Genomic DNA, 57671 nt, shown 5'->3' with positions numbered 1-57671 from the left:
TCCTTGATCTTTAATTACGGAGCAGTAATACTTTCCTAATAGCCCAGCACTGACTAAAAATAACTCACCATTTTCTACATTATCAATAAGTTCACTGTTTATAATTTCTTCAAACCTATTCGGGTAATGAATGTTTTCAGGTGTTGAGCTAATATTTAAAGCCTGGGGAGGGATCAGAATGGTTTTACCTGGGTTTATCGCAAAAGCTTTTTCCATCGTAGATAGTAGGTTTGGATAACAAGTAATTACGGATATTCTATGAGCATATTTCAATAGCTCAGGTAGACAGGGTGCAAGTTGTTTATGTACATGCCATTGGCATAATATCTTTTGAGAGAGAGTATAGGCGGGCAATTGCATAAGAGACGCTCTCACACTAACCACACCAGTAGACCCCCTAAGTTTTAGCTCTTGTTTAGGAAGAGTTGTGATGTTCTGAAGTTGCTGGTTATGCTGAGCCTTAGTTGGTATGCCAATAAAGTCTGCATTGAGTATGGCTTTGATCAAATACTCTGAAAAGGTATCCCACTGCTTGGCCTCTGGTGCATTATTGCCGAACATCATATCCAATATATAATACATACAGTAACTTGCCAAATATGGATATTTGACAGAGTTGTAGTACCAAAATAATATATTACCCTCTCCATCCCCAAGCCTAATCAGAGAAAAAGGTCTATAGGTGGATATGTACTCTTGCAATTTAGCGATGAGTAAATCTTCACACTCCGGTTTTGACAAGTTGCTTTCAACCAAATCATCGATAATATTATTAAATCTATCAAATAGAGGGCCATCCTCTGAAAATATTTTTACTTCTTCAAAAGCTAGGTTGGAAAAACCTGGGCGTGTAATATTTTTTTTAGTTAATACTATTTCAGAAAGCTTGGTGCTTTTCGACATTTTACTCAACCTTTTCGTCAATAAACTTACTTAATAACAGCTTTTTTTCAGGAATAAGCTGAATAATAGTTTCTAAATCTTCCTCAAGAGTAGCAGTGTTTGGACACTTTGGTTTATCAGCGAAATCTCGCATTATTAAGGTAGTGCATCGGTTACTTAGGAATTGATTATTATCGTGATATAACTCACGTAATTTTGTAGCGACGCTATCAGCAATAAAAAAACCATTTGCAAAGAGGGGTTTGTTAGTCGTAGCAATTTTTGAGAGTCTTCGATATAGCGGTGCATCTGAACTGTATCCAAGCCGATTATACTGGAGTTTAAAATATAAAAGATTGCCACCTATAGACGGATTTGATTCGCTTTCTAGTTGCTTAAATCCACTCTCTGGTTTTTGCAAGTCTAGTCCTGAAATAGATAGAAAGTCATCTATAATATCTTGATTCTTCAGTGCGCTTCTATGAAAATAGTGTGCCGATATACTGTCTGCAATTTCTGCCCACCTATTATAGAAGGCTTGATAATTGAGCTGAGTCTGTTCCGCATAAAGCTCGAAGTCTCTAGACTCATTAGTGTTTTGTACTCTTTGAGCATAAGCGCTTTGCAAGTAGTCTAAAATTTCACGAAAGTACACAACAATATGCAAGTGGTAGTCACTAAAAAAATCGCGAAGTCCGTCTAAGTCCCTACAGTTTTGAAAGCCTTCACTGCTTATTATGATATTATCAAAGTTTCTAACCTCGCGTTTTAGTTGGGCTTTTAGTTGTTGATATTCTTTGCTATCGCGTTCCGGTCTTTCAAGGAAAGAAGCTAGACGATGATGTGCGACCTGTTTGCCTCGACCAGTATTAGGGTACAAAACCCCCATGTTTTTTAGAATATCGCTATTAGTATGCAAAAAGCCTTGTAGAGATGATGTGCCAGATTTATGACGCCCAATGTGCAGTATTACCTTTTTCATTACAGACCTTCTTCTTGATGGGATAAGGATATTCTATTTAATCCTTCTAAAAGCGCCAGCCAGCCAGCATCAAATGAGTAGTTGCTACGGTAGAAGTTTTGCATATTTGTAGATGCCTGCAACCATTGCTCATCACTCATCTGCATGATAGTAGCAATTTGCTCGGCAAATAGTTCAGGTTCGTCGTAAGCTGATAGTATGCTTGCCACATTTTTGATTCCTTCTAAGCCTATAGCTGTCGACACAATAGGGATGCCATTCTTAAATCCTTCGATAACCTTTCCTTTAACACCAGCGCCTGATAGTAAAGGTATAGCAATTACACGACTGCGGTGATAAATAGCATCTAACTCATCATCAGACACCGCGCCGTGAATAATAACGTTATGATGTTTTTCACTTAGTTTGTATATCTCATCACTTGGGTTTGGGCCGACAATATTGATAATGATACTATTGTCACTTATATGAGGCAATATCGACTCTATCAACCAAATAACAGCTTCTTGATTTGGTTTATGGTTCATGCCACCTACAAAAGTTACTTCATGACCAGTTGGTGCCTCATTATATGTGGGGATCTGATTCATATCTTTGCTAATATAAAGTGGTAAGACACCCACGTTATCAAGTTTATATTTATCTCTTAAATACTGCTTTTCATACTCGCTTGGCGTAAAGGCAAAATCCATACTGGCAATGAGCTTCACTTCATTTGGTTCATTTCGTTTTATTAGCTCTGCTAGCTTTGTATCTCCAGCATTGATCGCTTGTCGGTATTCACGCAAAGAGTGGATATCGTGGACAAAATAAAGCATTGGTATTTGATGCTCTTGGCACGTTACTACATGAGATGCTGCCACATGAGGTCTATTTAATATAACTGCGTCCACATAGCCTTTAGTACCAATCAGCCAGTTATTCCAATCATACTCTACACCGAGTGCTGGTGGGTAAAAGGTTTCTATACCCATCTGCTCAAGCTCACGTGCAAATTGTAACTGTCTTAAGTTCTCTACTTTGCAAGCAAGATACTTCACAACATATCCTTTATCTATTAAAAGCTCGATATAGTTAAAGGTATGTCTAGCACCTGCGTGACGATCGTATTCGGGCAATAGATAGTCAATAATGGCGATAACAGGCTTGTCTATACTGCGCTCTCGCGCATTAAGAATATGCGCACCAGTAGTATGCTCACGAGCTAAGGTTTCTTCCCATTTCTCGAAAAAATTCTGTTTATTAATAACTTGATAAGCTTTGATGCCTGAGCCTGTGTCTGTACCATGCGATTTGCCCTCAAAGTGAACTACTTGGGAGGCTGGCTGCAGAACTACCTGACCACCATTATCTCTCGCCTGCATGCATAGGTCAGTGTCTTCATAATAAGCGGGTTCAAATAACTTATCAAAACCACCAACCTTTGCCCAAAACTCATGGGTGACCATTAAGGCTGCGCCTGAAATATAGTCGCAAGGTTTGATATAACAATATTCAGGTTTACTAGGTGTGTCATCATTACGGCCATAGTTGGCGCCGCCTGCATTCTCCCAAACAATACCACCTGCCTCTTGTAGGCTACCGTCAGCATAAATTAACTTTGATCCTGTGATGAGTGTCTCTGGGTACTTCTCATAAACAGATGTTAAGCTCGAGAGCCAATGAGGCTGAACTTGGGTGTCATTATTTAAAAATAGAAGATATTTCCCACGAGCTTTACTTGCCCCTAGATTACAGTTACCAGAGAAGCCTAGGTTTTTGGGTGTGCGCGATATGATTAAGTTTTTAAAATGTTTGCTGGCGTTGACTGTCTCATCGGTTGAGCAGTCATCTGCTAATATAATCTCGTATGGCGTTTCATCTTGATTGGTAAAGGCAAGTATAGAGGCCAAACAATCTGCTGTATAAGACCACTCGTTATAAACAGGTACAATGATCGATACCATTGGTTCATCAACATGAGAGATTTGGTAACCTCGCTCATGTTGATGACTGAGTAAGAATGGCGTAGCACCTTCAAATGGACTGGCAGGGCGAATAACCTCAAAGTCATAACCACTATCTGCAGCAATGTAAAGAAACAGTCTTTCAATAACGTGTGCTAAGGTAGCGTTCATCTGGCTGTCTTCTGTCTCAAAGTCCTCTAAGCTTAATTTACCTGAGAATAAGGGAGCCATTGCTTTTGGTCTAAACCAGAACATAGAGCCTGCTGGAAACTGCAACTCAAAGTGACTGAGTATGTTGTCATCTATGCCAAGTTTGGTTAGGGTGCTCTTTCCATAATCTAACATGCTTTCCCAGTGCATGTGTTCCACAATCTCTGGGAAAGGCAAGGCAGTCAAGGCCCCAATATTTTTCTTCTTATCCGCCAGTTTATCCAACAGATGACTTATATAGACGGGGCTATGTAGTAAATTATCAAGACTATACTCAAGCCAACCTGATAAAGCGCTTCCATAGGGGCTCTTCTTGGAGTGCAGATGCAAGGCAAAATCGTATTCTAGCATCTCTTTGGCAAAGCCAATAATCATCGGAGCAATGTCTCTACCACGGTTGGGTAGTACCTTAATGTTTAGAGTATCTAAGTTGTCAATTTTATTAAGTGTCTTCTTTAAAATAATGGCTTTGTCTTCAGTATCGGTGGATACCAATAAATCAAAAGGGTAGGGTATGTTATTTAAGTATTTAACAAAGGTATCGCTAAGCTCTGGGTAATACATATGAGCCATAACAGCAATAGTACCTGGCGCATCTGGCTGAGCTGCGACATCAAAAAATCGCCCCGTTGCCAACGCTTGGGGGATGGTTTGACTCAAAGCATTGGTAGAGTAGCCTTGAGTTTGACCAACCTTTATATAATGGACTAGAGGGTTGAGTGTCTTAACCTCATCAGGAGTCATTTGAGCTTTATAATAGCGATTGTTAAAGGTAGTACTCGGATCACGGTTTTCAAAAGACCCAAACTGTAAATAATGAGTAAGCGGGTCCATTCCTGCATTTAAAACATCTGGATATTTATTCAAATAAAAATGAGGATCAAAGGTATTACTGCTTTTAATTAATAAGTAGTTCTCTCTCAACGATGCCGAGAGTTTAGATAGGTTTTGATGAAATATCGCAGGGGACGTTTGTCGACCTTCATGAACGCCATGAAGAAGAAAATGTATGAGCGGATTGACACCAGCTTGTCTGATATCAGGATACTTTGACAAATAAAACCCTGTATCGAAAAGCTTAGAAGGGTTTCGGCCTTCTTTCCAGCCGTTATTTAGGTAGTGTAGAGCGGGGTCTATTGCAGCATTTACGATATCAGGATAGGTGTCCAAATAATAATCTGCATCAAACAGGCTGCTTTTTTTAAGTCGTGTCACATCCTGATCGATACGTGCTAATTGGCTTTCAGTAACATACTCTTGATTGTCAGGGTGAGTTATATAGTGGTATAGACTATTATTATCAGTGATACCTGTATGTCTTTTATAAATATCGGTATTAAAGTGAGGACTAGGGTCACGACCTTCATTATCACCATGCAGCACATAATGAATAATAGGGTGAAAATTGTTTTCCACGACATCTGGATAATGGACTTTGTACCAAGTTTCATCAAATAATTCTGAGTTTTTTATTTGGCGGACTATCTCTAATTGCTTCTTAGTGAGTTTATTGTATTTATAAACGAACATTTTTATCACCGTTCCTATTAGTTTTCTGCATCAGCCGCTTATCTTTTCAACTAAGTTCTTTTTGAGTACTTGTTGTATCTGTTCTCAAATACTTTTTGAGCAGTTTCATATAAAATAATTTCTCCCTTCAACGCATCTAACATCTTAGAGTAAGTCTCTTTGGAAAGACTTTCTTGGACATATTTGGTCTTATCATCAATATTTTTAGAGGCCTGAGAGATATTCTGCTGAGCAGGTTTAATATTCTGAGCAAGCTCAGGAAAGTACGTTTCTAAACGGTGACAAATGAATTCAAAAGATTCATCGAAACGATCTACTAAACCAAAACATCTAGCCGTTTGCATGTTATTCAATGCGCTGTTAACAACGATGTCAGTCAACTCATCACGATTCCAGTTATTGATATAACGATTGTCCGTAATAGTCGCAAGTTGTATTCCAAAGCATGCATTAATTTTTGGATTATTTAAATTTCGGCGAACATACATCTCCATCGTAACGTCATCATTCATCAACTTTTGTACGTCTTTTTCGAAGTGATAGCATGATTGGATACGCTCTATAGGGTTACGTAAGAAAAAGACAGGATGGAATATTACACCTGAGTAGACAGGTACGGGTAGCCCTACTTGATGTGATGTAATGACCCGAGATTCTGGATGAGCTTGTTGTATTTGAGTTAGATGTTCGATGCTAATACGGGCACCCGGATTTTCAGTATCGTAAGAAGTCATTTGATCTTGAAAGAGTTTTGATAAAGCACGATCGAAGGTGGTACCTGCATTTTTAAAAATATGCAGATGTAGCAAAACGTGATGTAGGAAATGAGTGTCCATAAAACCCCATAATTTCTATTCAGATGTAGTTAATAAAAGTATATCATGAACTTTAAGTAAGAAATATTCGAATGCATTATCTGTTGAGCTTAGGGTTAAGTTAATAGATATTCACAATGAGTATGAATATCTGGAGAACCTAGCAAATGCCTAGTACCTAGGATAGGGTTTTATGTATAATGATACATTCAGTACTTACTAGTGTAACAAACTGACCGATGATGCTATTTAGGAAATAATTGAGAAATGCTCTAGTTTCTTACAGGTTGGCACTTTACAAATATGGATAACCGCAAAATTTAATAATTTAATTTTACTTGGATTCGTCTTTGAATCTAAGCTATATGAGATGGTAGAGGATATAACAGTATGACAGTCGCACCTGCAAATGAAGTAATGGGATATATTGATAGAATTGATTCTGGTTTTATCTTTGGTTGGGGTTTGGATAAAGATAGTGACAATGATGTATCTACTATTACGATAGAAACAAGCGACGGTCAAATAGTAGCTAAAGGTGTCACAGAAATTTTCCGTGGGGACTTAGTCAAAAAGGGTATAGCAGAAAAGGGCACAAATGGCTTTCAGCTACCAATCCATATAGATGCAAAACTCAAACCAGATTCTAAGCTCAATTTATATGTTAACGGTAATTTAGTAGAAAAAAGTGGCAAAGCAACCTTAGAATATCATAACGGTTATTTTTGGGGGGCCGTGCTTAAGCTGCCAACCAATGAATTGAACTGTACCATCGTCTCTGAGAGTTTTGAAGGTGAAAGTAATATCTCGTTATACCACAATGAGGGTATTATTTATAGACAACCGGTGATGCTGAATAAAGGTGAAAACTTTTTTAAGGTTAATATACCACATGCTCTATTTGATAATACCAGCAAGCTCATATCTCTAGGAGTGGATGGTTTTCCTTTCCTTTTATGGTCAGACTATATTCACTTCCAAGACAATCTAACTCCTTGGGAGTATTTGAAGAGCTCTTCTAATAGCCAAGGCATGATGGCATTATCCAAACAAGCGCAGTTCCGTTATGAGTCATTGGCGCTGAATTTGAACAATCAGATAAAGAGTAGTGTGGTTGGCGCCGCGCATAACGTTATCGCTGAAGGCTGGCAGGGAAGGAAAAAATTCCCTAAACTGATATTACCTAAGCATGACAATCCAGAAGTCTCAATCATCATTCCTGCTTATAATAAGTTTGAGCTCACTTATAACTGCATTGCATCGATTATCCTGGCATTCAATAAAACCAGCTACGAGGTATTGGTAGCAGATGACAATTCCACTGATGAGACGAGCGATTTAGAAGACTTTGTAGACAATATTGTTCATGTTAAAAGTAAAGAAAATCTAAGATTTTTACTCAACTGTAATAATGCGGCTGAGTATGCCAAAGGCGATTATATCGTCTTTTTAAACAATGACACTGAGGTCACCAGTTATTGGTTAGATGAGTTAATTGCCCCTTTTGAAGCAGATGAAAAAGTTGGTCTAACGGGTTCGAAGCTATTGAACACCAATGGTACTCTACAAGAGGCTGGGGGAATTATCTGGGGCAGTGGTCAGCCTTGGAACTATGGAAACGGAGCTAATGCTTCTGAACCTAAGTATAACTATAACCGTCAAGCAGATTACTTATCAGGCGCATCACTCTGTATACCAAAAACGGTTTGGCAGCAGGTAGGTGGCTTTAGTATCGAGCTTGTACCTTGTTATTATGAAGATACAGACATTGCCTTTAAGGTTCGTCAACACGGCTACATGACTATCTACTGCCCACTGTCTCGTGTGGTGCACTTTGAAGGGCAGAGCCATGGTACAGATATTACTAAAGGGCTCAAAGCTTATCAGGTGGTCAATGAATCTACCTTTAAGTCTAAGTGGTTCCAAGAATACAAACACAATGGCAAGCAAGGGGTCGCCCCAGACATCGAAAAAGATAGAGGTATCGATCACCGAGTATTGATGATTGATTATGCCACTCCCAATCCAACCACTGATGCTGGTAGTTATGCTGCGGTAGAAGAGATTAAGCTAATACAAGCACTGGGTATTAAAGTTACTTTTGTCCCTGAAAACATGGCACATTTGGGCAGTCTAACCCATGATTTACAACGTATGGGGGTTGAGGTGTTGTATGCGCCTTTCTATAACTCAGTGTTTGATGCCATTGAGAAACGTATCACTGAGTTCGATGCTATTTATATCACTAGGTTTTCAGTCGCTGAGAAGTATCTTGACGCTATACGCGCTCGTACTCAAGCGAAAATTATCTTCAATAATGCAGACCTACACTTCTTAAGAGAATTGAGAACCGTTGGCAAAACTAATGAGTATACGCTAGAGCAAGCGCTAGCGACTCGTGCCAAAGAGCTCGATGTATTAGGTAAGGTAGACGCTGTGCTCAGCTATAATGAGACAGAGCACGCAGTTATCCTATCGCATATATTGAAGCAAGATAATATCTTTAAGTGCCCTTGGGTGCTTTCACCAAAAACAGCTGGTAAGTCATTTGCAGAGCGTGAGGGTATCGCTTTCTTAGGTGGATATCGCCACCATCCTAACGTAAAAGCTGTTGAGTTCTTTGCGATGAAAGTAATGCCTTTGATTGCTAAGGCCAATCCAAACATTATATTTTATGTCTATGGCAGCCATGTACCTGAACAAATTAAAATGCTCGAGTCAGACAACATTAAAATAGTGGGTTTTGCTGAAAATCTAGATGATGTATTTCACAATCATAGACTTATCGTGGCGCCTTTATTGTCAGGTGCAGGTATTAAGGGTAAAGTACTAGAGGCTATGGCTTATGGCGTGCCTCAAGTATTGACAAGCGTCGGCGCGGAGGCTACTGGTCTAAATCACAAAATCAGTGCTTGGATTAAAGATGATGAACAAGGATTGGCTGAGGGTGTGTTGCAGCTCTACAATGATGAACAACTATGGAATAAGTGTTCAGAAAACTCTCAAATCATCGCACAAGAATCCTTTAGTTACAAACATGGTGTAGAGATGATGCAAAAAATATTCAATTATATTGGTATTTATACGGGGTAACTTATGAGAACGGTTATATTGCATTATCACTTGTTTAAAAATGCTGGCACATCAATGGATGCGACTTTAAACAGAAACTTCCCTGGTGACTTATGGGTTACTCGAGAGTTTCCAAGTGATCCTAAAAGTAATGCAGAACAACTTAAGCAGTGGATTATCGACGAACCGCAAGCCATTTGTTTTTCATCGCATACTGCTTTTTTGCCACCACCAGAAATCGAGGATGTCACTATTATACCCGTGATATTTATGCGTCATCCTATCGACCGGATTATATCTGCTTATTCGTTTGAGCGTGATCAAGGCGCAGATACCTTCGGCTCGACTCTGGCTCGAAATACGGCACTCAGTGGCTATATTGAGACCCGCTTATCAATACCTAATGATCATCAGTGTCGCAATTTTCATGCCGAAAAGTTTAGCCGAATGTTTGGTAAAGGAAACAATCCTACACAACGACTTGTGAATGCAAAAAAAGCCATCGAAGCTTTGCCTTTCGTTGGTGATGTGGGGGATTTTGATAACTCTATCAAACGGTTAGAAGCATTGTTGAAAGATAATGGTTTAGAGGTGGATCTGACAGCAGAGAGAAAGAATGTGTCAAGACAGCCAAAAACCATCGATGAAAAGTTGCAAAGCCTGCAAGAGAGTATGGGTGATGAGCTTTATGACAAGCTAATGGCTGCTAATAAAGAAGATTTAGAGTTATACGATTTTTTAGTAGAAACTAAGCAATATAGTTAATTTACGAAAGCATTAATAATGCTATGATTAATAGTAATAAAAGGAAAGAGTCTTGAAAAATGAAAACAAGCAGCTGATACCAAAGAATATTGTGCAATATTGGTCAGATAAGAATCTATCTGACAACTTAAAAGTATTGAGCAATTCGTGGTCAGAAGTTTACCCTGATTATAATTATCAATTATATAACAGAGATTCTGCAATAGATTTCTTAATAGAAAACTATGACGAGCATATCGTAGAAAGCTTTAAAAGTTTAAAGATTGCAGCTATGCAGTCGGATTTTTTCAGAGTAGCCTATATATTAGCTAAAGGTGGTATGTATATAGATCTGTCTCATAAAGCACACAAAAGAGTAGATGGAATTATTGATTTGAATGCTGATACTTTATATATTTTTACAAGGCCAACTGGGGCTATTTGGAATGGATATATAGTTGCACCTCCAAACAACCAAGCACTTAAATCTATATTTGAGAGAATTTTGGGTAATATATCACGCAAAGAGAGTTGTAGTGCTTATCAAGTTACAGGGCCTGGAAATTTTAACCGTCTCCTTAGTAACGAGAATAGTACAATTATAGAAAAGCAATTGCTATGGAAGTTTTTGCGTGGTGATAAATTGTACCAACGTAATAACAAACATTGGTCTAAAGTTACTAATATTGAAGATGCTTACTCTTGAAATAGAGAATTTATTTGGAAGTCATTAAATGATAGAAAGTATTACTTATAATAATCTTTTAATAGTACCTCAAACTTTAAAGAGCCATTTTGGTACTGATTTTGATTCTAGAGAGTTTGGTGTAATCGATATAAATTCAGGCGATACATTCAAATTTCCAGCTTTACATATTCGAGGCCCAAGATCCGTAGAAAATACAGAAAACCTTCAAAGTGCCTTAAGGATTTCAGAAGAGTATGAGCGTTTAGAAGGCAATTGGTTCTATGGAGGAATTTGTAGTCCGCATTTCGGACATTTTTTCTCTGAGAGTATTCATAGATTAAAAGGGTATATTGAGAACCAGCATAAGTATGATGGTCTACTTTTTCTACCTAGCCCATTTAGAGGTAGTTTTGATTGGATTGAAAACTTACCCTCTTACATTAAATTTACCTTCGAGAGCCATTTTGGTGTGGATATTAATAATATTAAATGGATTTTAGAAAAAACTGTAGTCAATAAGTTAACAGTACAAAGACAAGAATTCTCACTCGGTAATGTGGCTGACAAAGATTATGTAGATTTTTTAAGACGAATAAGTCAAAAGTATGTAAATACTAACTTCACAATAAGTAATTATGTTTTTTCTCGTGCTAATTACATAACAATGGGTAGGTGCTTAGGTCTGGATTATATTTTTAGAAGCTTAAATGGTTTTCATGTTATAAACCCCGAAAATTATAGTATTGAGCAACAAATTGAAAATATTGTTAATGCTGACATAATCATTATTGAGGAAGGTAGCGCGATCCATCTCTTGGATTTAATTGGTTATACGAAAGCAAAAATACTATTTATCAGCAGGCGTGGGAGAAACGGTAGGTATTGGAAGAAAATGTACCAAAACAAATGTAAAGATTTTTGTTTCTTTGACGATGTTAAGCAAATCAATCATTCAATGTTAGGCGGCCCCGGTGTCTTACCGTCCTTATTGTCTCTGTCTAAGATAGAGGTTTTCCTCAAAGATTCAGTTGATAACTACGAGGCTAAACTAGATGCAAAAATGTATTATGAAGAGTGCAGCAAGGATTTGGAAAAAATTGTTAATAAAAAGAAGCTGTCTGAGATAAGTGGTTTATATATAGAGTTTGAAGAAGTGTTTAATGAATTAAACTCGCCTGTTGGTAACTTCTAAAATTAGAACTAATAAGTATATTGATTGGAAATTATATGAGTGTTTTTAAGAAAGGTGATTCTTACGTTTTTTTTGTTCATATTCCTAAAGCAGGAGGGTCAACTATTGAAAAAACTTTTTCGTCGAGTGGTTGGCAGCTAAGTTACTATGATGCTGGAGGACCAAAGTCCCTAAACACTATTAGAAAAACATCCCCTCAACATATGGATAAACATCAGTATAATGCTATCTTCGATTTAAGTAAGTTTGAAGTGGTATTCACTTGTGTGCGAGATCCGATGACACGCTTTAAATCAGAAATGGCCATGAGGTTTGGTAATAATTTTAGTAGAGATATCAATGAAAATAATCAGTTCGCTCTTAAGTTAATTAAGCGTTATTTATCAAATGAGTTGGCCTTTGATGGTCATCTAAGGCCACAGGCTGACTATATTGTACCTGGAGTTAGAGTGTATAAACTTGAAAGTGGCATGTCTCAAATTATAGAGTCATTGGATCAAGATTATGGTTTAAGCCTCAACTACGATGGATCTCAAGTATTATCTAGAGAGAAGAAATCAGGATATAAAAGTTCAGATATATTGCTGAGTCCATATATCGAAGACTATATTAAAGATATCTATTCTGAGGATTATAATTTACTTGATTATAAGAAATAACTTATTTAATTTTTTATTTTAAATCCTATATGTTAATTAGATTGCTTGGTATGGATATTCATTATAATTTAATATAACGTAGTAATCGCAAGTTTCTCGCAACAAAAGATATTGCTGATAGTTTTATTTTTGATGCTCATAATACGGTGGATATAGCTGATTTGAAAAATCAAGATTTTTGTTTTCTCAATGAATGTTAGGCTAATTATATACCTGATAATATATAATTAGGGCTTTATGCTTTAAATGAGTTAGGTTCCACCTCGTATTCTGATAACCATTTATATTATGTCATCATAAAGATAAAGTCTTGGCAGTATCGCTCAAAGACTCTGTTTTAAATAAGAAAGTTGAAGCGTAACTCTATCCTTTAGTTGCATGAGAGAGTTTTAATATTTGATTGCAGTAGCAGGCATAGGCTACGTAGGGCTATCGAACGCTCTGTTGCTCGCTCAGTATAATAAAGTCGTAGCAGTCGATATTGATAAAAAATAAAAAGACCTTAATTGATCAATCAAAAAAAATATTTTAATACTTAGTCAGTAGATCCTGTTATAAAAGAAATAACGATAATAAATCCTGATGTAGTCATGGTGATGAAGTTAAGGATATTAGCTATAAAGTCTATACAAGAGATTTATTTGGTAGTAATTAAACTTAATAGACAGTTATCTCCAATTAAATAAGGTTAACTAATGAAGTTATTCCATGCAGTAATGGCGGGTGGTGTTGGCAGTCGTCTATGGCCACTATCTCGTAAAGCCTATCCAAAGCAATTCTTTAATCTGGCCAGTGATCAATCAATGATAGTCGATACCCTGACTAGGCTATCGGGTATTGATATCGCGGGTAACTTATTACTGTGTAGCCAAGATCACAAGTTCCTTGCTGCTGATGCTATTACGGACAGCGGCGTTGAAGCAGACATCATTCTTGAACCCATGGGTAAAAACACCGCGCCAGCGGCATTACTAGCTGCATTGCACATCATAGCGCATCATGATGACGGTATCATATTGTTGTCACCTTCTGATCATGCCATTGCCAATATTGAGGATCTGCTCGATAGCATTAACCAGAGTTTTTCTTATGCAGAGTCTGGGCATATTATTACGTTTGGCATCACTCCTACCGTCCCTGAGACGGGGTACGGTTATATCCAGATGGGTGCGCATATAAATGCGCAGAACCAAAACAAATTGCGTGCGATTGCTCAGTTTGTAGAAAAACCAGACTTGGAAACCGCAAATAAATACTTAGAACAGGGCGACTATCTGTGGAACAGCGGTATTTTTATGTTCAAAGCGAGTACTTTAGTCGCGGAGATGGAAAAATATCAGCCTGCCATTTTAAAGGCTTGTCAGGCTGCCTACACAGCTGATGAGACTCATCCAGATTTTTATACTATAGATGAAGCAGCTTTTGCCAAGTGTCCTGATGATTCTTTAGATTATGCCATTATGGAGCATACTGACAAAGGTCTGGTTGCCAAGCTCGATGTCAACTGGAATGATCTTGGCTCATGGAATGCTATTTGGGACTATCGAGAAAAAGATAAAGATGGCAATGTTATCGATGCGGATACTATCACCATAAAAACGACCAATAGTATCATTCGTTCTGAAAACAAAAAGCTGATTGCCACCATTGGCCTTGATAACGTTGCGATCATAGAAACAGATGATGCTTTACTAGTTGCAAACCTAGACTGCTCACAAGAAGTCAAAGATTTGGTCAGCACGTTAAAACAAGAGAAGCGCCCTGAATACATTTATCACCGTGAGGTACACAGACCTTGGGGGCAGTTTGATAGTGTAGATAGTAGCAACCGCTACCAAGTAAAACGTATCACTGTGAAACCCGGACAAAAGCTGTCGGTGCAAATGCATTATCATCGAGCGGAACACTGGGTGGTCGTAGGTGGTACTGCTCTGGTAAAAAAAGGGTTTGATAAAGACAAGTTAACTGAACATCTACTACGTGAGAATGAGTCTATCTATATAGAAATAGGGGAGATACACTCTCTTGAAAACCCAGGTAAAGTGCCCCTTGAGATCATTGAGGTACAGTCTGGTGCATACCTCGGAGAGGATGACATTGTCAGATTCAGTGATATCTATGGTCGGGATGACCATTAACAGATAAACTATTGTTTATGATATTATACATAGTCTTGTTTTAGGTTGGGATAAAAGCCTATATGACCCTATCTATGTGGTTGCTAACTATTATTTTAGTTGGCCTAGTTGTTTTACTTGTCAAGTTTCAACAACATACTACAGCCATTTTTGGCAGTGTGCTTGTGTTGATATTTGCATTAGGGTGGGTAGATAGCCAAACCTTACTCGGTAATGCAGCAAACGAAGGACTGGCGACATTGGTGTTGCTGATCCTTATTGCATATGCGTTAGAGAAGACCAGTGTTCTTACGCAGCTTACTCGCTCGTTGTTTTCTAAATCTGAACGTTCCTCCATAATACGCACTATTAGCTTCTCAGGTATCTCTTCAGCGGTATTAAACAACACAGCCGTAGTCGCTGCGATGATAAGCAGCATACAAAAAAACCCACAGGTGAATACTGCCCGTGTACTGCTACCTATGTGCTTTGCTGCAACATTAGGCGGTACGATGACACTGATAGGTACCTCTACGAACTTAGTGGTTAATAGTATGTGGGTGAAGCAAGGTCATGAGGCTATCGGGTTTTTTGACCTAACCCCAATCGGACTCATTGTCTTTTTGCTGGGTGCTATTGTTCTTTATTTCACCAGTCTTATGTTACCCGAAAAAGAGATGGTTGAAGAGGATATTGAGGAATATTTTGTAGAAGCAAAATTAGAAAGCACTTCAAGCTTAGTCGGTAAAACAGTGGAAGAGGCAGGTCTGCGAAATTTAGTCGATTTGTTTTTAGTAGAAATCATACGCAGCGACCGGTTAGTTAGGCCTGTTTCACACTCTCAAATGCTGAGGGCTGGGGACAAGCTACTGTTCAGCGGTAATGTAAAAAAAATACAAGTGTTGGATCAGTTTGATGGACTGAAGCTTTTTGCTCATAAAACTGGATTGTTAACTCAAGAGCTGACAGAGGTTGCTATTAAGCAAGACTCTAACTTGGTCGGAAAAAGCTTAAAAGAGACTGGATTTAGAGCAAAGTTCGATGCTGCTGTCGTGGCAATACGTCGCGAGGGGGAGCAGGTCAGTGGTAAGTTGGGAGAAGTGCACTTACGAGCAGGTGATTTATTGCTATTAGCGACAGGGACTGACTTCGCCAGTCGTGACAATTTACGCAAAAACTTTTACATATTATCAGGAGTCACGCCAGATAATATGATTTCAGGCTGGCGCGAAAAACTTGTCATGGTAGGTTTTGTAGCGATGATTATTGGCTCAGTCGTCACGGGCAGATCGCTATTTGATTTATCACTGTTTTTATTTGCGGCTTTATTATTTACAGGTTGTATTAGTGTCGACGAAATAAAACGTCATTTTCCTGTGAGTATTTGGCTGATTGTAGTCAGTGCACTGAGTTTAGCAAACGCGATGCAAGCTGTAGGCATGGATGGACAGATAGCTAGCTTTGCTGCTAATAGCTTGTCAGGTTATGCACCTGTATGGACATTACTGGGCGTGATGGTTCTTACAATCATGATAACTGAGCTTTTGACTAATAATGCGGCTGCTGCTTTGATGTTTCCAATAGCCTATAGCTTAGCGATTGGTATGGACGTTAACGCTTTTCCATTGATATTGGCAGTGTGCTTTGGAGCCTCTTGCTCTTTTATTAGTCCTTTTGGTTATCAGACCAATCTGATGGTCTATAACACAGGACTTTATAAGATAAAAGACTTTGTAAAAGTGGGTGGATTGATCACCGTAGTGTACACTTTAGTCTGTGTTATTATGATTCCTATCGTTTATCCATTTTAAACACCCACTACATAGACTTAATTAATAATTGTATTAGAGATTTTATTGAAACTAAGGATGAAACATGAGTAAGGCTACCAATATTGTATGGCATGATGCAGGTGTGTGTCCTGAAGAGAGAAAAGAAAGGATTGGTTCTGAACCTTGTATACTATGGTATACAGGGCTTTCAGGTTCTGGAAAATCGACTATAGCAAACGCTGTAGATAGACTTTTGTTCGATAAAGGTTATACTACCTATTTACTAGATGGTGATAATGTGCGCCATGGTCTCAATAAAGACTTAGGATTTAGTGATGCAGATCGAGTAGAAAATATTCGCCGTATATCTGAAGTCAGTAACCTTTTTTTGGACGCTGGTCTCATCGTAAGCACCGCTTTCATTTCACCGTTTAGAGCCGATAGATTACAGGCAAAAGCATTGATCGGTGATAAACGTTTTATTGAGGTTTTTGTTGACGCACCACTCGAAACCTGTGAAAAGCGTGATCCCAAAGGCCTTTATCAGAAGGCACGTGATGGCATGATCAAGAACTTTACAGGAATTGATTCACCGTATGAATCACCAATTGCTCCAAGTATCCATCTATCGACCAATTGTGATGACATCGAACAATGTGCCAGTCAAGTAGTGGACTACTTGCTCAATAATCAGTTTATCAAATAGGCAGTTCACTAATGAGTAAGTATATAGATGTATTCAATGGTGATGCTGATGGAATCTTTTCTTTAATACAATTGAGGAAATCGCATCCTATCACTGCTTATGATAAGCAAATACTCATTACTGGTGTAAAACGTGATATTGCTTTAGTTAGTAAGATTGATGAAAACCTCGCAAATGATGCTCAGATCACCGTATTAGATGTATCATTTGATAAAAACGACAAAGATGTAAAGCGAGTCTTAGAGCATTGCCAGTCGTTATTCTATTGTGATCATCATAAGGCCGATAAGCTGTTTGAGCATAAGAATTTAAAGACAGTAATTAATACCGAGCCCACAGTATGTACAGGGTTGTTGATTAATAATATGTTGAATGATAAAAATGTATTATGGGCAGTGGCTGCGATTTATGGTGATGGCTTAGACAATGTTGCTAGTGAACATGTCAAACGTTTAGGGTTAACTCAAACACAATGTGAGCAGCTAAAAGAACTAGGCATTTTAGTTAACTACAATGGTTATGGTAACTCGGTTGCTGACTTGTACTTTGATCCCGCAGATTTGTACCAACGATTAGTGAATTACGATAACCCATTTGAGGTCGTCAATGATTCAGAATCTCCGTATCAGCTGCTTAAGCAGGGCTATGAAGCTGACATTGCAAAAGCTGATGCCAGTGAACAGTTGGTTGATGACGACCTTATTGTAGTAATACTAGAGGACGCTCCCTGGGCTCGTAGAATCAGTGGTACCTATGGTAACCAGTTAGCAGCGACCAATCTAGGCAAGCCTGTCGTAATCGTAACTGATAACTCTAAAGGCTCATATGCAATAAGCCTTAGAGCACCTAAAGATAATCCTTATGGTGCAAGCACTATATGTAGTCAGTTTAATACTGGAGGTGGTCGTGAAGGGGCTGCAGGAATCAACGCACTACCAAAGAATGATTTAAATAAATTTGTAGAAGTAGTGCGCAAGTACTATACGTAGATATAAATACTATTATCTCATTATGAAGTAAGTATGCTTACTCAAAAAAAGACAAAAAATTAGCGGGATGGATTTAATATGACTAATAAAGTTAGGAAAGTAAGACATGCAGTGATACCAGTAGCCGGTTTTGGTACACGCATGCTACCTTTGTCAAAGAGTATTCCCAAAGAGCTGTTGCCCTTAGGTAATCTTCCTGTTATCCACTACGTCATTGAAGAAGCTATTGCAGCAGGCATTAAGCATATCGTATTGGTCACACATCCACAAAAACAGGCTATTGAGAATTATTTTGATATCAATGTCGAATTAGATACAGCATTGCGTGAGGGAGGCAAGATATCTTTAGCAGATAATCTGCAATGGCTACCAGAGGATGTGAAAATTTCGAGCATACGACAAGGTCAGCGCTTAGGTCTTGGTCATGCGGTCGCAGCAGCTAGACCTATCATCGATGGCCACGATTTTGCAGTATTGTTACCTGATGTGGTGATTGATCCTTTCAAAACTAATTATGCAAAACAAAATTTAGCCTATATGACGCAAAAGTTCTCTGAAACTGGTTACTCTCAAATACTTGTTGATCCTGTTGAAAAAGAGAATATCCATAAATATGGTATTGCTAGACTTGATGGACAGAACCAAGTTTATAGCAAGTCTAAAGTAAACCAAAGTATAGCAGTTGCCGGATTTGTAGAAAAACCTGAAGCTAAAAATGCTCCTTCGAACTTGGCTGTAGTGGGACGGTATGTGTTTGATCATCAAATTTTAGATTATTTAGATAGAACAGCACCTGATAAAAAAGGGGAAATTCAACTGACAGATGCTATTGATGCATTGATTGCATCAACAAGAGTTGATGTAACTACCATGATTGGAGATAGTTTTGATGCAGGTAGTATGTACACCTACCTCAAAGCTTTTGCTTATTTTTCTGAGCAACAAACATAGTTAATCTATTAAATCAGTGTCTGCGCTATATTTAAATTTCTCTTTATGACCCTTTATAAATCTATGTGTGACAACTCCTAGGCGATAGTTTTTTACAATTATGCTAAGTGCTCATTGGAAATAAAAGATAATGCTGACAAACACAAATATTTTTAGATGCAATATTGGACAAAGCCATGAATGATCCTACCTTAGCTCCACAATGGCAAAAATTGGTCAACCACTCTAATACAATTGCAGATTTAGTGACTCTGTTCGAAAATAACGATAGAAGAACAGAGGATCTACTAATTGATTTTGAGGGTGTGTGCTTTGATTACTCAAAGCAACTAATTGATAAATCAACTAAAAAATTACTGATTGAATTTGCAGAGCAGATGGGTTTGAGTGATGCTATTGATAAGCTGGTATCTGGATACAAAGTAAATACGACAGAGAACCGTCCCGCATTGCACACTGCTTTAAGACTACCCAAAGGTGCTAGTCTAATAGTGGATAACGTTGATATTGCTAAACAAGTTCATCAAAGCTTGGATAGCATGGCCGTTATCGTAGAAAGATTGACGTCGGGCATTTGGAGAGGCTATTCGGGTAAGGCTATTCAGGATGTTGTTAATATTGGTGTAGGAGGATCTGATCTTGGGCCACTGATGGCCTGTATGGCATTATCAGAATGGACAGGAGAGGAACAGATTAAACAAAAAGGGCTTTTTTATAATTGTATTGAAACTCATTTTGTTTCTAATATGGATGGTACACAGTTAGATAAGTTGTTAAGCACGCTTAATCCTGAAACTACTGCCTTTATTATTTCATCTAAGTCTTTCACCACTTCTGATACACTTTCAAATGCTCAGACTGCTTTGGCATGGTTATCTAATAGCTATGATAATGAAAAGAGTATCAAAAGAAATCACTTTATTGGTATTTCTGCAGATGCCAAAAAAATGGATACGTGGGGTATACATAAGGCTAATCAGTTGAATCTATGGGATTGGGTTGGCGGACGTTTTTCCATGTGGTCTTCTATTGGTTTGACAGTTGCTATTAAAATTGGAATGAAAAATTTCAATGAACTATTAGCAGGTGCACATCTAATGGATAAGCACTTTATCGAAACTCCTTTTACAGATAACATCCCTGTTATGATGGGGTTGCTCGCTGTATGGAATAGTAGTTTTTTGGATATAAATGCTCATGCTATCCTACCCTATGATGGGCGTTTGAAATATTTTCCTAACTATTTGACTCAATTAGAGATGGAAAGTAATGGGAAGTCAGTGAATTTAAAAGGTCAAAAGATCACTTTTAATACTTGTCCTATATTATGGGGAGAAGTTGGTTCAAATGCTCAACATGCTTTTTACCAACTTCTGCACCAAGGTACCCAAGAAGTGGCTTGTGACTTTATTGCTTTCATCAATCGCTATGACGAAGAGCGTCAAGATATCGACCAACAGCTACTACTACAACATAAACTAAGTTTGGCCAACTGTTTAGCCCAAAGTCGAGTTTTAGCATTTGGCAATGAAGCTGTCGATTTACAAGAGGTATGTAGCGCAATGTCTGCTATGCACAAAAACTATCGAGGAAACCAACCATCTTCTACCATATTAATTGATAAGCTATCACCAAAAACACTGGGCATGATACTTGCTATGTATGAACATAAAGTCTATGTGATGTCTGTAATGTGGGGAATCAATCCATTTGACCAATGGGGTGTGGAAATTGGTAAGGTGATGGCAAAGCAGTTAAATGATGCTATTCATCAACAATCTTTAGATTATGACGACTCGACGAATGCATTGCTCAAGCGTATTTGCAACCTATAACTATCTTCAACCCTGATAATAAACTATGAAAAAAACATCTACACAAGCAAGTAGTATTTGTATTATTGGTAACAATGCTAAAGCAGTAGCAGGAGCTATGGCTCTTACTTATTTTGGGCTATCAGTTACCTTTTATGCTCTATCTAAATCAGCAGATGAGCATGTACGCCGATATCAATTTGATAAAACACTGTGCAATCAATGGCAAAAAAGTCTTGACGATGGTAGCCTGATATATTGTACATTTGATCAAGCGGTTCTTCCTTCAATAAATTTCGATACCTACTGGTTATTTCTAGATCAAATGACAGATGCTGTTCAGCAGAAATTGTTGGATTATCTAAAGTATCAATCTTGTGATGTGTGTTTGAGTGGTATTACCCAAATTGGCCGAATAGAAAGCATTGCTAAACAATTAACTTCAGAAAATGTATTTTATATTCCGTTTGTGTTTCTTAATGATGCTTCAATATTCTTGGCCACTATCGAGCCAAGATTATTGTTGATAGGTGAAAAAACAGAAAACACGGCTAAGAATAATGTGGTTTGTAGAGAGTTTTTAGAGCATACAGACAATTATTGCTTACATAACTTAAAAACTATTGAGTTTACACGAAGCTGCATGATGAATTTGATGGCCAGTAAGCTTAGTTTAATAAATGAATTAGCAAGGCTGGCCGATCACTGTGCTGTAGACATGTTTGATGTCGAATCACTACTAAAACTAGATAATCGCCTAGGCGTAGGATTTCTAAAAGCAGGTTGGGGGTATGGTGGGAGTACGTTACCTAAAGAGAATGCGATTTTAAAAAAGCATCTACTAGATTTAAAGTTGTCTGCTAATATCGTTGATGAAGTAGTGTATATAAATAATGACCAGAAAGAACTAATCTTCCGTAAGTTATGGCAATATTTCGATTCAAATATTGCCAGTAAATCTATAATGATATGGGGTGCTGGTTATAAAGAAGGAACAGGAAGAACTAAAGGGAGTGCGATTCACAATGTGTTACCTTTGCTATGGGGACACAATGCTATCACGACTGTTTACGATCCTTTAGCTAAAGATGAATTGAGTGAAGAGTACAGTTCTGATGAACGTCTGAAGTTTACCGACTTTCCTTATGCGAACCTTGAGCATATCGATGCTATTATTATTATAAATTGGTCGGAGGAATATCGTCCAGATATCTCATTAATAAATCAGAATAAGACTCCTATTTTCGATGCTAAAAACCTACTTAGGCGAGTAGAAATTCAGCAGTTAGAAGGTTATTACACAGGCATTGGCCGAGGAATCGGCTAGATGGCTGTTTCTATTGTTTTCTACTGATTTTCAATATGATAAGTAAATGAGTGCATAGTTAATAGTGTGCTCGTCGCAACATCTCGATATGTTCTAATCGCCATTTTTCCCAGTATTGTAGTCTCTGAATACGAGAGTCAGTACTTTGGGTGCCTGTATGTTTTGCATTCATCAATGAGTCAGAGCGATGAGCCCCTAACGTTAATGGTTTACTAATATGACGGATACTTTGGCTGCCAAACACTAATTTAAACCTCTCAAACAACTCGCTGTCTGCTCCTGTACGGAAAGGCTGCCATAAAAAACCATCTTGTAACATATACTTTAAAGTATGACGCCGAAACATCAAAGAAGCTGGGTTTTTTTGCTTATAGGGGAAAGCTGCGCGGGCGAAGTAACTTCCTTGATTGTCAATTTTGATCCAATCTGAAGTGGTAGCCATTAAGGTTTGGTCTAGAAATAATGGCATTACTTGGTGTTCAATCTTCAAAGGATGAGCCCAGTCATCTGAATCATGGCAGATAATAAATTCACCAGATGCATATCTTAAACCGTTGTTTTTTGCCAAAAAAGTACCGGTGTTGGTCTCTTGGTGAATAATCTTGATACGAGGGTCTTTGTTGGCCACTTCCTGTGCAATGCTTAAGCTGTCATCAGTACTGGCATCGTCTATCAATATCACCTCGATATTATGCCAGCTTTGGTTTAGGAAACTCTCTAATGTAGAGCGAATATATTTACTGGCATTATACATGGTAGTCAAAATACTGACTCTGAACCGCTTTTCTTTATTCATAGACAGGAGCGCGGTATAAATAGAATTTTCTACTTGTAAATTTAGACTATCAAATATGGCATTGTCATCGATAACTTTGTAATTAGGTAAATCAAAGAGCGATTGATAATTATTTAGATAATACAGCTTATCTGTATGAGTATTCGCTTGCCAATTGCTCTCTAATAGTAGGAGATCTGGGTGTTCGCGACTATTGAGTATTAGTTCTCTATGAGCCACTAGTGTTTGGTTATCTAAAGTTTTCTCTGGCTGATTATTTTTAGCTTTATTTTGGAGTAAATAGGCTGACTGCAATGCACGATGATAGATCGTGATCTTGGCTGTGGGTAGGGTATGTATAAGTTTGATTGCTAGAGGTAAGTTGTACTTTGCAAGCTCTCTTATTAACTCTGGCAGATAGCGGGATATGGTTGGCCTTTTTATCAGTCGGTTAATAACTTTTTCGCATTCCTCTAGCTTGCCGTAAGCTGATAGTGCTTGTACATAAGCTACACCAGCTCTGACGCTACCCCCTCGCCACTCGGCTTCTAACAGTGGGGTATAAATACCTAACCGCGCACACATCCAACGTCGCTTACTTGTTATTGTCCATTGATAGTTGGGCAATAGGGCTAAAGCTTGCGCGAAATTACGTTTTTGTATTTGCTGATAATAAGTAGGTATTCTAAATATGAATTTAGGCATATGGATATGTCCTACGGGGATGGGTGATACTCAGTTAAGGTGATAATATCGTAACACTTGTTTGAGTAAATGGGATGGTTCTGTGAGCGCAATTTTTTTAATAAACCAGTAAGTACTGGGATAAAGACTTGAGTGCTTAGATTCTGTAAAAAATAGTCACGGTTAAACGCTGACCTACTTGGCTCAGAAAGTACCTGTATCAAGGTAGATGGAAGCTGTTCTTTGTTAGTTGGAATAATGACTCCATCTTCAATTAACGAGTTTAAAGCTGGTGTTTCAGTTGATATAACGGTCAACCCCATGGCTAGAGCATCGATAAGTTTTGCAGGTAGTTGATACTCGCTAATGATTGAGTCAGTATCTTGTAAGATGACACATACATCACCCATTGAAACAAACTCACTAATACTATGATAGGGTTGATTTGGTAAGAACTTGAAATTAACCCCTTTTATAGCTGTGAGCTTGTCTTGAAAGGCTTTATTAATAAAATCACCTATAATAAGGAATAAAAAGTTGTTTTCTTTTATTTGAGACAGAGCTTGTGCAGTCTCAATTAAGCCTTTGTGCGGCTTAGGTGTACCAAAAAATAGTAATACTTTCTGCGTAGGTGGTACGTCATACTTCTTTCGCATTTCTAAAGTAAGCTGTTTTGAGGGTAGAAACTTATTAGCATCTCTAACATGAGGGATTACTATACCTGAATATCTAAATTGTAGCGCGGCATTGGATACGGTAATAGCGTCAAAGGTATTAGCCAAACTAACACTTTTGTTAAGCCAGTAATCACTACGAATATTAGTTATATCTGTATTCTTTGGAAGAAAACCCTTGTCAAATTGACCAAATCCTAACTCCTCGTCATCAACATCCATAATTATGTGAGTATTCCAAATCAGTTGATATAGTCTACCTATGATTAAGTTTGGTAATCGCGGTTTTGACAAGTGTATGATATCGAAAGGATGTGATCGGACGAAATCAAAGGCTTTATAAATTAGTTCTGCAGTATCTTTTACTGTTATGAAACTGCAAAGAATATCTGAAAGCTGCATCGGCTCCCATAGTTGCTTTGGACGTTTGGGGTTAGATGAAATGACACATCCAATAATAGAGGTATTGTATCCACAATGCTGGTAGAGCTCAGCTAAAGTGAGTACTCTACCAGCAGCATTATGTGATAAATCCCAGCCACAGACGGCTATTTTTTTTCCTTTATTAAAGTTTTCAAGTTGAAGTTGTTTTTTAGCATCATTAAACATATCAGCTTGGAAGGCTGTTAGTGTGGCTTTATGTTTTAAGGTGCCAGAAAACTGATAAATACATTGTTGCCAATCTTTTTTTTGATAGGCTTTTTTTGCCTGATACTTATAGTAATTGGCATTTATTTGATTGAGTAAAAACAAGCTATCTACCTTGGTCTTGTACTAAGTAATCATTCCACACATTGGGTATTAGTATACTTTCATAGTGAGTAAGATCAATTTAGGAGACACTCTGAATACTATTAGTTGTAATAGCTACATAGTATTCAGAAGTACTGTTATGAAGAGTTAAGGTTAAGCTGGCCTCGCACCTTGTGCCGCTAACCATTCATTTATTTCTTGTATCTTAGTATCTAATAACTCTCTATCACCGCGACTTTCAATGTTTAATCTGATCAACGGCTCTGTGTTAGATGCCCGCAAATTAAAGCGCCACTCTCCAAAGTTCAGACTGAGGCCATCAAGCGTTGATTTGACTGGATTTTTCGCGCTAAATTTTTCTTCAATGGCACTGATTATAGTGGGTGCATCGTGAGTGGTGAGGTGAAAGTTTAATTCGCCTGAACTAGGATAGGCGGCAATATAGCCTGTGACCAATTCTGATAAGGTTTTACCAGTGATAGAGAGTAGCTCAATGGTCAACAACCAAGGAATCATGCCGCTATCGCAATAGAAAAAATCACGGAAGTAGTGATGGGCAGACATCTCACCACCGTATATAGCACCAGAGTCACGCATGACTTGCTTAATGAATGAGTGTCCAGACTTACTGATGACGGTTTTGCCATTATGGTCTTTAATTACTGCTTCAGTATTGTATATCACTCGTGGATCGTAAACGATTGACTCGTTTGGGTATTTATTCAAAAATGCTTGTGCAAGCATACCGACGATGTAGCTGCCATCAATGAATTCACCGCTTTCATCGAATAAAAAGCAACGGTCGAAATCCCCATCAAAGGCAATGCCAAGATCGGCATTATGTTCTAAAATAGCTTGCTGGGTAGCCACTCTATTGGCTTCAATCATAGGATTGGGAATGCCATTAGGGAAGCTGCCATCAGGAACATGATGTAATTTAATCACTTCAACAGGCGCATTAGCTTGTGCTAACTTCTCAATCAATAAGTCCACCACTGGCCCAGCACTACCATTGCCTGAATTAATGACCAGCTTGAGCGGCTTTAACTTATCAGTGTCGATAAAGGTCATGACATGGTCGATATAAGCACTTTTATCCATCAATAATTGCAATGTTCCTGATTGGATGTCAGTCCTGAATTGCCCGGATTCTGCTAACGCCTGAATCTCTGCAAGACCGTCATCGGCACTGATTGGTTTTGAATGTTCCTTGACCAATTTTAAGCCATTATAATTAATAGGATTGTGACTGGCAGTGACTTCGATACCGCCCAGTACCTGATAATGACTGGTGGCAAAATACACTTCCTCAGTACCAGTCATACCTAAATCAATCACATCAACCCCAGCATCAATAATACCTGCTATGGTGGCTTGTTTAAGCTGTTCACTAGAATGACGAATGTCGCTTCCGATGACAATGGCAGGTTTTAGATTTGTCATATCACTGTCACGAGTCTCACTTACTGTACTATTGCGCTGATATAGAATCTGCGCAAAAGCACGTCCAATACGGTAAGCAATCTCTTCATCCAGATTAATGCCAAGCTCGCCGCGTATATCGTAAGCTTTGAATGAGCTGATCGTAATAGGATTGAATTCAGTTTTTGGCTGATAGCTAATGGTCGCAGAAGTAGACATAATGGTAAAAATTCCTTGCGCGTGAGCAATGGTAAAATAATAGAGTAGATGGCACAATTATAAGCTAATAAGCGTTAAATGCTACACTATCGTCAACTTATTACAAAAGAGTGAAAACGTTAACCTTGCGTGAAATGGCATGTATACAGATGCACTTGATAGCTTTATCCCCTTTGTATATTGAATCAATCACAATTATTACATTAAGCAAAAATAAGAGCCTCCCTTATGAATACTCTCGACAATAAAATCACAGTGCCTGTACCAGTACAAGGAACACCAGAAGCCACAGGCCAGCTTGATGATCTTTTAGCATTGATGGCACGGCTGCGAGTTGATTGTCCATGGGATAAAAAGCAAAGCAATCATAGCCTGATTCCTTATGCCATCGAAGAAGCTTATGAGCTAGGCGAAGCGGTACAAACCGATGATGATGAAGATATCAAAGGCGAGCTAGGCGATGTGCTACTGCAAGTTGTGTTTCATTGTCAGATGTATGCTGAGCAAGGGCGCTTTGATATGAGTGACGTCATTACTACTCTACAAGAGAAGCTGATTCGTCGTCATCCTCATGTGTTTGAAGCCGAAACTCTAACAGACGATGCAGCGGTAAAAGTACGCTGGGATGAGATTAAAGCGGAGGAGCAGCAATCACGCGAGGCACGTGGTAAACCAAAGCGCCGTTTGGATAATACCAAAGCGGGTAGTGCATTGATGCAAGCGCAAGACGTACAAAAGCAAGCGTCTAAACTGGGTTTTGATTGGGAAGGTGTTAGCGGTGCTTTTGATAAACTGGATGAAGAGATTGCTGAGCTAAAGCATGAGCTGACAGATAGTTCTACAACTGCTGTTGGATATGACATAAGCAAAGCCAATATTATTGATATTGAAAAGGAACTGGGTGATTGTATGTTTGCGCTGGTCAATGTCGCACGCAAATTAAATTTGGATGCAGAGACAGCAACCTTAACCTGTGTCCATAAGTTTAAGTCACGTTTTGGTTATATTGAGGAGCAGCTGGAGCTCGCTAGCAAGCAGTTAGAAGACAGCGATATAACAGAGATGGATGCATTATGGGAAGCGGCGAAACAACATGAACGCTCATCCTAAAGACTCGTTTGCTAGCCTAGCCAAAACTGCTATTTTAGGTTGTGTTTTGGCTATTCTGATGCTTGATAATACTAATGCTGCGCCCTGTTTTGATAATCCTCAAAGCGCTTATGAGTACCTGTTGTCACTAGAAAATGCCAAAACTCAAGCACGTGAGCAATATATTGTGAATATCAATCGAGCAAACGAAGGCGAGCTGGTTTCGTTAGATGGTATCGGTAGCAGCAAAGCGCAGGCAATTATCCTATATCGTGAGATGTTTGGTGGTTTTACCACGATTGATGAGTTATCAAAAGTTAAAGGTATCGGTGAAAAAACGGTTGAGAAAAATCGAAGACGGTTGAGTGTGCAAGATTAATGACGGTATTTTGGATGAATCAACCCCAATATTGACAAAATAGCATGTAAGTAAATGTCATAACACACCCACCACGCACAAAATTTGTTAAACTAGCAGGTACATCCGCCTGATAAACGCTGTGTTATTCAGGGGTGGTCAAAGAATACCGGCGAGGAGTAGATGCATGGCCGAGCGTGCCGCCAAGCAGTTAGAACTGAACAAATCTGAATTACCCAATTCCATTACTGAAGTGATTGCCACATTGACCCGAGCTGGGTTTGATGCCTATATCGTCGGCGGCGGCGTGCGTGATACCTTATTGGGCCTACGTCCAAAGGATTTCGATGCCGTCACTAATGCCAAGCCACATGAGATTAAAGACGTCTTTGGCAAGCGCTGCCGCATTATCGGTCGCCGCTTCCAGCTGGCACATGTCTATTCTGGCCGTGAATTGATAGAAGTGGCTACTTTTCGTGGTCCACCAACCAATGATGCCAATACCAATCAAGATGGTATGATTTTGCGCGACAATGTTTGGGGTGACATCAAACAAGATTTCTCCCGTCGCGACTTTTCTATCAATGCTCTTTATTATCAACCGCTCAAAGGCATTGTTCATGATTTTTGTGATGCACTTGATGATATTGATAACAGAATCATTCGTCTATTGGGCAATGCGCCAGTACGTATTGAAGAAGATCCAGTACGTTTGTTACGTGCGCTACGCTTCAAAGCTAAGCTAGGTTTTGAGTTTGATGAGGCATTGTCTGAGCAGTTCCATGATGGTAATTGGGCCTTGCTTGAGCAAATATCCCCGCATCGCCTCTATGACGAAACGCAAAAGATGTTTACTGGCGGCTACCTTGTGCCATTATTGCCACTATTGTTTGAGTCAGGTGCGATTGATAGTCTAATCATCTATCCACCGGCTGAGCCAAGCGCGTTAGTGAATCAAGTGGCCATCAATACTGATAAACGTATCGCATCAGGCAAGAGTATCAATCCAGCATTTTTCTATGCAGCGTTACTGTGGGAAAATTACCTACATCAATTAGCAAAAGCTAAGAAACGTAATATGCCGTTTGCCGAAGCGCAAATGCATGCGGCTGGCAAAGTCATCGACCGTCAGCGTATCAAAACCGCTATTCCGAAATTTGCTGAGCAATTTATCCGTGATATCTGGATATTGCAGCCAAAACTTGCAGCCCCACGTAGCAAACAGATCGTTCAGCTATCAGAGCATCCGCGTTTCCGTGCGGGCTTTGACTTTTTATTATTACGTGAGCAGTGCGGCGATGCAGAGCATCCGCTATCAGAGTCAACCAACGATATGGGTGACTGGTGGCAGACGTATCAAACCTTGTCTGAACAAGAGCAGCAGCAAGCGATTGATGAGTTTGACGAAAATATTCGCCGAGGTGCTTATAAAAAAGGGCAACGTGGTCGCGGACGTAATCGTCAAGAATCAAAAACACAGACTACTGATAATGCAACACCTAATCAGAACAGTACAAAGCAAAATAAAGCCGATGACCGTGCTGAAAAAGGTAGAAATGAGCAATCAATGGTAAATGATTCGTCAAATATTCCAGCCCGCCGCCGCCGCGCTGCCAGCCAATCTAAAGCTGGTCGCACTGACGGTGGTAGACCCAACGTGCAGCAAGTAGAGCAAGACAATAACGAGCTTGCTCAGCTACAGCAGTTGTCTCTTGCTAGTAACAAGCAATCGGCAAATCAACAGGTAAAGCCTAAGCCGTTATTTGTTATCGAGCACGAGAATGTCGTGCCACCTTTACAGAAGCAACTGTCAGCTGATAATACGTCGAAGCGCAGCAAAGCAGCTGTACGAAAGCAAGCATCAACTAATCAAGATGCACCACAGCAAGCGGTTAAAGCCGAGCGCGTAAATAGTAGCACTCAGCTGTCTAATACCAGCCAGCCAGAAGCTCAGGCATCAGCTAGTCAGGCTAGACCAGCTCGCTCGATCGCAAGATCACCTGCGTTAGTCAGTATGAATAACGAGCCGATCCCGCATAAACGTCGCCGTCGTCAACCTACTGTAGATAGTGCGAGCAATATCGAAGTACAAGGCAGTAATAATTCGAAGGGCAGTAATGGCAAAGCACAGCCAGCAGCGAAGTATGCGAAAAAAGCGCCTAAACCTGCAGTTGAATCGACTGATAAAAGCGATACTAAAAGTGTAAAGGAAGTAGGTAGCAGGGCAGTAGATAGCAAAGACGCTACAAAAACCGCTGCACCTGCGAGAGCCAAGAAATCGGTGAAAGCAAGTCCTACAAAGGCTGCTAAAGCGAAGCAAGATACGAGCGATCAGATACCTGCTATAAAAGTAACTGATAACAAAGGCCCTGTACCATCGAAGCGCCGCCGCCGTCAGCCTAGTACTGAAAGCGCATAATATGAATAACAGTACAGATAATAGTAACTGGGTTACCTGTTATGTGGGTCTGGGTAGCAACCTCGCTAATGAGCTAGGTTCGCCTGCCGATCATTTGCAGCAGGCACTTGCAGTAATGCGAGCACATGAGCAGGTACGTGAAGTAAGTGTCTCTTCTTTTTATGCTTCAGCACCGATGGGTCCGCAAGATCAGCCAGATTTTGTTAATGCAGTAGCTGGTTTTGAAACGACACTTACCCCTTATGAGCTGCTTGCTTTTTGTCAGCAGTTAGAGAGCATGGCCAAGCGGGCACGTTTACGCCGTTGGGGTGAACGTAGTCTAGATGTTGATATTTTGCTATACGGTGAGATACAGATTACTGATCCAACACTGACAATACCGCACGCTGGCTTAAGTGAGCGCAATTTTGTCTTAATACCACTGCGAGAATTGGCGCCAAATTTAACCATCGCCGGTAAGTTGATAAGTGACTATTCACAAAGTCGCGATTGGACAGGTTTAACATTATTATCAAGCGATTGATTATAAGTAAATGATGCTGAGTGATAGATGTTAAATGTTTGAAAGATTCATCTAACGTATTTCAAGTCTAGCTCTGATAGTAGCAATATTGATAATTAAAGGCATTGCAGATTAATTGAGGGTCATATGACGACATTATCTACTCTAAATAAGTTTAAAAAAGACGGTACCAAGTTCACTTGCTTGACCTGTTATGACTCGATGTTTGCACGAATGATGGAAAAAGCCGAAATTGATACGATTCTAATTGGGGATAGCTTGGGCATGGTTGTACAAGGCCATGACTCAACATTACCTGTGACAGTCAATGATATGGCTTATCACACTGCCAATATTGCCCGTAGTAACAAGCATGCGTTGATATTGGCTGATCTACCGTTTATGAGTTATGTGACATTGCCGGAAGCCGTCGCTAATAGCCGCACGCTGATGCAAGCAGGGGCGCATGTGATAAAAATCGAAGGCGGTAGCGAGCTTTGTGAATTGGTAACGACCTTAGCGCAAGCAGGTACACCAACTTGTGTGCATCTTGGTTTGACTCCGCAATCAGTCAACGTGTTTGGTGGTTATAAAATTCAAGGTCGCGGCGATGAAGCAGCTGATAAACTACTTGCCGATGCTAAGGCAGTCGTTGACGCTGGCGCTGCACTGCTAGTATTAGAATGTGTTCCAGCTGCGCTTGCAAAAGCCGTTACTGAAGCTGTTGCCGTGCCAGTTATCGGCATTGGTGCTGGAGCCGATACTGATGGTCAGGTATTGGTTATGCATGACATGCTAGGTATGGCGCATGGCCGAGTCCCACGTTTTATCCATGATTTTTTAACCGATGAGCGCAATAGCGCACACAGTATCGAAGGTGCTTTTGCGCTCTATCAGGCGTCAGTACGCGAAGGTAGTTTCCCGACTGAGCAGCACCAATTTAGCTGATTTTGAAGTTGTTAAATTTATTGAAGCTATTGAATAACAGAACGTTTGAATAGAAGAAAAGTAATCATGTCTCCAATTATTCATCATGATATCTCGTCACTACGTGAAGCGCTTCAGCCTTATCGTGGTCAGAAAAGTGACAAACGAAACCGTCAGCAGCGCATTGCGTTAGTACCAACGATGGGTAATCTGCATGACGGTCATCTTGAGCTGGTAAAAATCGCCAAACAGCATGCAGATGTAGTTGTGGTCAGTATCTTCGTTAACCCCACTCAGTTTGGCGTTGGGGAAGATTTTGACAGCTATCCGCGTACGCTAGATGCAGATGTGGCTAAGCTTGCGACAGTGAATGCAGATTATGTGTTTGCACCTAGTATTGATGCAATGTATCCAGTATTACCACCACCTACTGTTGTATTAGCTGGTGCTGTTGCCAATCAGTTATGTGGTCAATCACGTCCTGGACACTTTGATGGTGTTGGTATTGTTGTCGCTAAACTATTCAATATCGTACAACCAGATGTGGCAGTATTTGGACAAAAAGACTATCAGCAGCTTGCTATCATTAAACAGTTGGTACGTGACTTGAGTTATCCTATTAATATCATTGGCGCACCTATTGTTCGTGCTGATGATGGCTTAGCGCTATCATCGCGCAATCAATACTTAAGTGCAGATGAGCGTCAAGCTGCCCCTGTATTACATCAAGCATTGCAAGAATTAGCGCAGATTTTGAAAAGTACGGCTCTTAGTCAGCAAGCGTTTGATAAGCTATTAGTAGATACGCGGACACGTATTAGTGACGCAGGTTTTATTATTGATTATCTGGAAATAAAGACTGAGGAGTTAGGTTCTGTCGTAAGTGACTCTAAAGCCTTTAATATAGAAAACAAAAATGTCGTTATTTTAGTCGCAGCATGGCTAGGAAAAGCGCGTTTGTTAGACAATCAGTTGGTAGTGGTAAATTAGCTTTTATGATATAGCAGTAGACTAGATACAATAGACTTGGATGAGTAGATCATGGGTGTAAGTCAGGATCAAAATAGTAATGCGGCAGCAACGATAGCGGATCAGACGTCTACGAATAAGCTCAGTATATTGGTGGTCTCAGGGCGTTCAGGATCTGGTAAAACCTCGGTATTGAATATCTTAGAAGATCTAGGCTATTACTCTATTGATAATCTGCCGCTGTCTTTATTACCTAATGCTGCTCATAAACTGGTTAATGAAAGTGGCATTCATCGTATTGCGCTTGGTGTCGATATTCGAACGCCACGTGCGGATTTATCTAACTTTGCAGTGACATATGCTTCTCTCAAGGAGACTTATGGGTCTCATGCGGTACAAATTTTATATGTGACTGCACAAGAGAGTACGCTGATAGCCCGTTTCAATGCGACGCGCCGTGTACATCCGCTAATGTCTCAAGATATTGATAGTGATAACGCTAAGCATATTGCCTTTAATTTACCCGCTGCTATCAAAAAAGAAGTTGAGCTATTAGAGCCAATTGCTGGTCATGCTGATATTAGGATTGATACTAGTAGCCTAAATATTCATCAGCTCAAAGACAGCCTGCGTGAACACATAGGCATGGACAATCAGATTGTCATCAATCTACTGTCTTTTGGTTTTAAATACGGTAGCCCTATCGATGCTGACTTTGTATTCGATGTTAGAATTTTACCGAATCCGCATTGGAACCCTGAGTTACGTGACTCGACAGGATTGGATACCGAAGTAGGGGCATTCTTCTCAGATTATCCAGAAGTAGCAGAAATGATGGGTGATATTGACAAGTTTTTGACCCGTTGGCTACCAGAATTTTTGCACAATAATCGTCATACGGTCACGGTTGCCATAGGCTGTACGGGCGGCAAACATCGCTCTGTTTTTATCACTGATCATCTACAACGCCGCCTTGCTGACGCCATGCCTAAAGGCGTGAAGGTATTGGCAAAACACCGCGAAAAAAGTCGTTGGTAATGATATCAGACACTATTTAATTTATTAATTATTATTTTGGAAAGCTTTTATGATCGACTGGAAAGAACAGGACATGCGCGTCTCGCGTACAGAACTCAAAAAAGCCCATGAGCGCTTGCAGCAATTATCTATACCGCTTGCTAGCTTATCGAAAAAACAGCTAAAAGCCTTACCTGCCAGTGATTATTTTATGGCAGAGCTAATGGCTTTGGCTGATATTACCAGCGCCAATGCTCGCAACCGTCAGACCAAACGTGTTGGTAAGCTGATGATTGAAGAAAATCGCCATGAGCTGATAAAGGCACTATTTGATGCCTTTTTTCCTAAAGAACAAGTCTCAAAAATCGAGAGCTGGTACGAGCGCCTGAATATCAATGATGAAGGTACACTCAAGCAGTTTGTGAAGCAATATAAAGCTTCTGAGCACCACAGTATGTATCAGTTACTATTGTGGATAGAGTATGCCAAACACATGCAAGATGATGAGTTGCTAGCAGAATCTAAAGCAGATTTGGCAAGCTATATACGTGAAGTGGCTATTTTATCGCAGCTGAAGAAATAGCATCTATAACCAAGCTAGAAATCTATTACTTAGAATTTTATTAGTTGAAAGATTAGTAGTTAAAAATGAGTAATTAAAAGACGTATAGCTAAAAGGTTAAGATGCAAAAAAGCCAATCAATTTATGATTGGCTTTTTGTGCATGACGTACGGATGTACTGTGCGTTATGTCTATTATTCAAGTATTTATTGCTTGAATTATTTCTTTTCAGCGCGGGCTTTATCAACTAGATAGTCAACAACTTTAGGCACTTTAGCGTCTTCACCCGTTACCACGTATTTGCCTTGTACGACCACGGCTGGCACGCCAGAAAGCTGATAACGTTTAGCGCCTTCTTGTGAGCGACCAATTTTTGTACCAACAGCGAATGAGTTATATAGGCTGTTAAATTTCTTTTCATTTACGCCTTTTGACGCGTACCATTTGCTCAATGATGATTGATCAAACAGTTTTTTACCATCTTTATGGATAGCATCAAATAATGCAGAATGAGTTTTGTCTTCAAATCCTAAAAGCTGAGCCGCATAAAAACCGCGTGCATTGGCTTCCCAAACAGGGTTAAGTGCCGCTGGTGTTTTGAAGAATACGACATCTTTGTCTTTAGTTTTTGCCCATTTTTCCATATGCGGATCAAGCACATTACAATGTGGGCAACCATACCAAAAGAATTCACGAACAATGATAGCATCACCGCTGATTTTTTCTGGGTTGTCTAGCACACGGTAATCTTTTCCAGCGACATAGTCTGCAGCTTGTGCGCCCATAGAGGCAAGTCCAATGGCCATGGCTAGACCAGTCAGTGTGATGACACGTTTCATACTTTATCCTTGAGGTGTGGAGACTTAGAATGGGTTAAGAGGTTAGTGTCTATATGGTTGTTAAACATGTGACACTTCAAAATATATAGCTTTTAAAGCGTCTAAACCAGACAGTGTCGAGTATAATCGAACAATAGCAAAGTATCGACTATGATAACGTAAAATGTATGTACTTGTGAATCGCATTCTTAACCGATAGTTGTAAAGCTGTTAGCTATTATTTAAGGTATATTGCTTGTTACTTTCTGAACCTACTGTTTCTCAAACGTCTAATTTGTTTCTATATAGGATTTAAGAGATTTAAAAGTATCAGAATGCGATGTTGTCACAAGGATACGTATCTTTTCTATATCAAAATACTGCCCACAAAACAGGGTAAAGTTTAAGCCTATTCACAATCGCTGACGATGTGCTTACGACAAAACTGCTACTCTCATGCTAATATTAAGCACATAATCGTGCACTGTAAACGATAATAACGATAGTGACAATCAAGGAATATACCATGAGCTCAGCTTTAAATTCTTCATCAACTTCGAGTGATCAAAATAACAATAGCGCTTTCAATAATACAGAGTCTAACACCATCAACGTGGATCCTAGCGAAGTCGAAAAATTTAATAACTTGGCGAGTGAGTGGTGGAGTAACACAGGGGCGTTTGCAACGCTACACGAGATCAATCCATTACGTCTAAACTGGATAGAAGAAAACGTCAAACGTGGCTATCAAAACGCTGCTAATAAAATCGCTGAGCAAGGACTTGCTGGCAAAAAAGTACTCGACGTAGGGTGCGGCGGCGGAATATTGTCAGAATCTATGGCACGCCGCGGTGCTGATGTGACAGGAATTGATTTAGGTACAGAAAACCTAAAAGCTGCTGCGTTACATGCAGAGCAAAGCCAGTTAGAGAATACGCTTCGTTATCAACATATACCCGTTGAAGAGTTGGCAAAAACACATGCTGGTCAGTTTGATGTGGTGACTTGTATGGAGATGCTAGAGCACGTGCCAGATCCTAGCTCGATTGTGCAGGCTTGTTATGAGTTATTGGCTCCTGGTGGTGTCTGTGTGTTATCAACGATTAATCGCAATCCTAAGTCTTATCTGTTTGCCATCGTTGGTGCAGAGTATGTACTGCGGTTGCTTGATCGCGGCACCCATGACTATGCTAAATTTATTACGCCAGCAGAATTAGACAAAATGGTACTCAATACTGGATTTGTTCGTCAGGATATTATCGGTTTGCATTATAATCCGCTGACCAAACGCTACTGGCTTGCCCAAAACGTCGATGTTAATTATATGATAGCCGTACAAAAGCCATTGGTTTAATGCTTCACACAGCCATTTATTTGCCATACTTTCACTAAACACGTCATCAATCTCAAGAGCATTCACTATGACCCAATTTGTAAAAGCTGTTTTATTTGACCTTGATGGGACATTAATCGATACTGCTGCTGATTTTGTTCGTATCATCGGTAAAATGAGTCTCGAAAACGATTGGCAGGCACCGCCTGAAGCGGAAATCCGAGAGCAAGTCTCTGCGGGTGCCTCGGCCATGGTGCAATTGATGCTAAGACATAACAATCAACTCGAAGTCAGCGAGGAAGCGTTGCTTGAGTTTCGTCAGCAGTTCTTAGATGATTATGAAGCAGATATCTGTGTCGATAGCTGCGTGTTTCAGGCGCTTGAAGCGGTACTGACTGAGCTTGAAGCAAAGGGTGTGCCGTGGGGTATCGTTACCAACAAGCCGCGTTATTTAGCCGAGAAGCTATTAAGTGAGATGCAACTGGATCAACGCTGTGCGGTTTTGGTTTGTCCAGATGATGTATCTCGCACCAAACCAGACCCAGAGCCAATGTATATGGCGCTAGAAAAACTCGGTATTCCTCGAGGTGCGGCGGGCTGCGTACTCTATGTCGGTGACCATGTGCGTGATATTGAAGCTGGCAATGCCGCTGGCATGCCAACGATTTTGGCCGCTTATGGGTATATTCCACCTGAAGATCAAAAGTCTTTGAAAAAATGGGGCGCCGACTATATTACAGATACGCCTGAGCAGTTAAACAAATTACTGCTATCGTCTGGTAAGTTTGAGTATTTATAGACTGCTATATATCACCAGTTTTACAACCATAAGCACATATCCTCAACGATTTAATGATAAGTAGTGAGCAATGTCATGAGTAACAATAATAATCAACTAATCGATCCACAAGACAATAAAAAAACGGTTCAAAGTCCTATTCAGCCTTTGACTCATGATGATATTCGTAGCTTTGTACCGTCCAGTAATTGCCTAGATGGTAAGACTATTTTAGTGACTGGAGCAGGTGATGGTATTGGCCGTGTTGCGGCATTGACCTATGCTCGTTATGGCGCCACTGTCTTATTGTTAGGACGCACTAGCAGCAAGCTTGAATACGTCTACGATGAGATTGAGAGTCTTGGTGGTAAGCAGCCTGCTATGTTGCCTATGAACCTAGAAGGGGCGACTTACGCTGAAATGCAGCAGCTTGAAGGGCTAATTAATAAAGAAGTCGGCCAGTTAGATGGCATATTGCATAATGCTGGTGTATTAGGACAACTGACGCCGCTTGAGATGTATGATGTCGATACTTTCGCCCAGGTGATGAAAGTCAATTTCACAGCGACTTTTATGCTGACTCAAGCGCTATTGCCGCTATTAAAAGATGCTGATCATGGTTCTGTTGTTTTCACCTCTAGCACTGTAGGTACACATCCTCGCGCATTTTGGGGTGCTTATGCACTCTCAAAACAAGCAGTAGAAGGTATGAGTGATATCTTTACTCAAGAGACTCAGAACACTACCAATTTGCGTTTTAACTGCATTAATCCAGGTGGTACTCGTACGAATATGCGTGCGCATGCGTATCCAGGTGAAAACCCTATGAGCTTAAAAACACCTGAAGATATCATGGCAGGCTACGTTTGTCTGATGAGTGATGAGAGCATTGGCGTACGTGGTCAAGTCATTGAGCTACAACCTAAAGATTAGTAGCAAAGTTTGTAAATCGATTACGTCATTTTTTATGGATGGTTTTATACACTATCGCAGGTTGCAATTAACCATAGTTAGCCCCATCTATTTGTTATTAAAGACATTTGTATTGTCTAATTATAATGAATAAAAAATAGGATAAGATTATGGCAGGTGGCTGGTCAAGAGATGGTGCTGAGCACGAACAAATGGATGCAACGGTCAATGATGCATTGGAGCGAGCGCGACGTTCGTTGCCGACAGGGGTAAGTGCTGAGCTGTGTGACGAATGTGGTAAGCCTATTCCAGAGGCAAGGCGACTGGCAGTGCCCGGTATTCAGCATTGTGTTAGTTGTCAGACGGAGCTTGAACAAGAAGCAAAAGCAGCTGAGCTATTTAATCGTCGTGGTAGTAAAGACAGTCAATTGCGTTAAAAAATAGTTAGGGCGTGTCCTCAATTCAATCGATAGTCATCTAAATGGGTTAAAAATGACTAAATCTTGCCAAACGGCGTCAAATAGCTGACTAATATCTCGATATTATCTGCGCTATTTTTCTTGTTTGACTGCGATTTATCTTATTTTTATCACCATTTTTAAAATGAGGACACGCCCTAGTTGCGTTGAAAAAAGAAAGGGCGGACATTGCTAGATAAAATAGCAATGCCTGCCCTTTTTATGCTTATTGCTATATAACCAGTGCCATCAGTTCGCGATCGCACTCTTCCCAATCTATCAAGGCCGATGATGCTTTGGCACCATTCTCAGTTTCTAATTTTTCTGTAGCTTTGTCGACAGCATTTGTATCGACAGTATTGTCTAATTGCAAAATAATTTCCAATCGACTATCAGTCTGTGGGTCGATGGTTCTGGTAGTTAGACTACCAGGGTTAAAATTGATCTGCATCCAGCCATCAGAAGTATGTACCACGCCTTTGATACGTTGCCAGTTTGGCAATGCTAACAACCAATTCTGTAAATCGTCAGCGTTTAGTATGTAGTGTGTAGGTAGTCGCCATCCTGCCAATTGAAAGTCTTGCTGCTCTTCATGGTAGCGATAGGGCAGACCACTATTAGCACTAGCCTGAGCTTTAGTCTCATCGGTAGATGAACTCGATGATGGTACAGTTGCTAAAGAATTGGCTGGAGACTGTAAACCAATCATCGATTTTTTAGGATTAGAGATAGTGACTTTTCGTTGATTCGAAATGATAGAGCTAGGCTGATTCAGTTGGTCGTTTAACGTAGACGAATATGCATCTGTTACAAGACTATCTGATGAAGCTGTTGTCTCAGATGCTGTTAGTCCTGATGCTGCCCAAATGATTTTTACTTGTGAATTTAGCTTGGCTATCCATTCTACCAAGGCTTGTTTTTCGCTAGTATCTAATTGGGTATAACGATTGATTATCAGCACATCGGCATCGCGGACATGCGCTTGAAAACCATCATGATCACGATACTTAATCTGTTGCCACTGCTCGCCATTCAGTATGGTTATTACCGCATTCATCTGTAAGGCAGTTTGCCAATGCGGCGCACTGAGTTGTAGTATCAGCTCACGTGGATGTGCCAAACCTGTGGGCTCGATTAACAATCGCTGTGGATGATGTTCACTGAGCAGGCGACTGATTGCAATTTGTAAGGGCAGCTGACTGGTGCAGCAAATACAGCCACCACTGACCTCACGAATGGCGATATTCTTTTGCTCAAGATCGTTATCTTGGGAGCTTGCTAGGAGTGCGCCATCAATACCGATACGGCCAAACTCATTGATTAAGAGAGCCCAGCGTTCGTCATTCGGTTTCGAGGCCAGTAACTGATTAATTACGGTGGTTTTGCCAGCACCTAAAAACCCTGTCACTAACGTGCAGGGTATGTTTTGAAAAATAATTGGGTTTTTCACAAATAGGCTCATCATATTGGCGCGTGTTTGTGAGTAACCAAACACGGCCTATATTAAAAGAAATTAGATCAGTCAAAAGTTATTCACTCTTGATGGTTTCTACCTCAGCTTCATCAGGAACGAACACATAACCAACGCCCCAGACGGTCTGGATATAACGCGCTTGTGAAGGATTGTCTTCAATCAGACGACGCAGACGTGATACTTGGACGTCGATAGAACGCTCCATCGCACCCCATTCACGACCACGAGCAAGGTTCATCAATTTATCACGGGTCAATGGCTCACGTGGATGCTGTACCAATGCCTTTAGTACTGAAAACTCACCTGTCGTCAACGTCACTACGTTACCATCACGTTTGAGGGTACGAGTCGATAGATCTAACGTCCATGGTCCAAATTCAACCACTTCTAGCTGATGACTTGGTGCACCTGGTAGCTCACGGTTTTGACGACGCAGTACAGCTTTGATACGAGCCAATAGCTCTTTTGGGTTAAAAGGCTTAGGTAGATAATCATCTGCACCCGCTTCTAGACCTGCGATACGGTCAGCATCGCCACCCTTAGCAGTAAGCATAATGATAGGAATATCTGCATTGTCTTCACGCAGACGCTTACAGATACTGATACCGTCTTCGCCTGGTAGCATCAAATCGAGCACGACTAAAGAGAAAAGCTCACGTTGCATCAATTTGTCCATCTGACTGCCGTCATGAGCGGTACGAACGACAAAACCGTCGTCTTCTAGGAAGCGTTGCAACAAAGAGCGCAGACGAGCGTCATCATCGACGACTAAAATACGCTGAGTCAACGTGTCAGGGCTGTTGTTATCAGTCATACAGGCATCCTTTTATAAAAATTATTGTTATCAGAAACTACAAGTAAATAGCTATGAGCAAAAACACTGCCACTAATTATCATTATTTAATTATTGGTTACGAATAAGCACTTCATAAAATTAAAAACTATTGTTCAATATGTCAGCACATATCAATATTTGTGTTATTGATACTTTAGTGTATAAGATTGCACCGAGAATTGCATCACCCATGATAATAAATGCTGTATGCGTTTGTTTAACAAGTCCATAGGATGTGTGATATAGAACGATTTGCGTCCTAAAATGTGCAATAAATAACGAAAAGATAAAAAGGATTTTTATTCATGCAGCTTTTGCTATAATGCAAAGCTACATTTCTCAACGATTGATACGTATATGAGTAGCACTGATACCTTAACGTCATCTCAAACCTCGACAAATGCACAGGTTTTAGATGCAACCACACACGCGAATATTCACGACAAGCTTGCTCGCGCGCTTGGCATTAAGACTGCTCAAGTCAATGCGTTTGTCAAACTTTATGATGAAGGCGCGACGGTTCCTTTTATTGCGCGTTACCGCAAAGAAAAGACTCAGAATCTTGATGATGCGCAGCTGCGTGCTTTAGAGAAGTCGCTTAATTATGAGCGTGACATGGCAACACGTCGCCTCAAAATTACTGAGCTGTTAAGCACTCAAGGCAATCTGACTGATGAGCTACAGACGCGTATTGATAATGCGACGTCTAAGCTTGAGCTTGAAGACATCTATCTGCCATATCGTCCGCGTCGTCGTTCACCTGCTGCTAAAGCTCGTGCCGCTGGTCTTGATACTGCTGCCCAAGCGGTTTTGACCCAAGAAATCACTCCGACAGATGCCTTGGCTGATTATCAAGTCCAGTCAAGTATCACTGATGACAGTGGTAATGAAATTGAGGTTGATTTTAGCGATATTGAAAAACAGCTCGCGGGTTTACAAGCGATTATCGTTGATGAATGGACACAAGCATTGGGTTTGTTGGACAATTTACGCAGTGGTTTTGCCAAAACTGCCAGTATCGTATCGAGCGTTGCGAGCGAAGAAAAGCGCGAAGTTGGCGAAAAATTCAAAGACTACTTTGAGCATAGCGAAAGCCTTGCTCGATTGCCAAATCATCGCCTATTAGCAATGTTACGCGGTCGTCAAGAAAACGTCTTGGGTCTAAAAATTGAAGGCGAAGACGCACCATTTATCGAAAAAATCATCAGTCATTTCGATGTCGATGCCAAAGCGCCAGCAGCACGCCATGAGTTTTTGGCAGAGGCAGCCAGTAGCTTGTGGAAAGACAAATGGCGTCCGCATATCGAGCACCGCTTGTTAACTGAAAAGCGCCTAGCCGCAGAGGCAGATGCGATTGATGTGTTCGCTAGCAACTTACAGCATTTATTAATGTCTGCACCTGCAGGCCCTAAAGTAATCTTAGGTGTCGATCCTGGTATCCGTCATGGCGTAAAAATGGCCATCGTCGATGCGCAAGGTCATGTCATGTCAGACAGCGAAGAGAAACCTGTCATCGCGACAGTGTATCCGTTTGCACCTGATAATAAGATGGATGAAGCCAAAAAAGTCATCGATACGCTGTTGAGCACTTATAACGTTGATTTGGTCGCTATCGGTAATGGTACGGCAAGTCGCGAAACAGATGCGATGATCAAAGAGATTTTGGCTACAAATGATGCACTAAAAGCCAAAGCCGTTATCGTTAATGAGTCAGGCGCGTCTGTTTATTCAGCGAGTGAACTTGCTAGTGATGAGCTGGCCAATCTAGACGTTTCTGTACGCGGAGCGGTTTCTATCGCGCGTCGCTTGCAGGATCCATTGTCAGAGCTTGTTAAAGTTGATCCAAAAGCCATTGGCGTTGGTCAATATCAGCATGACGTCAATCAAAACCAGCTTGCAGACAGTCTAGATAAAGTAACTCAAGATAGCGTGAATGCTGTGGGTGTGGATGTGAATACAGCCAGCCCAGCTATCTTAGCTCACATCGCAGGTCTTAACCGCAATGTGGCGCAGCAAATCGTCACTTATCGCAAAGAGCACGGTGCATTTGATAGCCGTGAAGCGCTTAAAAACGTCCCACGTCTAGGTGCTAAGACATTTGAGCAGGCAGCTGGTTTCTTGCGTATTCATAATGGTAGCAATCCATTAGATGCCACTGGTGTGCATCCAGAGAGCTATGCATTGGTCGATAGTTTACTCGCACAAGCGGGCAAGCCATTGTCAGAAGTCATCGGTAATGATGGCGTGTTAAATACGATTGATACGACTACATTGGCTGCTAACGATGATAATGTCAGCGTAAAAGCGATTATCGAAGAGCTAGCTAAACCTGCTCGCGATCCTCGTCCTGAGTTTAAAACGGCCAATTTCCGTGATGATGTCAATAGTATCAAAGATTTGAGCGAAGGTATGCAGCTTGAAGGCGTGGTCACAAACGTAACGGCCTTTGGCTGTTTCGTTGATGTCGGTGTACATCAGGATGGTTTGGTCCATATATCTCAGATGGCCAATGACTTTGTCGCAGATCCCATGAACCGTGTCAAACCTGGCGATATCGTTTCGGTTCGTGTTATCTCTATCGATGAAAAACGTGGTCGTATCGGATTTAGCATGAAACCTGAATCTGAAAAACCTGTACGTACGGCTGCCAAGTCTACGACAGCTAGTACAGATGGTGAGAAAACCAGTCGTCCACGCAATAATAACGCAAATAGTGACCGTCCAAATAATAGCCGTCCAGCTGCTGACAAACGTCCGTCTAAGCCACGTGGCAAGCGTCAGGATAAAGACAACGCGAGCAATCGTAGTAAGCCAGTAAAAAATGATAAAGCTGAAGCCCCAAGTAAAATGGGTACACTTGGTGCCTTATTACAAAAAGCTGGCGTGACTAAAAATAAGAAATAATCAAAATTGAAATAGCTAGCATAGATAGTTTAATATAAAAAAGGGCAGCCAATAGGCTGCCCTTTTTATGTTTGTTAATATACTTAAATATTAATGGCCATATTAACGATTTAAAGCAATACGGCGGTTTTCTTTAAACTGTACATTTGCTGGCTGAGTGGCTAATAACTCACCACGGTTGTCTTTTTTCTTTTCTTGCAAGGTACTAGTAGCATTTGCCGTTTTATTGTTAGAAGCGGCTTCACCAGCGATTAAAGGCTGATAGTCTGCATTGCTATGCTGCATGTTTGGCGTTTGCGTACGTTGGGTAGACTGTGTAGAGGCTGCACCCGTTGTCGTTGGCACGTTACCGTTCATAGTAGGCATATTACTATTGCTCATAGTGCCAGCTTTATCATTCACCTTGTCATTAGATTCGTTCACTCTGTTGTCAGAGTTGTTCATACTCTTGTTCGAATCATTCATTTCACTACGAGAGTCGTTCATCTTATTGCTAGAGTCATTGATATTGACATGGCTAGGCTGTGCAGCTCCCAATTTACCAGTTGGTCCTTCTACACCGACTTGTACATTGCTTTTGACAGAGCTACTTGGCATACGTGATTGCATAGAATCACTGCTGTTGGTCGGCATAGCCATTGCAAGTGTAGGCAATGCAAGCGTAGTACCTAAAATTAACGATAAAATATTCTTTTTCATTATAAAGCTCCCATATGTATTATTAGTAATAATTAAAAACGATAACTCATATTTAATGATAAGCCGTTTTTACTCAAAGGTGTCTGTAAATACTGTATGCAAATTATCAACGATGTAGTTTATATTTCAGTAGCGAACTCATTAAGGTTCTAACAGTTTAATGTTTTCTTGTGACGTTATGAAACTGCCATACTTAAAGTCTAGTCGTTATATTAACTTCTAGATTTCCCCAAAACTCATTAATAGTAAAGGTTTCTTGTGTTATTAAAGCTGTTAATAAATGAGTCTGATAATAATAAATATTTACCGATGTCTCTAGTATTAAAAATATGGATATTTGATTAATTATAGTTATTATTCGAACTTAGGTAACTGTTATTAATAGTTTTTTGAGTGCGATCTGTCAGTATTATAGAAATTTTTGTCAGTAGTTTTTATTTATAATTCAAAGCCAGTGTTTAGATAATTCTTAAGTTCTATTATATAAATCCTTTGATAACATATACTTCATTAAAATAATGTTTACATATAATTTTTCTACAATATCTATAAAACGATAGTAGCAATATTGGATTAATGGTTAGTATCATAAAGTATTAAATAATCGGTAAACAGAAACATTGTTCACCAAAAAAATACGTTGTTCTTAATTTAATCTTCGTCTAAATATTTAGAGTAAACCATAAAAAAACCGTATCTCGAAACCAAGATACGGTCATAAAGACATTGAGCCTTTGTCATCATGCGATAGATTAACTATCAATCACTTCAAAGCTAAGACCAGAATGCGCTTCTAAGCGTGTTATTAGCTTATCTCCCATCGCAGATGCTGGTGTCCAGAACCCACCGCCAACGTCCTCTTTGCTTATATCTTGTGCCAGACATAATGCCGCCTGCGAAATCATGCGAGAAGTACTGCCGTAACCAGGATCTCTATCACCTGTTACTTTAACGGTAATAGTGTCATTTTTGGCCGTTTGTCCAAAGTGACGAATATCAAAGTAGCCGTTCTCTTGCTCGTCCTTAGAAGGGCCTGAGCCAGCTTTTGGTAAGACGTGCTTGGATAGTAACTCGCGACTTGGTTTAATCATCATTGCAGTGGCAAAGCCCAATAAACCTGCGCTCATAGCATAGCTAGACAGTTTTCCTTTGACGCCATCTTTCATCCACATTGCTTCGTCATACTTGAAATCGCGACCGTACTCATAGCTGAGTAATTGGTTAGTGCGATGGACGATACGCGTATTGATGGTCGCCATGACGAACGGTGCTAACCAGCGCTTATGATTGCTGTCATATACTGGTTTGCTAACATTATCCTGACGTACGTTTGGTGCATCACTATCATCGTTTAACAGGTATGGATTGGCTACTTGTTTGCGACGTGCTTTGTCCTCACCAGCTTCTTCAAATATTGATGCCATCGATGCGATAGTACCGCCTGAGATACCACCTTTGGCTGCTTTGACACGCATATGGATGACATTACAGGTCTCGCCGAACTTTTCTTCTGCCTTAGCTTGGGTAAAGTACGCGCCCAAATCTGATGGGATAGAATCAAAACCACAAGAATTGACGATACGAGCACCGCTCTGCTTGGCAGTGTCTTGGTACTTGTCCATCATATCTTTGATGAAAATAGCCTCACCAGTAAGATCGACATAATCTGTACCGTTTTCAGCACAAGATTTGATCAGTGGCTCACCATATTTCAGATATGGGCCTACAGTAGAGATGATGACTTGAGTTTGCTTTGTCATCTTATCAAGGCTGGCAGCATCATTACTGTTGGCAATAATAATGTCTACCTTGCTCTCAAGTTTGGCCTGTAGCTTATTAAGCTTGTCTTCATCACGACCTGCGATCGCCCATGATACGTTTGAGCCATCTTCGTTCTTATTATTTGATAAAAAATTGGTTAAATAGTGAGCAGTGATCTGACCGACGAAGCTAGTCGCACCATATAGAACGACAGCATAAGGGCGTGTGTTGCTGCTGGTTTTTTGTGTAGATTTTTCAGTATCCGTATTGGTATCCATATGTATTGTCCTTAATAGATTTGAGAATAGGTGGATAGTAAACTATAAACCAAGTCGTTTGATTAGGTTAGGGGTTTGTGAGGTCGCTACAGTTTATAGTTTGCAGCCTACCTCCCATACAACATCACGTATAACGTTAGAAATTTAAAATAGTTCTGCATGCAATTGGAAGAGTAGCGTTCAGTAAAAGAGTATTCAATAAAAGGACATTCAGGTAAAAAGCGCTTACTTTAAGAACTCTCAGTTAAATAACGTTGCATTCAGAAATATAATTCTATTTTGAAAATATCATCTATTAAAGAAAAAGAGGTATGAGACATTAACAGTTACTACAAACTTTACATAACCTACCGATATTATTACTAAAATGAACGTTTTCTAGAGAGGAACGTTGCTAATCTATAAGCGTAAACAGTAATAACTAGCATTAGATAAAAACAAGTTAAATAGATGCTATATAAATTCTAATATCTGTTTTTTACCATTATTTGAGGAGAAGATTATGTTTCGTTGGGCTATTATTTTTGCAGTGATCGCATTACTAGCGAGTTTCCTAGGTTTCGGTGGTGTCGCAGGATTGTCTGCTAATTTGGCATACATTTTCTTAGCAGTCGCTGTGATTTTGTTTATCGTTGCCTTTGTCAGTCGTAAGATGTAAACACAGCTTATCGTTGTAAATACCTACTATAAAAAAGACCCTCAATTGAGGGTCTTTTTTGTCTGCTTTAACGAAGGTAATCGTTAGAAAGCTAAAATAATCGGCATCAAGGCATACGTTGTAGACTTGCTACTACAACCGTTTGGGTTGAATGATATGCTCCATGCGTTTGGCTAAACGAATATCCAGACTAGATATGCCACCTGTGTCGTGGTTGGTTAAACGAACTTCAACGATATTGTAGGTATTACGCCATTCTGGATGGTGCTCAAGCGCTTCAGCATGAAATGCCGCTTGATTCATAAAGCTCATAGCCTCGATAAAATCGCTAAAATGATAGGTTTTGACGATGCTATTGCCGTCACGCTGCCAGCCAGCCAGCTCTTCTAGCTGTAGATTGATTTGTTTGTCAGATAAACTACTCATATTAATAACCTTTATTGTTATGTCGAATTGGTTTATTAAAAGTGGTACTAGGGTACATCTCCTATGCTAAATAAATATCTACATATTTTTCTGCTTTGCCCGATATCACTTAACTGAGCTTCGTTAACGAATTAATTGAACCTAACTACGTAGCCAATTAAATTAAATCTTGATACTCAGGATGTTTGCTAATGTATGACGCGACAAATGAGCATTGTGGTATCACTTTCTTGTCTTGCTCACGTGCATAATTCAATGCGTGCTTAACGAGTGCTGAACCAACACCGCGGCCACCCAGTTGCTGCGGTACGATAGTATGATCGTAGACCAACTTGTCAGCACTTTCCTGATAGCTAATATAACCTGTCTGACCATCGATAGAGGTCTCAAAGCGGTTCGCTGCTTGATTATGAATAATTTCTAGATTTGGTTTAGAGGTTTGGTTACTCATTAATATACTCCATTTCTTATTATCAAATTTTTATTAGTAACTAAATTCTTATTAATTTAATAGTACCAGTTTAGTATGTAGGTTTGATGCTTAATAATCTAGACCCTTACCGTAATGGTTGATAGGACGACTGTTAACGTCATCTATATCTTCCGTCCTACCTTATCATGGCCGTATCTAGTTGCAAATATGAATATGTCACCATGCATAGGAGATAGCTTTACGGACGACTGGAGGCAAAAAGCGAGTGAGACCATCAGTGTTCTCTATCGCTAATTTGTTTTCTAAATTGACAGCTGACCTATCATCTTTATGAGTAGTACTATCTGCATTTTTCGTTGACTGTACATAGGCTTGCCATTCTTTTTCACTAGGTTTGCTAAAGTGATAAATACGTCCCAGTACTTGCTTGAGTTGTGTGCCAAAGTGGCCAGTGTTATAGCTTAAACCATACTTACGGCATATGGCCTGTACCTGCGGCGCAATCTTTGCATAGTGGCCAGCTGGCATATCAGGAAATATATGATGCTCAATTTGGTGGGACAAGTTACCTGTCAAAAGATGGAACCATTTGCTGCCTTTGATATTGCTAGAGCCAAGGATTTGGCGTACATACCAGTCGCCTTTACTTTCATTGGCATCGAGATGGGTATAGATATGCGCTTGCTCAGTGAAATGCCCACAAAAAATTACCGCCCACGTCCATAGATTACGGACAGTGTTGGCAGTCATGTTACCGCTCAGCGTACTGAAGGCGCTACGACGACCTAGCGTCAGAGCAACTACAGACGGTAGTGCAATATAGTCTTTGCCTATTTGTCTTCCGATTTTGGCAAATAACGCGCGAGACTTTTGTTGCATGATTTTGTGCAGATCAGGGGAGTCGGCGTATTCATCTGCACTGATTTGGATGTCGTGAAAAGCTACTGCCCATTCAAAGCCAAATACCAGCACCGCGGTACTAAACATATTGTAGCGATCTTCTGGCGTCCAAGGCTGCTCGTCAGTCACTCGAATCAAGTGATAGCCTACGTCATGATCACGGCCAACAATATTGGTAAAAGTATGATGTAGATAATTATGAGAGTGTTGCCATAATGGAGCAGGGCAGACAATATCCCAGTCGAATTTTTGACTATTAAGGTGCGGGTGTTGCATCCAGTCATACTGACCATGCATGACGTTATGACCCAGCTCCATGTTGTTCAATATTTTGCTAAAGCTAAGTAAAGACGTACCTAGTAGCCAAGTAGCGACAAGACTGCGTTTCGATGGCATACGCCCAGCCGCTGCAAGTAGACCACGGGCAATAACTTCACTATATACCACGGTGGCATATATCCGCTGTATGTAGCGTGCATCTTCACTACCTAGCGAGTCCATTACACCTTTATGTAGCGCATTTAATTCTACTGCCAAGGCATCACTTTGAGGCTTTGATAGAGGAGCATCAGTTACTGTTGGGTAGCGAGTCCGTGTTGATGTGTCTGGCTGACCGCTATCATTGATTGCTTCATCATTAAGCTGCGAGTAAGGCGTTTGCGGCGTCAAAGGTAAAGGCGCATTTTTTGCTAGCTGTGCATCGGACAGCGGCGTCAAGATAGGCACAGCAGATTGTGGCGTAGTAACGGGTGGTAGTAAGCGCATAAATAAATCCTTAACCGAAACGGCATGAATAAGCAGCACTACATCCGGTTTGATAAATTATTTGAGTTTTAGCCTATAAAGTGACGTTTGTCTTTTATTTCTCATAGGTCGTCTAGCATATGTTCCCTATTAAGCCAGACGTTCTATTAAGCCAGTCATTAAACATCGAGAACCACATCAGTCATGGCAATATTGATACAAGTCTGAATAGACTCGTAACCATCCCCACTCACTTTCCCTGTTTGGATATTTTTGACCACGCCGCTGACTTTATTACAGCGGCACAACTGGCAAATACCTTGCCGGCAACCATGTGCTAGCCGTACATCTGCATTCTCAGCAGCAACCAGTATGATCGTGTCACTGCTAAACTGTCGTTGCCGTGACCGCAAATAGACAGTGTGTTCTTCTACAGGTATCGTTTTATCGAATGTTTGATTGCTACCGTTATCAACATTAGCTAGGGCATGACCAAAGTTCTCTACTAGGATGTTATCGCGCAGCTGTTCGTCTGTAGGTGTTATCTCTGCGGCGGCTTTATATAATCCAGCTAATAACGCTTGTGAACCGCAGGCAAATATTTGCGTATCTGATAGAGGTAAGTTTAGCGATAGCAGACCCTCTGCACTTAAGTATCGTGTGCCAGCCAAATAGGTAGTCGGCTCTTCAGTATGGATTAGATGATAAGTGAAGTATGGGTATGCCTCGTTCAGCTGTTGCCACTGATGTTGGAGCTTGGACAAAACAGTTCGACTGTAATGCAATAGAGTCACATGGTGGCCATTACTCAGGGCTTGAGTGATAAGTCCGAGCATGGGCGTGATACCGCTACCACCAGCGATAAATAGTAAAGGAGTGGGCTGCTTATTATCTGAGCCTTCCTGCACTGCTATGGATGTCTGTTCCAAAGTGAAATGACCAAGTGGCAGGCTTGTATCAACGACACTAGCCAGTGGCATCTGCTTGGTTAAATAGTCAGATACCAACCCTTGTGGTTTAATCGCGATAGTTACCGTATGGCGTTGGTCTGCTGTGTTACTACTGGTAGTATCATCGAGCCACCAGAGGGGTTGATGATCCAAGCCTACTATCGAGTAACTACGCTGGTAATAGACCCCATCGATAAAAACGCGCAAATCAAGATATTGACCGCCTTGCCAATCACCCATCACCTTAGAATTCTGCTGTTTAAAGGCTCTGTTGGTTTCGAATCGAAGTGCTATTAAATCATCACTTAATGTATAGCGTGCGATCAGGCGTAACTTAGGAGTCGTCAATGACCAAAACGGATGTAAGCGCGCTCCGATAAAATGGACAAACGCACGTTGAATAATTTCAGGGCGATAGCCGTTGGCCATATTATCAGTACCTTTATGATTGCTATAAAGTAGGTGTTGAGACGAACACAAAGTCAGATGAACAATCATTTTGATAATTAAATGTCAGACGGATCCACTCGACCTTGTTAAGCCACACTAACATGCTAACGGCTATTGATTAAATTTGCGAAAGTTTTGATGCTATTTTTTGTGGTCTTTATAAAACGCTAATGAATCAAAATGTTAAGTTAGTTCATTAAGGTAAGACTTCTTGAGTTACTTTTCCAACGCGAGTTTTATAGCCAAAGGGCATAGCCTGCTGTCAAAAACAGTAAAACAACTGGTAAAACAACCTGTCAGCTTGCAGGGTATGCGCCACAATGCGATAATGACCTATAATTTGTAACCCTGATTTTGAGGTACGGCACGCTTGGCATCATCGCTGAGTTGCATTTGCTGTTCTCTTCTATGCAGTCTATCGGAGTGTTAATGGCTCAATATATTTACACGATGAACAACGTGTCAAAACTTGTTCCCCCTAAGCGTGAAATCCTAAAAAATATCAACCTATCGTTTTTCCCTGGTGCCAAAATTGGTGTCCTCGGTATCAATGGTTCGGGTAAATCAACCTTGCTACGCATTATGGCAGGCGTGGACACTGAGTTCAGTGGTGAAGCACGCGCGCAAGCCGGTACCAAAGTTGGCTATTTGCCGCAGGAACCACAGCTAGATGACAGCAAAGACGTGCGTGGTAATGTCGAAGACGGTATGCGTGAAGCATTAGACGCGCTTGCTCGTCTAGATGCCATCTATGCTGAATACGCAGAGCCAGATGCTGATTTTGACAAACTTGCTGAAGAGCAGGGCAAAATGGAAGATATCATCCAATCATGGGATGCGCATAACCTAAACAACCAGCTAGAAAAAGCCGCCGATGCGCTACGTCTGCCACCATGGGATGCGGACGTTAGCAAACTGTCAGGTGGTGAGAAACGCCGCGTAGCACTATGCCGTCTACTATTGTCGCGCCCTGATATGCTATTACTTGACGAACCAACCAACCATTTGGACGCCGAGTCAGTCGCGTGGCTAGAGCAGTTCTTGCAGAACTACAGCGGTACTATCGTTGCCATTACCCATGATCGCTATTTCTTGGATAACGTCGCTCAGTGGATTTTGGAGCTTGACCGTGGCCATGGCTATCCGTATGAAGGCAACTATACTGAGTGGCTAGAGCAAAAGAACACGCGTCTAGAGCAGCAAAATAAGCAAGAAGAATCATTTGCTAAAGCGCTGAAAAAAGAGCTTGAGTGGATTCGCAAAAACCAAAAAGGCCAACAGGCCAAGTCTAAATCTCGTGTACAGCGTTTTGAGGAGTTGAACTCAACTGAGTTCCAGAAACGTAATGAGACTTCTGAGATTTATATTCCACCTGGTCCACGTTTGGGTAACAAGGTTATTGAGATTAATGACATCTCTAAATCATTCGGCGATCGTCTGCTATATGAAAACCTAAGCTTTAACGTACCAGCTGGTGGTATCGTTGGTATTATCGGTCCAAATGGTGCGGGTAAAACCACTCTGTTTAACATGATTACTGAGCGCGATACGCCAGATACTGGTTCAGTCGATTTGGGTGAAAGTGTTAAAGTTGCCTATGTCGGTCAGGTACGTGATCATCTAGATGACAACAAAACCGTGTGGGAAGAAGTCTCTGATGGCCTTGATATCATTACTGTTGGCGACTACACCACGCCAAGCCGTGCCTATATCGGACGTTTTAACTTCAAAGGCTCAGATCAGCAAAAGCACGTCGGTCAATTATCAGGTGGTGAGCGTAACCGTCTGCAGTTAGCGAAAACGCTGAAGCAAGGCGCCAACGTATTACTCCTCGATGAACCATCAAACGATTTGGATATCGAAACCTTACGTGCACTAGAGGATGCAATTCAAGTATTCCCAGGTACAGTAATGGTCGTATCGCATGATCGCTGGTTCCTTGATCGTATCGCCACCCATATCTTGGCATTCGAAGAAGAAGGCCCAGTTTGGTTCGATGGTAACTATACTGAGTTTGAAGCGTATCGTAAAAAGACAATGGGTGATGATGCCAGTCCTAAACGTGCCAAGTATAAGAAAATTACTAACTAATACGGCTGTTTAATATAGTCCAATCCAAAAAAAGACCGCTAATTGTTAGCGGTCTTTTTTTGTTTAGCTTAAAATCTTAAAGGGTATGGGTAGTCGTTAAAATTAACGCTTACGCCCAAACTTACGCTGCTTTTTATTACTAATCTCAGTAATCGCATGAGTGATTTCTTCTTCATCCAAACTAGCGACTTGCTGCAAGATTTGCATCATATCAGGCGTTAGTACGTACTTAGCATGATGAGCGATATCATTAATACGATGATCGAAAGTCAATATGCCTGTTTCATCATCTTTTTGTAGATAGTCAAGACGAGTCAACGCACTGATGAAGCTGGTAAACAAGGCGCGGTCAAAAAAGTCAGGAATATCATCTGCATAGAGCACAGACAAACGCTGCCCAAGCAAGTGACATAGGTCAACAACTTCGTTTTCAGTCAAATTACCAGAGCCTTGCTGAGCAAGTAAAGCAAGCGTCATAAAGTAACGCTCAAGGCTTTGTCCAACTGGAGTCGCAAGCACTTGCAGCTGCTGATAGTGCTTACTATTAGACTCAGGCACGCTGAGCGTATCATCACCCAATTCAACGATGAGCCCATGAGACAGCAAGTTATCAACTTTCTTATTGAGCGTATCAGCTAAGCCATGTGCTGGATAATATAAGAATAGCTCACTTTGTAAGAACGGATATAGCTGCTCAGCGATACTATCGAGACGGCTGCGTTTGATACGCCCGTTGCGTGCGACTAGTGCAGACAGGAACGACAGCAAAATAAAGACATGCAAAATGTTGTTACGGAAGTAACTGAGTAACGCTGCCTGCTTACCTGCGACTTGGATGATATCGCCTAAGATATGCGGCGTACGCTCAATAAGTTTTAACTTGATACCATAATCGATGATTTCCTGTGGCGTCATATCAGTGATAACCGTATCATCTGAGTAGACCAGCTGCTGAGCCAGACCTTGGTATAAAGCGATTTGCTCACGGCAGATGTTTTCATCTAACGCAGCTTTCGGTGCTGATAGCAGAACCAATGATAATAGCGAGACAGGGGTTACTACCGCAGCTTTATTGATATGCTGCATGACTTTCACACCGATGTTATCAACCATAGCGCTGGTTTTTTCATCAAGCGGCGAGTCAGTACGATCGGATGGCAAACTATTGGCTGGCACATCGAATTTTGTCATAAAATCGCTAAGATGCAACGGCGTACCAAAGCTTAAGTGCACATTACCAAAGATACGTTCGATTTTACGACCAACTTTGAGCAGCCCGATCAAAGACTCCGACTCTTTTGGTTTACCTTTTAGCTCACCGATATAAGTGCCACCTTCCATAATACGCTCGTAACCAATATAAGTTGGAATAAATACCACAGGCTTATTGGTTTGGCGTAATTGGCTATGGACGGTCATCGCTAGCATACCCATTTTTGGCGGTAGCAAGCGACCTGAACGTGAGCGACCACCTTCGATAAAGTATTCAATTGGGGTATTACGGGTAATAAGCGTATGCATATATTCGCGCAGTACAGCAGTATATAGTGCGTTACCACGGAAGCTACGACGAATATAAAAAGCAACGGCACCGCGTAATAGTGGGCCCAATACAGGTACATCTAAGTTATCACCTGCTGCGACATAAGGGATACTCAGACCGCGCTTGTAGATAACGTAAGACAGTAATAGATAGTCGACATGGCTGCGATGACAAGGCACATAAATCAGCTCATAATCGGTCGCAAGGTCACGTACTCGCTCGAAATGATGGACTTCTACACCGTCATACAACTGCGTCCACAGCCATGTCAGAAATTTATAAAAGCCTCTAATAATGGAATGAGAGTAGTCATTGACCATCTCATTAGCATAGCCTCTGGCCTGACTGCGAGCTTCTCGAACGCTGGTCCCTTTTTCGGCCGCTTCCATCTCGATCGCATGTTTGATCGCTGGCGAGTACACTAGCTTGTCTACCAAGTTGCGTCTATCTGATAAATCAGGGCCAAGCATACTGGCGCGCTGTTTATCTAAATAAATCGACAATTGCTGCTGCAACATACGAACCAGTTCACGATTACTATCAGCTGATGCAACTAGCGCATAGCTTGGTGTCTGCTCAGCGTCAGCTGCGGTATCAGTAGTAGTAGCGGCAGTTGACTCTATATCGAGTGAATCCGTCGCTGTTAAACTTGCTTTAAGAGCATCTGTAGCGACTGAGTCAAAGGTAGCAGGTCCTTCCACGTCGCCTTTGAGATTATCATTGATAATAGTACGTAAGTCTTGCGGTGGGTGAAACTGTACAAAAGTGTCGCGGCCCATCACCCCGATATTAAATAGTTGCTTGGTAATGCTAGGGTCTTGCCAGTTGTCGGCAGTTAGTAGCTTAAATAGCGAATCTTCTTTTTCAGGTGCGCGTCCCCACAGAATCGATACGGGCACTAGACGTACCTTTAACTCCGGATATTGCAACACAGCAGATACCAAGCGGGAAAGGCGAGGAGACAGCTGGCTGTCTTTAGCACTTGGGTGATTCAAAAATATGATGGCCGCATTTTCTTTAATATTATGGGCGGCATCATTTACTCCAACCAGTGCTGGCGGTAAATTGTGCTCTTGCGTCTGCAAGTCGATCAGAATACTATTGGAACGAGAATAGTCCTGTAATACATAAAATCTTAGCGTCTGATCATCATTGTCGAACTCAGGTAGCTCGCCTAATAACTTAGGTTTTACGGCGATATCGAGCATCTGACCTGACAGCTTACGATACAGCTGATTGATCGGTGCATTAGAATAAGGCTTAGTAGCGATTGCATTGCCATCAGTTTTAGCAGTGCCATCAGTCGCGACTGGCGCTTTAAAAATCCGTTTTTTTAAGAACTTCGGTATCATAATCAGTATCAAAAATAGTCAAATATGTTGCGCTTATGATGCCATAAAAGCCACCAAAGCGATATATAGTGTCTGTATATACTACCAATATTAATACGGTTTGGTTACGCTGTAGTGAGTGAGCAATTATACAAAATGCTCAAACATTTGAAAGTTCACATGTTTAGGGTAATAATATATTTATATCACCGATGACTCATAAATATAGCGTCTATTTTTCAATTTCATTTTATTAAGCCTAAAACTTATGACTCCAGCTATCGATCTTGCCAAAAAACGTAACCTTGATTACCAAGTACACGAATATACTCACGACAGCAATGCCGTATCGTTTGGTTTAGAAGCCGCAGAAAAACTTGGCGTAGCGGTGACACAGGTGTTTAAAACTCTAGTGGTGACCACTGATACGGGTGTACTTGCTGTGGCGATATTGCCAGTCGACAAGACACTTAACTTTAAAAAAATGGCTAAGGCGCTATCTTCTAACAAATTGCTATCTTGCAAAAAAGTACAGATGGCTGACCCCAAACAAGTAGAGCGTAGCACAGGCTATGTGTTGGGTGGCGTCAGTCCACTGGGTCAAAAAAAGCGACTAAAAACCGTGATAGATAGTACAGCTCAAGATCGGGCCACTGTCTATGTAAGTGGTGGCCGCCGCGGTCTTGAGATTGAATTGCCGCCTGCACAGTTGGCCGCGACGCTTGATGCTTGCTTTAGTGGTATTACTGATGAGTAAAATGTTATACGGTGGCTATCATCTGCCTATTACAAAATGGCCATGTCGACAATTTCGCTAAGCATATTTATGAGTAATCTATAGTTGATTCAATTTAAAATCGATACAGCCCATATCATGAAATAGTTTAGGTAGATTATTCTCCATCCAACCTTGTCGTAGAAACTTAGCTTGTGCCCATTTCTTTTCAATAGGATTTAAGTCAGGACTATAGGATGGTAGAAATAAAAGCCTGTGACCATGCCTATTCAGAAGACTTTTCACTCGTTTATGAAAACTGGCATTATCCATGACGATCACGCATTTAGTTTTAAGACTTGGGATTAGCGTGTATTTGCACCAGTGGTAGAATATGCTGCTGTTAATATTGTG

The 57671-nt window shown here is 40.6% G+C and carries 46 protein-coding genes (1 of these 46 running past the window's edge); 28 read left to right on the top strand and 18 right to left on the bottom strand.

From position 1 onward, the window contains the following. The 4 genes in view from I3254_RS08550 to I3254_RS08535 are tightly spaced (at most 50 nt apart) and all read right to left on the bottom strand, a layout consistent with a single transcriptional unit that may run on beyond the window. On the bottom strand, nt 1–903 hold the 5' portion of the coding sequence (locus I3254_RS08550) for a hypothetical protein (RefSeq protein WP_160021415.1). It extends 99 nt beyond the left edge of the window; the window shows 903 of its 1002 coding nt (coding positions 1–903); it begins with the start codon at nt 901–903; its stop codon lies off the left edge, out of view. Nucleotide 904: 1 nt separating this feature from the next. Continuing rightward, entirely contained in the window at nt 905–1864 is a 960-nt protein-coding gene (locus I3254_RS08545) for a hypothetical protein (RefSeq protein ID WP_160021416.1), read from the bottom strand. Then, nucleotides 1864–5550: a rhamnan synthesis F family protein gene (locus tag I3254_RS08540; protein WP_238052535.1), complete on the bottom strand. Its 3687-nt coding sequence runs from the start codon at nt 5548–5550 to the stop codon at nt 1864–1866. Before I3254_RS08540 ends, I3254_RS08545 begins: the two co-directional genes overlap by 1 nt. Before the next feature lie 50 nt (nt 5551–5600). Continuing rightward, entirely contained in the window at nt 5601–6386 is a 786-nt protein-coding gene (locus tag I3254_RS08535; RefSeq protein ID WP_238052533.1) for a sulfotransferase family 2 domain-containing protein, read from the bottom strand. Between the two features lie 369 nt (nt 6387–6755). Here I3254_RS08535 and I3254_RS08530 point away from each other — a divergent pair, with 369 nt between their 5' ends. From I3254_RS08530 to I3254_RS08470, 12 genes are all read left to right on the top strand, one after another. After that, on the top strand, nt 6756–9458 hold the full coding sequence (locus I3254_RS08530; RefSeq protein WP_238052531.1) for a glycosyltransferase: 2703 nt from the start codon (nt 6756–6758) through the stop codon (nt 9456–9458). Between the two features lie 3 nt (nt 9459–9461). After that, the gene (locus I3254_RS08525) at nt 9462–10202 is read left to right on the top strand and encodes a sulfotransferase family 2 domain-containing protein (RefSeq protein ID WP_238052529.1); all 741 of its coding nucleotides are present in this window, start codon (nt 9462–9464) and stop codon (nt 10200–10202) included. A 52-nt stretch (nt 10203–10254) separates the two neighbouring features. Continuing rightward, the gene (locus tag I3254_RS08520; RefSeq protein WP_238052527.1) at nt 10255–10887 is read left to right on the top strand and encodes a glycosyltransferase; all 633 of its coding nucleotides are present in this window, start codon (nt 10255–10257) and stop codon (nt 10885–10887) included. Nucleotides 10888–10915: 28 nt separating this feature from the next. Continuing rightward, nucleotides 10916–12061 (top strand): glycosyltransferase 61 family protein, encoded by a 1146-nt coding sequence (locus I3254_RS08515; RefSeq protein WP_238052526.1) that lies wholly within the window; start codon nt 10916–10918, stop codon nt 12059–12061. A 35-nt stretch (nt 12062–12096) separates the two neighbouring features. Next, nucleotides 12097–12720 carry a sulfotransferase family 2 domain-containing protein gene (locus I3254_RS08510; RefSeq protein ID WP_238052525.1) on the top strand — a complete coding sequence of 208 codons (624 nt, stop codon included), beginning with the start codon at nt 12097–12099 and terminating at the stop codon, nt 12718–12720. 695 nt (nt 12721–13415) lie between these two features. Beyond that, entirely contained in the window at nt 13416–14858 is a 1443-nt protein-coding gene (locus I3254_RS08500) for a mannose-1-phosphate guanylyltransferase/mannose-6-phosphate isomerase (RefSeq protein ID WP_238052523.1), read from the top strand. A 62-nt stretch (nt 14859–14920) separates the two neighbouring features. Further along, nucleotides 14921–16648, top strand: coding sequence for an SLC13 family permease (locus tag I3254_RS08495; protein WP_238052522.1), 1728 nt, complete (start codon nt 14921–14923; stop codon nt 16646–16648). 64 nt (nt 16649–16712) lie between these two features. Beyond that, nucleotides 16713–17315 (top strand): adenylyl-sulfate kinase, encoded by a 603-nt coding sequence (gene cysC / locus I3254_RS08490; protein ID WP_238052520.1) that lies wholly within the window; start codon nt 16713–16715, stop codon nt 17313–17315. An 11-nt stretch (nt 17316–17326) separates the two neighbouring features. Next, entirely contained in the window at nt 17327–18304 is a 978-nt protein-coding gene (locus I3254_RS08485) for a DHH family phosphoesterase (protein ID WP_238052518.1), read from the top strand. Nucleotides 18305–18382: 78 nt separating this feature from the next. Beyond that, nucleotides 18383–19255, top strand: coding sequence for a UTP--glucose-1-phosphate uridylyltransferase (locus I3254_RS08480; protein WP_238052517.1), 873 nt, complete (start codon nt 18383–18385; stop codon nt 19253–19255). A gap of 176 nt (nt 19256–19431) precedes the next feature. Further along, nucleotides 19432–21090 (top strand): glucose-6-phosphate isomerase, encoded by a 1659-nt coding sequence (gene pgi, locus I3254_RS08475; protein ID WP_238052516.1) that lies wholly within the window; start codon nt 19432–19434, stop codon nt 21088–21090. A 25-nt stretch (nt 21091–21115) separates the two neighbouring features. Further along, nucleotides 21116–22396, top strand: coding sequence for a UDP binding domain-containing protein (locus tag I3254_RS08470; RefSeq protein WP_238052515.1), 1281 nt, complete (start codon nt 21116–21118; stop codon nt 22394–22396). Between the two features lie 58 nt (nt 22397–22454). Here I3254_RS08470 and I3254_RS08465 read toward each other — a convergent pair whose 3' ends face one another. The 3 genes from I3254_RS08465 to I3254_RS08455 all read right to left on the bottom strand — a co-directional run bounded on the left by I3254_RS08465 (nt 22455) and on the right by I3254_RS08455 (nt 26923). After that, entirely contained in the window at nt 22455–23876 is a 1422-nt protein-coding gene (locus I3254_RS08465) for a glycosyltransferase family A protein (protein ID WP_238052514.1), read from the bottom strand. A gap of 11 nt (nt 23877–23887) precedes the next feature. Next, the gene (locus I3254_RS08460; protein ID WP_238052513.1) at nt 23888–25282 is read right to left on the bottom strand and encodes a glycosyltransferase family 4 protein; all 1395 of its coding nucleotides are present in this window, start codon (nt 25280–25282) and stop codon (nt 23888–23890) included. A gap of 153 nt (nt 25283–25435) precedes the next feature. Then, nucleotides 25436–26923, bottom strand: coding sequence for a phosphomannomutase CpsG (locus I3254_RS08455; RefSeq protein WP_238052512.1), 1488 nt, complete (start codon nt 26921–26923; stop codon nt 25436–25438). A gap of 228 nt (nt 26924–27151) precedes the next feature. Here I3254_RS08455 and mazG point away from each other — a divergent pair, with 228 nt between their 5' ends. From mazG to yjgA, 8 genes are all read left to right on the top strand, one after another. After that, nucleotides 27152–28033, top strand: a complete 882-nt coding sequence (gene mazG, locus I3254_RS08450) for a nucleoside triphosphate pyrophosphohydrolase (protein WP_102078659.1) — start codon at nt 27152–27154, stop codon at nt 28031–28033. Beyond that, on the top strand, nt 28017–28391 hold the full coding sequence (locus I3254_RS08445) for a ComEA family DNA-binding protein (RefSeq protein ID WP_238052510.1): 375 nt from the start codon (nt 28017–28019) through the stop codon (nt 28389–28391). Before mazG ends, I3254_RS08445 begins: the two co-directional genes overlap by 17 nt. A gap of 166 nt (nt 28392–28557) precedes the next feature. Beyond that, a complete protein-coding gene (gene pcnB, locus I3254_RS08440) occupies nt 28558–30789 on the top strand; it encodes a polynucleotide adenylyltransferase PcnB (protein ID WP_238052509.1) in 2232 nt (743 codons plus the stop codon). Between the two features lies 1 nt (nt 30790). Continuing rightward, nucleotides 30791–31312 carry a 2-amino-4-hydroxy-6-hydroxymethyldihydropteridine diphosphokinase gene (gene folK / locus I3254_RS08435; protein WP_238052508.1) on the top strand — a complete coding sequence of 174 codons (522 nt, stop codon included), beginning with the start codon at nt 30791–30793 and terminating at the stop codon, nt 31310–31312. A 126-nt stretch (nt 31313–31438) separates the two neighbouring features. After that, a complete protein-coding gene (panB, locus tag I3254_RS08430) occupies nt 31439–32239 on the top strand; it encodes a 3-methyl-2-oxobutanoate hydroxymethyltransferase (RefSeq protein WP_238052507.1) in 801 nt (266 codons plus the stop codon). Nucleotides 32240–32305: 66 nt separating this feature from the next. Beyond that, nucleotides 32306–33208 (top strand): pantoate--beta-alanine ligase, encoded by a 903-nt coding sequence (panC, locus tag I3254_RS08425; RefSeq protein WP_238052506.1) that lies wholly within the window; start codon nt 32306–32308, stop codon nt 33206–33208. Between the two features lie 51 nt (nt 33209–33259). Continuing rightward, nucleotides 33260–34225, top strand: coding sequence for an RNase adapter RapZ (rapZ, locus tag I3254_RS08420; protein ID WP_238052505.1), 966 nt, complete (start codon nt 33260–33262; stop codon nt 34223–34225). 49 nt (nt 34226–34274) lie between these two features. Continuing rightward, on the top strand, nt 34275–34787 hold the full coding sequence (yjgA, locus tag I3254_RS08415) for a ribosome biogenesis factor YjgA (RefSeq protein WP_057757930.1): 513 nt from the start codon (nt 34275–34277) through the stop codon (nt 34785–34787). 197 nt (nt 34788–34984) lie between these two features. On the opposite strand, the gene I3254_RS08410 is transcribed toward yjgA, so the two are convergent. Next, the gene (locus I3254_RS08410) at nt 34985–35605 is read right to left on the bottom strand and encodes a thiol:disulfide interchange protein DsbA/DsbL (protein WP_201579302.1); all 621 of its coding nucleotides are present in this window, start codon (nt 35603–35605) and stop codon (nt 34985–34987) included. Between the two features lie 505 nt (nt 35606–36110). Here I3254_RS08410 and ubiG point away from each other — a divergent pair. The 4 genes from ubiG to I3254_RS08390 all read left to right on the top strand — a co-directional run bounded on the left by ubiG (nt 36111) and on the right by I3254_RS08390 (nt 39044). After that, on the top strand, nt 36111–36938 hold the full coding sequence (gene ubiG / locus I3254_RS08405) for a bifunctional 2-polyprenyl-6-hydroxyphenol methylase/3-demethylubiquinol 3-O-methyltransferase UbiG (protein ID WP_238052504.1): 828 nt from the start codon (nt 36111–36113) through the stop codon (nt 36936–36938). A 67-nt stretch (nt 36939–37005) separates the two neighbouring features. Beyond that, a complete protein-coding gene (locus I3254_RS08400; protein ID WP_102093348.1) occupies nt 37006–37716 on the top strand; it encodes an HAD-IA family hydrolase in 711 nt (236 codons plus the stop codon). A gap of 75 nt (nt 37717–37791) precedes the next feature. Beyond that, nucleotides 37792–38628, top strand: coding sequence for a YciK family oxidoreductase (locus I3254_RS08395; RefSeq protein WP_238052503.1), 837 nt, complete (start codon nt 37792–37794; stop codon nt 38626–38628). 149 nt (nt 38629–38777) lie between these two features. After that, nucleotides 38778–39044, top strand: a complete 267-nt coding sequence (locus I3254_RS08390) for a DksA/TraR family C4-type zinc finger protein (RefSeq protein WP_101204603.1) — start codon at nt 38778–38780, stop codon at nt 39042–39044. A 253-nt stretch (nt 39045–39297) separates the two neighbouring features. Here the strand turns inward: I3254_RS08390 and I3254_RS08385 are convergent, their stop codons facing one another. Both I3254_RS08385 and ompR read right to left on the bottom strand, forming a co-directional pair. Then, the gene (locus tag I3254_RS08385; RefSeq protein WP_269117528.1) at nt 39298–40527 is read right to left on the bottom strand and encodes a GTP-binding protein; all 1230 of its coding nucleotides are present in this window, start codon (nt 40525–40527) and stop codon (nt 39298–39300) included. Between the two features lie 67 nt (nt 40528–40594). Then, nucleotides 40595–41353: a two-component system response regulator OmpR gene (ompR, locus tag I3254_RS08380; protein ID WP_102093351.1), complete on the bottom strand. Its 759-nt coding sequence runs from the start codon at nt 41351–41353 to the stop codon at nt 40595–40597. Nucleotides 41354–41731: 378 nt separating this feature from the next. On the opposite strand from ompR, the gene I3254_RS08375 reads away from it, so the two are divergent. Continuing rightward, a complete protein-coding gene (locus I3254_RS08375; protein ID WP_238052500.1) occupies nt 41732–44278 on the top strand; it encodes a Tex family protein in 2547 nt (848 codons plus the stop codon). 102 nt (nt 44279–44380) lie between these two features. Here I3254_RS08375 and I3254_RS08370 read toward each other — a convergent pair whose 3' ends face one another. Continuing rightward, entirely contained in the window at nt 44381–44977 is a 597-nt protein-coding gene (locus I3254_RS08370; protein ID WP_238052499.1) for a hypothetical protein, read from the bottom strand. 752 nt (nt 44978–45729) lie between these two features. Beyond that, on the bottom strand, nt 45730–47016 hold the full coding sequence (locus I3254_RS08365; protein WP_238052497.1) for a saccharopine dehydrogenase NADP-binding domain-containing protein: 1287 nt from the start codon (nt 47014–47016) through the stop codon (nt 45730–45732). 502 nt (nt 47017–47518) lie between these two features. On the opposite strand from I3254_RS08365, the gene I3254_RS08360 reads away from it, so the two are divergent. Next, nucleotides 47519–47674 carry a DUF1328 domain-containing protein gene (locus I3254_RS08360; protein WP_082624527.1) on the top strand — a complete coding sequence of 52 codons (156 nt, stop codon included), beginning with the start codon at nt 47519–47521 and terminating at the stop codon, nt 47672–47674. 132 nt (nt 47675–47806) lie between these two features. Here I3254_RS08360 and I3254_RS08355 read toward each other — a convergent pair whose 3' ends face one another. The 4 genes from I3254_RS08355 to I3254_RS08340 form a co-directional block, all read right to left on the bottom strand. Then, nucleotides 47807–48100: a 4a-hydroxytetrahydrobiopterin dehydratase gene (locus I3254_RS08355; protein WP_057757953.1), complete on the bottom strand. Its 294-nt coding sequence runs from the start codon at nt 48098–48100 to the stop codon at nt 47807–47809. Nucleotides 48101–48257: 157 nt separating this feature from the next. Beyond that, complete coding sequence (locus I3254_RS08350) at nt 48258–48551, bottom strand: GNAT family N-acetyltransferase (RefSeq protein WP_179797928.1); 294 nt, start codon at nt 48549–48551, stop codon at nt 48258–48260. 198 nt (nt 48552–48749) lie between these two features. Further along, nucleotides 48750–50198, bottom strand: a complete 1449-nt coding sequence (locus tag I3254_RS08345) for an acyl-CoA desaturase (RefSeq protein WP_238052496.1) — start codon at nt 50196–50198, stop codon at nt 48750–48752. Between the two features lie 158 nt (nt 50199–50356). Further along, nucleotides 50357–51556, bottom strand: coding sequence for an iron-sulfur cluster-binding domain-containing protein (locus I3254_RS08340; RefSeq protein ID WP_238052495.1), 1200 nt, complete (start codon nt 51554–51556; stop codon nt 50357–50359). 450 nt (nt 51557–52006) lie between these two features. On the opposite strand from I3254_RS08340, the gene ettA reads away from it, so the two are divergent. Beyond that, on the top strand, nt 52007–53668 hold the full coding sequence (gene ettA / locus I3254_RS08335) for an energy-dependent translational throttle protein EttA (RefSeq protein WP_057757965.1): 1662 nt from the start codon (nt 52007–52009) through the stop codon (nt 53666–53668). 102 nt (nt 53669–53770) lie between these two features. On the opposite strand, the gene plsB is transcribed toward ettA, so the two are convergent. Further along, nucleotides 53771–56563 carry a glycerol-3-phosphate 1-O-acyltransferase PlsB gene (plsB, locus tag I3254_RS08330; protein WP_238052494.1) on the bottom strand — a complete coding sequence of 931 codons (2793 nt, stop codon included), beginning with the start codon at nt 56561–56563 and terminating at the stop codon, nt 53771–53773. A gap of 247 nt (nt 56564–56810) precedes the next feature. Between plsB and ybaK the strand changes: the two genes are divergently transcribed. After that, nucleotides 56811–57299 (top strand): Cys-tRNA(Pro) deacylase, encoded by a 489-nt coding sequence (gene ybaK, locus I3254_RS08325; protein ID WP_238052493.1) that lies wholly within the window; start codon nt 56811–56813, stop codon nt 57297–57299. Nucleotides 57300–57377: 78 nt separating this feature from the next. Here the strand turns inward: ybaK and I3254_RS08320 are convergent, their stop codons facing one another. Next, on the bottom strand, nt 57378–57665 hold the full coding sequence (locus tag I3254_RS08320) for a transposase (protein WP_346015381.1): 288 nt from the start codon (nt 57663–57665) through the stop codon (nt 57378–57380). Nucleotides 57666–57671 lie beyond the last annotated feature (6 nt).

Origin of the sequence: Psychrobacter sp. Ps2 (genome assembly GCF_022129405.1) — a bacterium.
In the GTDB taxonomy this organism is placed as follows: domain Bacteria; phylum Pseudomonadota; class Gammaproteobacteria; order Pseudomonadales; family Moraxellaceae; genus Psychrobacter.
This window is presented reverse-complemented; position numbering and strand designations above follow the sequence as displayed.

Excerpts from the sequence above, each read along its gene's own strand:
- I3254_RS08365 (WP_238052497.1), bottom strand. The coding sequence starts at position 47,016 with ATGGATACCAATACGGATACTGAAAAATCTACACAAAAAACCAGCAGC.
- I3254_RS08480 (WP_238052517.1), top strand. The coding sequence starts at position 18,383 with ATGACTAATAAAGTTAGGAAAGTAAGACATGCAGTGATACCAGTAGCC.
- I3254_RS08515 (WP_238052526.1), top strand. The coding sequence starts at position 10,916 with ATGATAGAAAGTATTACTTATAATAATCTTTTAATAGTACCTCAAACT.
- panC (WP_238052506.1), top strand. The coding sequence starts at position 32,306 with ATGTCTCCAATTATTCATCATGATATCTCGTCACTACGTGAAGCGCTT.
- I3254_RS08345 (WP_238052496.1), bottom strand. The coding sequence starts at position 50,198 with ATGCGCTTACTACCACCCGTTACTACGCCACAATCTGCTGTGCCTATC.
- I3254_RS08370 (WP_238052499.1), bottom strand. The coding sequence starts at position 44,977 with ATGAAAAAGAATATTTTATCGTTAATTTTAGGTACTACGCTTGCATTG.
- plsB (WP_238052494.1), bottom strand. The coding sequence starts at position 56,563 with ATGATACCGAAGTTCTTAAAAAAACGGATTTTTAAAGCGCCAGTCGCG.
- yjgA (WP_057757930.1), top strand. The coding sequence starts at position 34,275 with ATGATCGACTGGAAAGAACAGGACATGCGCGTCTCGCGTACAGAACTC.
- I3254_RS08340 (WP_238052495.1), bottom strand. The coding sequence starts at position 51,556 with ATGGCCAACGGCTATCGCCCTGAAATTATTCAACGTGCGTTTGTCCAT.
- ubiG (WP_238052504.1), top strand. The coding sequence starts at position 36,111 with ATGAGCTCAGCTTTAAATTCTTCATCAACTTCGAGTGATCAAAATAAC.
- ettA (WP_057757965.1), top strand. The coding sequence starts at position 52,007 with ATGGCTCAATATATTTACACGATGAACAACGTGTCAAAACTTGTTCCC.
- I3254_RS08465 (WP_238052514.1), bottom strand. The coding sequence starts at position 23,876 with ATGCCTAAATTCATATTTAGAATACCTACTTATTATCAGCAAATACAA.
- I3254_RS08360 (WP_082624527.1), top strand. The coding sequence starts at position 47,519 with ATGTTTCGTTGGGCTATTATTTTTGCAGTGATCGCATTACTAGCGAGT.
- I3254_RS08400 (WP_102093348.1), top strand. The coding sequence starts at position 37,006 with ATGACCCAATTTGTAAAAGCTGTTTTATTTGACCTTGATGGGACATTA.
- I3254_RS08535 (WP_238052533.1), bottom strand. The coding sequence starts at position 6,386 with ATGGACACTCATTTCCTACATCACGTTTTGCTACATCTGCATATTTTT.
- I3254_RS08525 (WP_238052529.1), top strand. The coding sequence starts at position 9,462 with ATGAGAACGGTTATATTGCATTATCACTTGTTTAAAAATGCTGGCACA.
- I3254_RS08470 (WP_238052515.1), top strand. The coding sequence starts at position 21,116 with ATGAAAAAAACATCTACACAAGCAAGTAGTATTTGTATTATTGGTAAC.
- panB (WP_238052507.1), top strand. The coding sequence starts at position 31,439 with ATGACGACATTATCTACTCTAAATAAGTTTAAAAAAGACGGTACCAAG.
- I3254_RS08395 (WP_238052503.1), top strand. The coding sequence starts at position 37,792 with ATGAGTAACAATAATAATCAACTAATCGATCCACAAGACAATAAAAAA.
- I3254_RS08375 (WP_238052500.1), top strand. The coding sequence starts at position 41,732 with ATGAGTAGCACTGATACCTTAACGTCATCTCAAACCTCGACAAATGCA.
- I3254_RS08495 (WP_238052522.1), top strand. The coding sequence starts at position 14,921 with ATGACCCTATCTATGTGGTTGCTAACTATTATTTTAGTTGGCCTAGTT.
- I3254_RS08385 (WP_269117528.1), bottom strand. The coding sequence starts at position 40,527 with ATGAGCCTATTTGTGAAAAACCCAATTATTTTTCAAAACATACCCTGC.
- I3254_RS08390 (WP_101204603.1), top strand. The coding sequence starts at position 38,778 with ATGGCAGGTGGCTGGTCAAGAGATGGTGCTGAGCACGAACAAATGGAT.
- I3254_RS08510 (WP_238052525.1), top strand. The coding sequence starts at position 12,097 with ATGAGTGTTTTTAAGAAAGGTGATTCTTACGTTTTTTTTGTTCATATT.
- I3254_RS08530 (WP_238052531.1), top strand. The coding sequence starts at position 6,756 with ATGACAGTCGCACCTGCAAATGAAGTAATGGGATATATTGATAGAATT.
- I3254_RS08455 (WP_238052512.1), bottom strand. The coding sequence starts at position 26,923 with ATGTCTACTTCTGCGACCATTAGCTATCAGCCAAAAACTGAATTCAAT.
- pcnB (WP_238052509.1), top strand. The coding sequence starts at position 28,558 with ATGGCCGAGCGTGCCGCCAAGCAGTTAGAACTGAACAAATCTGAATTA.
- cysC (WP_238052520.1), top strand. The coding sequence starts at position 16,713 with ATGAGTAAGGCTACCAATATTGTATGGCATGATGCAGGTGTGTGTCCT.
- I3254_RS08350 (WP_179797928.1), bottom strand. The coding sequence starts at position 48,551 with ATGAGTAACCAAACCTCTAAACCAAATCTAGAAATTATTCATAATCAA.
- folK (WP_238052508.1), top strand. The coding sequence starts at position 30,791 with ATGAATAACAGTACAGATAATAGTAACTGGGTTACCTGTTATGTGGGT.
- I3254_RS08485 (WP_238052518.1), top strand. The coding sequence starts at position 17,327 with ATGAGTAAGTATATAGATGTATTCAATGGTGATGCTGATGGAATCTTT.
- I3254_RS08545 (WP_160021416.1), bottom strand. The coding sequence starts at position 1,864 with ATGAAAAAGGTAATACTGCACATTGGGCGTCATAAATCTGGCACATCA.
- ybaK (WP_238052493.1), top strand. The coding sequence starts at position 56,811 with ATGACTCCAGCTATCGATCTTGCCAAAAAACGTAACCTTGATTACCAA.
- mazG (WP_102078659.1), top strand. The coding sequence starts at position 27,152 with ATGAATACTCTCGACAATAAAATCACAGTGCCTGTACCAGTACAAGGA.
- I3254_RS08355 (WP_057757953.1), bottom strand. The coding sequence starts at position 48,100 with ATGAGTAGTTTATCTGACAAACAAATCAATCTACAGCTAGAAGAGCTG.
- I3254_RS08500 (WP_238052523.1), top strand. The coding sequence starts at position 13,416 with ATGAAGTTATTCCATGCAGTAATGGCGGGTGGTGTTGGCAGTCGTCTA.
- I3254_RS08445 (WP_238052510.1), top strand. The coding sequence starts at position 28,017 with ATGAACGCTCATCCTAAAGACTCGTTTGCTAGCCTAGCCAAAACTGCT.
- ompR (WP_102093351.1), bottom strand. The coding sequence starts at position 41,353 with ATGACTGATAACAACAGCCCTGACACGTTGACTCAGCGTATTTTAGTC.
- rapZ (WP_238052505.1), top strand. The coding sequence starts at position 33,260 with ATGGGTGTAAGTCAGGATCAAAATAGTAATGCGGCAGCAACGATAGCG.
- I3254_RS08410 (WP_201579302.1), bottom strand. The coding sequence starts at position 35,605 with ATGAAACGTGTCATCACACTGACTGGTCTAGCCATGGCCATTGGACTT.
- pgi (WP_238052516.1), top strand. The coding sequence starts at position 19,432 with ATGAATGATCCTACCTTAGCTCCACAATGGCAAAAATTGGTCAACCAC.
- I3254_RS08540 (WP_238052535.1), bottom strand. The coding sequence starts at position 5,550 with ATGTTCGTTTATAAATACAATAAACTCACTAAGAAGCAATTAGAGATA.